The organism is uncultured Maribacter sp., assembly GCF_963977385.1.
Lineage (GTDB): Bacteria > Bacteroidota > Bacteroidia > Flavobacteriales > Flavobacteriaceae > Maribacter.
The window spans coordinates 1-57,671 of the sequence record NZ_CAXBOU010000025.1 but is presented as its reverse complement, the minus strand read 5'-3'; the positions used below and the strand labels follow the sequence as shown (position 1 = coordinate 57,671).

The window sequence follows — 57,671 nt, the reverse complement described above, 5'->3', positions numbered from 1 at the left end:
ATCAGGATAAGTGTTTTAGAAGAGAAAAATAAAGACCAATTTGGTTTTACGTTTAGATTAGAAAATGCGAATGAATTTGTTACTGAAGTCAACGAAAATCTAAAAGAAGCGTTGCTTCTCTCTGCCCAACTTGTATCGGTTCTGGCAGTAGGTCTTAATGGTAACCCCAGACAGACAAAAAGATTTTTAAACACTCTTTTGTTAAGACACCAGATGGCAAATTCCAAAGGAGAAAATCTTGATAAACGTATTTTGGCAAAACTAATGCTCTTGGAATACTTCAAGTCAGAAACGTTCAAAAGTTTTTATCAACAACAAGCAAAGAACCAAGGAATTATTACCGAATTAAAATTGATGGAAGAGTTAGTACTAGAAAATAATGATGAAAAATTAGATGAACTGCCAGTAGAATTTCAAAGTTATTTACAAGATTCTTGGATTAGACAATGGCTATCTTCAGAACCCAATGTCAGCGAGGTAAATTTACAATCCTATTTTTATTATTCAAGAGACAAATTATCCGTTTCTGGGACTAATATCCAAAGAATGAGTTCTCAAGCTCAAGAATTATTTATAAAACTCTTAAATGATTCTGAAACTATCAGAAGCTTGGCCTTAAAAGAAGTAAGGTCTCTTAGCGATGGGGATTCATCAGCGATATTTGAATCTCTAGCAGAAAGAATGAAAAATGAAGGAGAACAGAATGGGGAATCACCAACCATAAAACGTTTAATAGATTTTTGTAACGTCAGAAATGAACTAATCTCTCAATTATTAAGTTTGATTGATAAATTACCGCACCAAGTTTTACCACTTAGTATTACCACTTGGCTTCAAGGAATTTCCGAAAATACTTCGCACGAACCTACAGTTAATAAAATGATAAAAGACTGGAGTAAGAGTTCAACAAATAAGCGTTTGGCAGGAATCGCCAAACGTAAATTAAAAAACTTGTAATAAATTATGGGAACTTCTGCATCAGGTACTGGACCAAAAGGAAAAACACCATTACTACCCAGTTGGGCAACTGACTCTGACAATGCCCCAGAAACAGACGAGAAAAACAATCAGCAATCGGATGACACTTTAAATGAAACAGTAGATTCAAAACCTGAAACAGTACCAACACAAAAATTATCAGGCACAAAAAGTATACTCACAAGAATTTCTAATGGAGGTAGCGGTTCTAGTTTTAAAACTTTTGCTAAATCATATATAAAGTCATCTGGTGGTAGTAGGGCAGCCACAAAATCTTCAATTGCTGGAATTAACGTTGGTAGAAATTATCTTGGTTTTTTGAGCGGAGTTTCAAAAGAAGGCTTTAATGAAACTTTACAAAAATATGACTTATCTGATTGTATAGGTAAATCTAGTGAGGAAGTTATTGCAAAAATTGCTGATAGAATTGCCCCAACGGGTAGTACTAATGACGAAGCAATCGCACGTGCAGCCATAATGATAACATTTGACCGACTCTATGAAAAAATCCTTGATAGTGGTAGAGATATAGAATCACTAGACAGTATTAACTCAGAAACATTGTCTGATACCGTAGTTGAATTTGTGAGTGCTTATATCTTCAAGAAATGGGTTTATGAAGCTGGAATTGCTCTTGAAAGAAATGATTTATCTGAAAGCGAAGCAATTAAATTGGAAAATGAAATGCGTTTTTTTATAAGAGATGAAGTAAAAAACGGATTTAAAAAAGCTGATATTTCTAAAATAGATTTAGCTCAAGGAGAAGGAAAAAAAATAATAGAGGACATATTTGAACTCGCATATTCAACACTAGAAAAATGAGTATTTGGCACATAATAATAAAAAATAATGAGAAGGATACTTTTGATGTAAAAGTGTCTGCTTCAGAAGAAAAGTATATTTTAAACACCGTTCAATTAGGAAATGACCCATCCGCTTTGGGAACTAATATTTTCAAAGAATTACGTTTGGCAAAAATAGAACCAAAAGATGAAGTTTTAGATTTATTGCATCTTTCCCTCGGAATTTACACTACTGACCAAGTGGTTTCCAGAAAAGCTCATGGCTTTCAAGAATGGAGTCGCCACTTCAAAATATATATGCCTGTTTCCTCTTTGGACAAATGGGAAAATGCAAAAGAAGATTTGCAGAAATTACTATCGTTTTTAAGTGGAGATAAATGGGAAATTTACTTTAGAAAAAACATAATTACAGAAGGAAAACAAATTAAACTCATTAAAAACCACAACCCTAATAAAATAGAAAAGGTCGCTTTATTTTCTGGTGGAATGGACTCATTTATTGGAGCCATTGACCTATTAGAAAACAAAAAGAAGGTAACCTTTGTTAGTCACTATAAAAGAGGAGCTGATAAAAGTGCTCAAACTATGCTGTATGAAAATTTAAGAAAAAAATATGGCGATGAGTCTTTCTCTAATTATCAATTTTATGTGCAGCCAAATCAACAGCATGCCAAAGCTTCAAAAGAAGAAAGTTCTAGAGCTAGGTCTTTTTTGTTTTTGTGCCTTGGTCTAATAGTGGCAAATACATTAGAAGAAACTATTGACTTCATTATTCCCGAAAATGGCTTAATCTCTTTAAATGTTCCTTTGACTGGAACTAGACTTAGTAGTCATAGCACAAGAACTACACATCCATACTACCTATCTACATTTAAAAAAGTGATTTCCGAATTAGGGATAAAGAATAAAATTAACAATCCATATCAATGGAAAACCAAAGGCGAAATGATGGTTGAATGCAAGAATCAAAAATTGCTAAAAAAACTTAATCATGAAACACTTTCTTGCTCTCATTCAGAAAATAGTAGGTATTCAGGCATGAGACCAGGAATTCAATGTGGATATTGTGTACCATGCATTATAAGACAATCAGCAGAAAAGAAAAGTGGTACTACCGGAACTGAATATGTACACAATATAACTCAAAATGTTCCTTCACAAAAACTGGTTTCTGGCAGTGACATAAGGGCATTCAAACTATCTCTAAAGCGTTTAGAAAACCGTCCAATAAGAAGCATAATGTTTGATATTTTGAGTTCTGGCCCTTTACCGTTTGAAAGTAAGCAAGAATTAGATAAATATATAGATGTTTATCAACGTGGAATGAATGAAGTAAGAGATTTTTTAGAATGAAATATCATGACACTCATTTTCATCTGGACTTGATGTCCAATCCGATTGATATTGTAAATCAAATAGAGAAATCTAAAGTTTACACAATCGCAGTAACGAATAGCCCCAAAGTTTATTTTTATACAGAAAATATTACAAAAAACACTAAGTATATAAGACCGGCTCTTGGATTGCATCCTGAATTAGTTGGAGAAAGACATCAGGAAATTGATAAGTTCATTTCACTTTTAAGTAAGACAAAATATATTGGAGAAATAGGACTAGACAATTACAACAAATCGCCTGTAGATTATAAAAGACAGGTTCAAGTTTTTGAGAAAATAATATCAGAATGCACAAATTTTAGCGATAAGGTTTTGACGGTTCATAGTCGAAAAGCCGAAAATGATTTACTGGATATTTTTGGCAAATCGTTCCCTGGGAAAGTTATTCTACATTGGTACTCAGGCTCTATCAAAAACCTTGAAATTGCGGTATCCCGTGGATATTACTTTTCGATAAACTACCAAATGACAAAATCTAAAAACGGACAGAAGATTATTGATAGTATCCCTATTAATCAAATTCTATTAGAAACGGACGGTCCTTTTACATCATTAGGCTCAAAAAAATTCACCCCATTAATGGTTGACAGTATCCTAGATAAAATTTGTCATTTAAAAAAGGATTATAATTCAGATAAACTAAAAAACGTGATTTTAAATAACTTTTACGACCTGATTCAGAATTGATGGTTTTTAGGGGTTATGCTATTTACGAGTACTAACAATCCACCTATTAATATCTTTTATTTCTTTTTTTAGTTCTGATAAGAGCTTTTTCAAACTCTTCACAATCTCAATAAGTATTTCCTTCATAATCCAGTATTAAAATAGTTACACAATCCCATTAAAATGGCCAATGCCATAGCTCTTATATTTTTGGGTTTTAAAAAATAATCCGCTTCATCAGTATTCGTAACAAAGCCCATTTCAACGAGTATCGAAGGGCGATATGTAGTATTCTCTCGTAGCACTTGAAAATTTGAAAATCGGACAGCTCGTTTTTTAAAACCTAATTTTTGGGTGCTTTCTTTCAAAATGGACAATCCCATTTCGATAGATTTTTTTATCAGCACTTCTATGTCATTGGTATTATGTACATAAACATCTATCCCTTTTGAAGAAGTATTAGAAGCATTGCAATGTAATGATACAAACACATCAGCCTTTAAGCTTTCAGCTAATTGGCTTCTGTCCGATAAGGAAATTAAAGTGTCCTTATATCTAGTTGAGTAAATGTCAAACTTGTTATTTATAAGGGTTTTATTTAGCCTTATAATCTCATTTGCAATATCAAGCACAACATCCTTTTCTTGAATACTATTTGTGCCAATTGCACCAGTATCTTTTCCACCATGCCCAGGATCGATGATAATCACTTTTTGTTGACCGAAAATCACACAGAAATGTAGCATCAAAATCACAAAACTGACGTTTTTAGGCTTTATCCTCTTCCAAAATTTTAGAGTTATTAACATAGCACTTCTCGATTTTCATAAAATTTGATACCAATTCGTATCAAATAAAAACAATTGATGTCAAAATTTATTTTATTCACAAATTACTGATTATCAGTTATTTGCGTTGTAATATACACTATTTTTCAAATATCAAAATTGACGTAAAATTTAAATCACCTTGATTATGAAAAAATCACATTATGTAACCATCTTATCATTACTTATTTCAAGTACGACTTTTGCACAAATTGGAGGTATCGAAGATTCCGTAAACGATGTTTCCGATACTATCCGAACCATTTTCCCTATTATTCTGGGCGTTATATTCTTAATTGGCTTTCTATTCAATGCAGGACACTTCTTTGGCGAAAATGCCGATTTAAAAAAAGGTATTACCCGTGTATTGGTCTTTGTATTGATTGCGGGAGCAGTCGTGGGCATCTTTACGTACCTCATTAGCATCGTAGTGTAATGAAACGATTCGAGGTCTATAAAAACATACGCAAGCGAGCCGTGATTATGGGTCTGCCCATATCATTGTTCGCTTTAATGATGACCGTTGTTATCGGTTCATTGCTGTTCATCATCTTTTCGTTCAGCTTTACTGTTATCATTTCAGTATTTCTATTGAACGGTGCACTGTATATCGTATTGACTCACATTACCAAAAACCCTGCATTGATGCACATCAAAAAGGTATTCCCACAAACAATTAGTAACAAAAAAGGAAGTCGTCTGTACTATGAAGAAAATTAACCTATCGGCATATCATCCTATTTTGGATATTCAAGACCATATCGTGTTCGCTAATAACGGCAATGTGGTATTGGGCTATCAAGTGGACAATCCTGAAATCTATTCCCTCGCGGAAAAAGATTTTGAGGATATTCACGGTTCGTGGTTTCAAGCGTTTAAATCATTGCCTATTGCCACGGTTATCCACAAACAGGACATCTATCAGAAAGCTGAATATTTGGCGGAAGAACTTCCGAACAAAAGCTTTTTGCAACGTGCCACACACGATTATTTTAAAGGTCGGGAATTCATTAAACATTCTTCTTACCTATTCTTTATACTTCCGCACAACAAAGCTTTGAACGCACCGAAGTTTACCAACCCATTCCGCAAGGTCGAAAAGGGTATTCATAAGCAAATGGACCATAACGTTCAGGAATTTATTGCTTCTGTTAACGATGCCGTTTCCTTTGTAAATAACAGCCGGAAAGTGTCATTGATACCTTTGGGTATCGATAAAGTCTTGTCATTGACCAATGCTTATTTTAATGGATTCAACGAAGGATTTGATACCGACATTCTATTGAAAAAAGCGAATATTGAAATTGGCGACCATCATTTTGATGTGCTGGCCATCAATAGCGAATTGTGTTATGGCGATGTGGTTCAGAGTAGCAAGACCAATGATAAATTTACTTCGGACGACTTTGTATTCCACCAAGGATTTATTGACGGATTAGGGTTGAATCTCAATGAAAATCATATTGTCAACCAAATCATTTATTTGGATGATAAGCACAAATGGCGAAAGCTGTTGGACAAGAAAATTGAAGAACTCAAAAAGAGTTCCAATTTTGGAACACAGAACAAAGTCATCTTAAAGAAGATTGAAGACATTGTTACCAAAATCAATGAGGACGATAGTTCAAGAATTATTAGGGGTCATCTAAATATTATATTCTGGGATAAAGATGAAGCACAATTAGAAAGAATTGCTTCCAAAATAAAAACCGAATTCAAAGAATTGGATATAGTGCCTTATTATCCAAAAGGCGAAGAACGCAAGCAATATTTCTTAAACTCATATTGCTGTTTTACTTCCAATTTTTCTAATGAGGATTTATACGTAACCGATTTAAAACACGCTCTTTGCCTGTACATTAACAATACCAACTATCAGTCAGATGCCACAGGTGTCATCTTTAATGACAGACAACATAACATTCCTGTACTTAAAGATGTCTGGGATGAAAAGAAGAAACGCATCAAGGCAAGGAACTTTGCCATTTTCGCACCTACTGGAGAGGGAAAATCTTTTTTGGCAAACAATATTCTACGCCAATATTTTGAACAAAATGTTCGATTGGTCATTATTGATTTAGGTGGTTCATATTCAAAATTTGCCAAGCTCTATCCAGACGACCATATCATCCTTCGCTATGAACAGGGAAAAAATTTGGGTATCAATCCATTCTATATCTCTGATGTCAATGATTTGACACCAGAGCGATTGGAAGATTTGGCAATCTTCCTTTTAGAGCTCTTGGCTTCGGGCAAAGCAACGACTAAAGCTGAAGAAGTGGCGGTCAAAAAAGTACTTCGGTACTACTATCTACAAAATGTGGGTGGTACACATTCTTTGGAAAATTTATACCAGTTCGTTGATACAAAAAAAGACACCTTTTTAGAAGAACTACATATTCAAGAGCAACATTTCAACATCTACGATTTTCTGCACATTCTCTCTGAATATGTGGATGATGGCTTGTACAGCTTCCTGTTCAATGTAAGTGAAGACCAGACCTATAAAATTGAGGATAAAAGACTGATTGTTTTTGAACTTGATGAAGTAAAGGACAATAAGGAAATCCTTTCCGTAATGTTGAAGCTGATTAAATCTGCCATTCAAAGAACCATTTGGAGAAATAAAGCCGAGAGGGGAATCATCCTATTCGACGAGTTTGCCAAACAGCTCAAATTTGGAAATGTACTCGAAAGTGTAGAATTCTATTATCAAGCCATTAGAAAACAAAATGGAGCGATTGGGATTATACTGCAATCCATTAACCAATTGCCCAACAATTCCACATCGGCGAGTATTCTTGAAAACACCCAAGTAATTTACAGCCTTCGCAATGAAAAAGGCTATGCGGAATTAAAAAACAGGCTCAACCTTTCCAGTCACGATTTGAACCAGTTAAAATCCATTCGGAACAACCTTACGGGAACACGAAAATATACCGAAATGTTTATCAAAATTGGAAAGGAAAGCAACATTTTTCGATTGGAAGTACCACCAGAAGTCTTTGCTGCCTACTTAACTGATGGACGAGAGAGCGAAGAAATAATGAAGCTCTATGAAAAGCATAAAAATATGGAACAAGCCATTAAAATATTTATTAATTCTTAAAAACAAAAATTATGAGACAGACAATTAAAAAACTAATGTTATCCGCACTATTTGTAGTGCTAATTGGAAGTAACGCTTCGGCCCAGGGGATGCCTGTGTATGACAACACAAACTTTATCTCTTTTGTAAAATCATTGTTGGAATCCGGTAAACAGACCGCCAATTTAATGAAGACGGTAAAATTCCTTAAAACGCAAAAGGAAAATATCGATAAGGTAAACGATGTAATCAAACAACTTAAAGCGGTCAGGGAATTAGCAAGAAATAACCAACGCCTGTTTGATGTTGTACAGGATGATTTAAGGGAAATACTCAATTCCCCTTTTATCAAACCAGATGAAGTTACACGTATTTCAGATTCCTTTGATGCCATCCTTGAAAATTCTATGGCAGGTATGGAGTATATCGACCAAATACTGTCCAACGACAATATGAAGATGACCGATGCCGAACGAGCCGAAGTACTCAAAGAAAAGGAATTGGAATCCAAGGAAATGGTAGCGGAAATTGAAGCCAAGACTAGACGCTATCGAGAGATTATTCAATTTCGGGAAATGCAGCACAAAATCAACAACCGAGAAACCAATTACTAATGTCAGGTATTTTTTTAGGCATAGGGTTAGAATATGTGGACACTATTTTTCAAACGATAAAAAATAGTGATTTCTCGCAATACACTATTGCAGGTATGAAGACCCTTGCCATATTGTTCTTTCTCATCAACATCCTAAAAAAGTACAATGAAGGCGTTGCTAATAATGAGGGCTACACTTGGGGCTTAACCCCTGCGGAACTGGCAAAAAACTTTGCAATAGTAATTTTAGTGATTTTTTCCACACAGGTATTGAGTGTTTTCGACACTATTTTGGTGGCCATTGAAAACCAATATCGGGACACGGCACCCGCACTTCTTCCTTTGCAGATGCAAGATATTGACATCGAACAGGATGTAAGTGCTTGGGATGCCGCCACTAAAGCAATGGCGATGCTCTACGAAGCATTAGTTACACCTTTATATGGTTTAAAGATACTATCCTTTATTGCCGGAATATTTCTCTGGCTGTTGGATTTGTTTATCTACCCCTTATTCCTTGCAGAACGCTTCTTTTTATTGGGCATAATGCAAGCATTTTTCCCACTTGTCATTAGTCTTGCAGTCTTTGAAAAGTTCAGGTCATTGGCCTACAACTTTTTCAAACTTTATGCAGGTGTTTATATGTTAGTTCCTGCCTTTTTTCTGGTCAATGTTTTCGTGAATAATCTTTATACCGAAATCAATACCAATTTCTGGAGCGACTTATTTGGTACGGATTGGGGTAGTAATTTTTTCGCACCGCTTTTACAGTTAGGGTCTATCGGATTTATTGTATTGCTGAAATTCAAATTATATAAACGAGCGACCTCGTTCACTTTTAAACTCTTTACAGGCTGATATAGCAATAATAATTTACAGATGAAAACACCATATAAGAATATTTACAACATCTTAAAGCTCAATCGCTTTATAGTATTGACCGTCGTTATTGGAGCTGTGCTAACCTGCATTATTTCTGTATTGATGGTCATAAAGCTACATAAAGAAACGGTTAACAATGCCTTTGTGGTCAATACGGATGGAAGCGTTATCCCTCTCAAACTGGTATCTCAACAAGAAAATATAAAAGTTGAAGTCTTGGCACAACTGGAGTTGTTCCATACCTATTTCTACAACATAGATGCCAGCAATTACGAAAAGAACTTGGAGAAAGCTTTATGGTTAGGCAATAGTTCTGTAGATGCTCTGTACCGACAGAAAAAAGCTGATGGAGTCTATAACCGTTTGTTACAGTATTCGTTGGTTCAAAAAGTATTGAATATCGAATCCAAAGTTGATATTCAAAACGAACCCTACAAGTTTGAAACGAAAACCATTTTTGAAATCAATAGAGGTACTATCACAGATACTTACGAATTGACCACAACGGGAAATTTGATTCACGTTGACAGGAACTTTCCTAATAATACCCACGGATTGCTGATTACCAACTTTTTTGAAAGTACGTTACGAAAATTAGAAAATTATGAAAGCCAATAGAGGCATTTAAAAATATACAGAATGAAAGTAGAAAAAAATAAAATAGTCTTTTCCATCGTCTTGGTGTGCATCCTGCTTTTTATAGGTGGCTATGCAATGCTTGTATTGGGCGAGGACGAAGAACCGACCATTGAGAACAACCAGATTCCTGTACCGGAACTGGAAGACGACCAAAAGGAATACGATTCCAAATTGGATGCCCTAAACGATTTAAAGGAAGTAAGGGAGACCAATGCACCGAGTATTTATGATGAACGTCTGTTGGATTCCACAGGCGTATATGACCCTGATTTATTGGATAAGAAAAAAATGCAGATGGTAGATAGTATCTACCAACAAGGTCAGATTCGATATTCAGATAGAACGTTTGAAAATATAAATCCCAGATACTATCCACCAAAACCACCTATTAAGAAGGAAAAAGACACAACGGATGCCATTGTAGAAAAAGAAGCGAATGTTGAAGCCAAAGAACGTGCTTTGGAGCATCAACTCTTTTTTGCCTCGCATCCCATTGAAAATGATAATTTGAATTCAAAAAATACCGATGATTTCATCTATGTACGAGTAGATGGCACACAGACCGTCAAAACCAATTATCGATTACAAATGCGGTTGATAAAAGATGCTACCATTTATGGACAACGCTATTCCAAGAATACGCCTATTTATGGATTTGTCAATTTTAAACCCAATCGCACAATCATAGACATTGAGAATATCAATCATCAGCCAGTAAAATTGAAAGCCTATGATTTTCAGGATGGTAGCGAAGGGATTTATGTTGAAAACAGTTTTAGAGCCGAAGTTACCAATGAAATCGTTGGCGATATGGTGGACGACATTAATATTACTGGTGTACCACAAGTCGGCGGTTTCAAGAAAATATTCCAACGTAACCACAAAAATGTAAAGGTTACGATAACCGATAATTACAAACTCATTTTAAGGCTTCCTAAAACAAAATACCAAGGAAAGCCAATAATGGGCAATTACTAAACTTACTATTATTATGAAAAGCCCTTAAAGGGCAATTAATTAAAACGTACTCTTATGAAAATTTTAATCACATCTTTATCGTTGATTTTTTCAATGTCAATTTCAGCACAGCAACAGCTGGACACCATTTACGCCAACGACCAAAAGAACGTTGCCTTATTTTTTCCCAATCCCATACGACAGGGCATCACCGGAGCTTCCCATTTCGTATTCACATACAATCGTGAGAAGGAACAATACTTTGGATTGTTACAGGCAAAGCCTGGAACGGAAAGCAACCTATTGACCGTTACAAGTGATGGTAGCGTTTATTCATATATACTGAAGTATTCTGAAAAACTTCCAGAATTGAATTATTTTATCAATGAAAATGAAAGCATTGGTAGTGAACTTCCTGAAAAAATAAATGACAAACCCATTGCCAAACCAGTAAATGAATATTCCAGCAGGATAACACATTTTCAAAAATTCAGCGAATACTTGTTAAAATCCAATTTTGAACGCATTGAAACGAAACGTAAAAAGGGAATCAAACTAAAATTGCAAAAAATGGCATACGATGCTTCTGAAGTGTATTTGGTTATAGAGGTCAAGAACAAGTCTGGAATCGGTTTTGAAATCGACTATCTTAATGTGTATAGAACCAATGGAAACAAAAAGCGAAAAGCTTCCTATCAAAGATTGAAACAAGACGTGATATACAAACACAAAATGCCATATTCCATTACTGATGGAGAAAGTCAATGCTTTGTGTACGTAATTCCAAAGTTTGTTTTAGGGGATAATGAAAAGTTGATGCTCGAATTGAAGGAACTAAAAGGAAGTAGAAAAATAATTTTGGAAACAAAGCTTTGAAAAATCGTCTATCGATTTTATTTGAGAGAATAAAGCATTTTTGTTCAAATTAAAACAAGCCAACTATAAATTGAAAAGCTAATCCACAAACGGTGCATTTATTTTTCACGACCTCTTAATTTAGCATTCTAAAAACAAAAAGAGATAAAATTTTCCAAACGCTTTGGAATTTGTATTTAAGTATTTGCTTAAATGCGTAATTAATTATATATTTGTTCGTCTAAAACAATACTATGAAACTTGAAATATCCTGTACCCGAGCTGAAGCCAACCACAAACAGTTATTAAATTGTATGTCCACATTAAATAGTATGGAAATTAATTTTGAAAAAATATCGAAATTATTATCCATTTCAGGTAATGAGGTGCGCTTAAAGATTCTATTTCTTTTAAATATGGAAAAAGAACTATGTCCTTGTGACTTATCAGATATTTTAGGTATGAGCGTGCCAGCAGTTTCACAGCATATACGAAAAATGAAAGATGCAGGTATTATAAGCTCAAGGAGAGAAGGCCAAACCTTATACTATTCATTGAATAAGGATGAGACGGATATTCTGAATAGTATTTTTAAGTCAATCAAATTAGAAAGAAAAATAGCATAAATTTTATAACAATGAACACAGAAAAAACCTCAAAAAATGTAGCCTATACAGGTTTGTTTGCAGCTGTAGCAGCATCATCCTGTTGTATTCCACCAGTTATTGCACTAATCGCTGGCGTAGGCGGTGGCGCTTCCACTTTATCTTGGATGGAACCCTTTAGACCTTATCTTATAGGATTGGCAGTGTTGGCCATCGGTTATGCTTGGTACAGTTATTTAAAGACCAAAAAAGCTGATGATTGTTGCGAAGTAGATGCAAAACCAAAGTGGTTTCAAACTAAAGGATTTTTAATAGGAATTACACTATTTGCGGCTATCTCAATAAGCTTTCCATATTACTCTCACATTTTTTATCCTGATAATAAGAAAGAAGTTGTTATCGTGAATCAATCTAACATTCAAACTGTGAATTTTGAGGTTGAAGGTATGACTTGCGCTTCTTGTGAACAACACGTAACGCACGCAGTTAATAATTTAGAAGGTATTATAAATGTAAATGCTTCTTATGAAAAAGCTAACGCAAAAGTAGAATTCGATAATTCGAAAACTACTAAAGAGGATATAGAAAAAGCAATTAATTCTACAGGTTATAAAGTAATTAATAAATAAAATTCTTAATTGTGAAAAATTATATAATCATCTTTCTTTTTGCATTTGTAATTACTTCTTGTAAAGAAAATAAAAAAGAAACGGATTCAACCGCAGTTGAAAATAAGCTAACTACACAGGATATCGATTATCCAGTTATTAAAGTTGGCAAAGGACCAGACGCCTTATTTCTAACACCCGATAAATCATTTTTATATGTTGCAAATGTGGAGGACACATTAATTTCAGTTATTGATACCCAAACAGATAAAGTAATAAAAAATATAGAAGGTATAAAGTATCCTTGGGGTTTTGTTCAGTTAGCGGAAAGTAATTTGGTAGCGGTTAGTGGTTACGATAAGCAAGTGGTTATCATTGATTTTGACAATCATACCACTCTAAAAGAGAAACTATTTGAAACTCATATAGGTGGAATTACTGCAAATAAAAAAGGAAATTTAATCTATGCAATAGCAATAGATGAAAATAAAGTGTTGCAACTGGACGCTACTACTCTCAATATATTAAAAACATTCCCTACAGGAAAAGGACCGGATGGAATAGGCATCTCGGAGAATGATTCAAAGCTGTTTGTTACCAATACGGAAGATGGAAGCATTTCTGTGATTGATATAGAAACAGGAAAACAATCCATCCTTAAAACAGGAGGAAAACCTGAACTCATACACGGCAACAAAGACCATTCACTATTATATATAAGTAATTTCTTTGGAAATAAAATTCATATTATAGATACCGAAAACGGAGAAATTGTAAAGGAAATAGAAAACATAAAAACCCCCGAAGAAGCAATCTTATCCGAAGATGAAAATATATTATACGTTGTAAGTTTTGATTTGTCAGAAGTTTACGTGTATGATGCGGTTACACTCGAAAAGAAATCAACTTCTTATGAAACAGGTAATAAGCCCATTGGTGTAATGCCTGTTGGAAACAAATTATATGTTTCTAATTATGGAGATAATTCAATATCAATAATCAATAAATAATCTTAAAATATTTAGTTATGAAAAATATTATTTTAATTCCCGTTCTAGCTTTAGTTCTGTTTTCTGTTGAAGCCACCGCACAAAACAAAAACTTGGAAGCACAAAAAGTCGAAACGTCTGTTGACGAACAAAATTTGACAACTGTTCACTTCAAAATAACTGGAATAACCTGTGCCGGTTGTTCTAACGGTATATATAAAGCAGTTAAAGCAGTTGACGGCGTTACGGAGCATTCTGTTGAATACCCAGGCGACATTGCGGTTATACAATTTGATAAAACAAAGACGAGTATCGAAGCCTTAAAAGCTGTAATTGAGAAGAAAGGGTATAAAGTAGAATTACTAAAGGATAAAGTATAGACAGAGGCTTTCAATATGTCTTATAATTTTTTAATTAAGTAACCCTTTATAGCAATGAAAAAATTTAAATCAAAGGTTTGCCCTACTTGTGGATGTTCGTTAGTAAGGCTAGGTATAAAAGATACATCCGCAACAAAATCAACATATAAAGATGAATCTTATTCTTTTTGCTGTTCAGGATGCGCAAAAATATTTGATAAAAATCCCAGTAAATATATAGAGGAAATCAAAAATGTAATTGTTTGTCCAGTATGTCTTGCTGAAAAAAACATAGCTCATACTACAGGAGTAAAGTACAAAAACACAGTAATACCTTTTTGCAGATGCCCACATTGCATTTCCACATTTGAGGAAAAGCCTGAATACTATTTGGATAGGTTGATGGGTAAAATTGAATATGAGGGACTATTCAATAATTTGTGTTGCTAATAAAAATGAAAAAAATATGTCACAAAATATAGAAAAAATCACATTAGAAATAAACGGGATGACCTGTAATGGTTGTTCTTCACATATCGAAAAAGTTATGAATAAGACCAATGGTATTATAAATAGCAATGTAAATCACGAAACTGGAAAAGGAGAATTTACTTTTGATACAAATAAAATGGGTAAAGAAGAATTAATCAATGCAGTAAATGACATTGGTAATTATTCTGTTATAAATGGTATTGAAAAAGAGGATTCTTTCTCTTCAACTTCTGATACTACAATCTCTAAAGAATCCAATAAAAATAAAAATCAATTTGATTTAATTGTTATTGGTGGTGGTTCTGCTTCATTTTCAGCAGCGATAAAAGCTGAAGGTTTAGGGCTTACGATACTAATGGTAAATGGTGGATTAGATTTTGGGGGTACTTGTGTAAATGTTGGATGCGTTCCGTCAAAAAACTTAATTAGAGCTGCCGAAACTGCATATCACGCTACACATTCTAATTTTAAGGGTATTAAACCAAGAGGTGTAGATATTGATTTTAAACAAATTATTAAAGATAAAAAAGAGTTGGTTTCGGCATTACAGCAACAAAAATATATGGATGTTGTAAGTGATTTTGAAAATCTAACAATGCTAAAGGGGTGGGCTGAATTTGTAGATAATAAAACCATTGTTGTAGATGGAAAAGATAAATACAGTGCAACGAACATTGTTATAGCAACCGGAGCGACAACAAACATTCCAAACATTGAAGGATTAAATAAAGTAGGCTACTTAACTAATGTTTCTTTATTTGATTTGGAAGAAAAACCAAAGAGCCTAACCATAATGGGAGCTGGATATATTGGATTAGAAATAGCACAAGCTTATAGCCGATTGGGTGTAAAAGTGCGTATTATAGAATTTACGGATAGACCATTACGTAGCCAAACCAGTGATATTACAGATGTTTTGGTAGAGCAAATGAAAAGTGAGGGTATTGAAATCTTACCAAATTTTCGAGCCTTTAAATTCGAAAAGCGGGGTAATGATACTATCATTCACTGCAACTGTCCTGATGGTTCGACAACTCAAATCATTGAGAAAGGACATATTGTTGTTGCCACCGGAACAAAACCAAACACATCTAAATTAGGTCTTGAAAATATTGATATAAACTTAACCAAAAGTGGACAAATTGTAGTTAATGAAAAAATGGAAACCAATGTTTCTAATATTTATGCCGCAGGAGATGTAACAAATACACCGGCATTCGTTTATACAGCTGCCACCGAAGGCAATACAGCAGTAAACAATGCATTTTCATTGTCGAAGAATAGTGTGGATTATAAATCATTACCTTGGGTCGTATTTACGGACCCTCAAATTGCTGGTGCAGGAATGGATGAAATAGAAGCTGAAGCAAAAGGTATTCCTTTTGAAGTGAGTAAATTAGACTTAAAGCACGTTCCTAGGGCATTGGCCGCACAAGACACAAGAGGCTTCATTAAATTGATTCGTAATACTGAAACCGATAAATTAATTGGTGCTAGAGTTATAGCCCCAGAAGGAGGCGAGCTTATTCAACAATTAAGTATGGCGATTAAGTTTGGCATTACAGTAAAAGATTTAGCTGAAAGTTTTTACCCTTATTTAACATTAGGAGAAGGAATCAAATTAGCAGCAATTACGTTTGGAAAAGATGTTTCCAAATTAAGTTGTTGTGCAAGTTAGTTTAGCTAAACAAGAAAATAATTTTTATATGAAAAATTACGATGTATTTATAATTGGTTCGGGAATGGCAGGAATGACCATCGCCAATAAATGTGCCTCAAAAGGCTTGACAGTCGGAATAACGGATGAATTACCTTACGGGGGCACTTGTGCATTGAGAGGTTGTGACCCAAAAAAAGTGATTATAGGCGCTACGGAAGTACGAGACTTTGCCAAAAGGCTTAAAGGTTACGGCATTGATACCATACCTAAAGTCAATTGGAAGGACATAATGGCCTTTAAACAATCATTTGTGGATGAAATGCCACCAAAAATCGAAAAAGGATATAAAAAAAACGGAATAGACACTTTTCATAGTTCAGCTAGATTCTTGTCAGAAAACACATTGGAAGTTGGAAACGATAAAGTAAAAGCTAACAAAATTGTAATCGCATCGGGTTCCAAGCCACGGGTTTTAGAATTTGAAGGTGGTCATTTTGCCAAATCCAGTACCGATTTCTTGAATTTAGCAGAATTACCAAAATCTTTATTATTTATCGGTGGTGGGTATATCGCTTTTGAGTTTGCGCATATCGCGGCTAGATGTGGAGCAGAAGTAACTATTGTTCATCGTGGAGAAAACCCCTTGGAAAATTTTGAACAGGATATTGTAAAACATCTTGTTTCTGCCACAAAAGAATTAGGTATAAAACTCATTCTGAATACAGATGTTACGGCTATTGAGAAAGTGGATAACCAGTATCAAGTGAAGGGTAAATCCGCGGAAAAAACAGAATATTTCAAAGCCGAAGCTGTTTTTAATTCTGCCGGCCGTCCACCAGCAATATTTGATTTAAATTTAGACAAAGCCAACATAGCCTTTACTAAAAAAGGTGTTACGGTAGACAAATACCTTCAAAGTACTTCAAACCCTCATATTTATGCAGCAGGCGATGCCGCAGATTCAGAAGGTTTGCCCTTAACGCCAGTTGCAGTTTTGGAAGGTCATACGGTTGCTTCAAATATCATCAAAGGCAATTCTAAAGAAATAAGTTATCCGCCAATGCCAACGGTAGTTTTTACTTTGCCTACAATGGCTTCTGTTGGTTATTCTGAATCGAAAGCCAAAGAGCTGAACTACCATATTCGGATAAATTATAAAGAGGTCGGCGATTGGTTCAATGCCAAACGTTTAAACGTTGAAGAATATGCTTTCAAAACTATAATTGACAAAGAGACTCAAACAATTTTGGGAGCGCATTTAATCGGGCCACATACAGAAGAAACAATAAATATCTTTGCAATGGCAATAAAAACAAAGATGAAAGTTAAGGATATTAGAACAATGATTTTCTCATATCCAACATTGGCTTCCGACATACCACATATGCTTTAATAAAAATTGAATGGAAACTAACTATATTAAAATCAGAAATCACCTGTCCAAACTGCGGACATAAAAAAGTAGAAGATATGCCAACGAACGCTTGTCAGTTTTTCTACGAATGTGAGAATTGTAAAAAGGTATTGAAACCAAAAGAAGGAGACTGTTGTGTTTATTGCTCATTCGGAACAGTTGCTTGTCCACCAATTCAAGAAAATAAAAGTTGTAATGATTCAAGTTGTTGCTAATCAATTCATTGAATTTTCCCTATTATTTTTAAAACCAATTCGCTACCCACTTTGTTGTTTATATGCTTTCAAGCGCTGTTTATAAGATAATGAATGGTTGATGTTAGAACTGAATGAAGTGGAAAAGTGGTTTTAGAGACCAGAATTTAAGAGGTATTGTTACCTCTTTTTTTTGTGATTAAAAAAGTATCTTTGTTAGAAATATAACAAACTTGAAGTTATACTGTATATAAATGCATTTTGCTTATACAATTTTGTGCGTCATTCAAAAAAATACCAATCAATAAATGAATTACCAAACATTTCAACCAAATTCTGATTTGAAATCTCTTGTCAGTTGCTATTGGACTTTAGAAGTTCCTGCTGAATCTAATGCACAAAGACAGCGGATAATTCCAGACGGAACAATTGAAATGGCTTTTATACTTGGAGACGACATTAAACGATACACTTTTGAAAATGAATTCATTATACAACCTCGTGCGATGGTTCTCGGACAGACAATTGAACCCTTTTATATAGAGCCGACCGGCTATGTGAATACGTTTGCAATTCGATTTTACCCATACGGTTTTGCGAACTTCGTTACAATGCCTTTAAAGGACTTGGCAAATAAAGAAACGCCAATGGAATTGTTGTTTGGAAAAAAAACAACAAGCAAATTGGAACAAAAAATAATTAAGGCAACCAATAGTAATGAAAGAATAGAAATTATAGAAAATTTCCTTTTAAATAAGTTAAATGAAAAAACTACAATTGACAATATCGTAAGAACTACAATTGATACACTTTTAGCAACGAATGGAAGTGCATCGATAAATACAATTCTTAAAGAAGATTTATCAAAACGGAGACAACTTGAACGAAATTTTGTAAAGCAAATTGGTGTTAGCCCAAAACAATTAGGCAAAGTAATCCGACTTCAAACTGCATTAAAAATGTTGCTGAACAAAAAGACTGACACCTTAACTAACATTGCATACGAAAGTGAATATTTCGACCAAGCACATTTCATCAAAGACTTTAAGGAGTTTACCGGAATAAACCCGAAAGATTTTTTAGGAAACGAAAATATGACTCTTTCTATACTTTTCTACAAATAGACAACGTGTCGCATTTTTACAATTTTGATATTTCCACGTAATCTAAATTTGTCTTGTCAAATCAAACAGGGCAACAATGAAAAAATCGATACTTTGTACAGCCATAATTCTTTCCTTTAGTTTTATAGCCTGTAATAGCCGAAACAAATCAAATACCGAAACTATCTCGGTTGAAACTAACATTAATCAAAAAACAAAAGAAATGAAAAGTCATATTTCAATTTTTGAAATTCCAGCAACTGATATTTCACGAGCAGTAAATTTTTATCAAGCAATTTTAGGCGTTAACATTGAGAAAATGGAAATGCCAGGAATGGAAATGGGAATATTCCCATACGAAGAACAAATGGTAACAGGAGTTATTATGAAAGGAGAAGAATACAAACCTTCTGCTAACGGAGTAACAATATACCTTAATGGCGGAGATAATCTTCAAATTATTCTTGATAAAGTCGAGAATAATGGTGGAGAAATAATTGTTCCAAAATCAATTCACGCAGATGAAAGTGGTTATTATGCACTATTTCTTGACTCGGAAGGAAATAAACTCGGTTTGCATTCCCCGAATTAAGTAAAGGTAAAAGAGCGATAGCACAAGAAAACAGTACTATACTAATTTTTCTTTCCCGTTTTAAAACCAATTCGCCCCCTGTTCTGCTGTTCAAGTTGCACTTTGTCTTTTTGCAGTAAATAATTTAATGCTTGATGGATATCCTTAAATTTTATGTTCATTTCTTTTTCTAGTTGGGCAATATGTACTTTGAGGTTGCTATAATCCGTAAGATGTTGTCTTAGAGCAACAAATGCACGCATAATAGATATGTTTACGTCAATGGCCTTGTCGCTATTGAGCACGCTAGAAAGCATTGCTACACCCTGTTCGGAAAAGGCGAAAGGGGTAGCGGGACTAAATTTTATATTCTCTGGGAGGTTATCACAATTTGTGATAACCTCTTTCCACTCGTCCTTTGAAAGCTGAAACATAAAATCATCCGGGAAACGTTTTAGGTTACGTCTAACGGCTTGTTTAAGCACTCTGGTTTCCACATCATAAAGTTCCGCGAGGTCAAAATCAAGTAGTACTTTGTTTCCTTGGATATGATGAATTTTATTTTTTATTATTGATAGTTCCATTGTCTTTTTATTTAAGGATATTATGAGTTTTGAGAAATCACTTTTGAGATAGGCTCATTTTCTCTCTCGTTGAATTGGGCCCTTAATTTTTGCATATCGTCACTCACTTTACGTTCAATAACCTTGGCGTAAATTTGGGTAGTGGATATTCGAGAATGGCCCAACAATTTTGAAACCGTCTCTATGGGCATCCCATTACTCAATGTTACCGTTGTGGCAAATGTATGTCGGGCAATGTGGAAAGTAAGGTTCTTCTTAATACCGCAGACATCCGCAATTTCCTTTAAATAAGAGTTTAGTTTTTGATTTGATATTTTAGGAAATATACTTCCTTGAGAAATAGACTTACGACTACTTTTATATTTTTCAATAATTTGTAGTGCTTTTGGCAACAAAGGTATTCGTATGGGCTTTGTCGTTTTTTCCCGTTTATAATAAATCCAAAGTTCGCCGTCAATTCCTATACATATATTATCCGCAGTTAAATGGATGACATCGATATAACTTAAACTTGTATAGCAACTAAAAACAAACAAATCCTTAACTAATTCCAATCTATGAATGCTAAATTGCTTATTTTCTATCTCTTGAAGCTCTTCGAGGCTTAAAAAGCCTCTTTCGTTTTTAATGAATTTAGATTTGAAATTGATAAATGGGTCAAGTTGAATCCAACCCAATTTATGCGATAAGGTTATCATCTTTCTAAAGCGCTCAATATGCTTCATTACGGTATTATTACCCATCGGCTTCTGATGGTCTTCGGGTACATAACCTCTAAGATATTTCTCAAATTTTATGATAAAGTGATAATCAAGTTCCCGTAAATAGAGGTCAGAGGTCTTATAGGACTTTAGCAAAAATTTGGAAACATACTTTTGTGTAGTAAAATAATTCTTCTGTGTTCCCCATTTTAATTTGTTTACCATATCCTCATTATGGTAATTGACAATATCCATAATGGAATGATTATTTTCGTCTTGACCAAAATATCTTGCTTTGATGGATTGTGAAGTAATCAACTTATGTTCAGCCATTAAATCCCGATAGCATTTAAAAAGATGATTATAAGTTTCATCTAAATAACTGTTAAGAATCCTTGATTTTTGGTTAGTTCCACGAGCCCTGTTTTTATGGACATCCCAATCAGAAACTAAAACTTTTCGTTTTAAACTGATAGTTGCTCGTTTGCCATTTACCGTAATTCTTGCGTAAATTGATGCTTGGTCATTTTTTGCCCTGGAGAAGTCAGCCCAGAACAAAATACTGAAGGTGGAAGATGTTTTCATTATTTCGTCTTTTAGTTAACAATAATTCGTTGTTATCAGACGAAAGTCAAATCACTTATAAAGATACATTTATTTATTGATTCATAAACCGTTGGCTATAAATCTGGTCAACACTTTTTGAAATTTCAATTTGTTATCCGATTTGTTGACGTTTTTAATCAAATCATATCAATTCTTATGATATTCTTAAAAACCGAAAAACCTGTAAATCATACGATTAACAGGTTTTTGGTATAGATTGATACTATATAAAGTCGGGGTGGCAGGATTCGAACCTGCGACCTCCTCGTCCCAAACGAGGCGCGATAACCGGGCTACGCTACACCCCGAGATGGTTATCAAAATTTTAATAATCTGTCTTCTCACACAGACTCTTGCGGAGAGACAGGGATTCGAACCCTGGGTACACTTTTGGTGTACGACGATTTAGCAAACCGTTCCTTTCGGCCACTCAGGCACCTCTCCTAAATATCTTAAATGAACATCGCCCTAAAGCGGTTGCAAATGTAGATTTATCAATCGTCTTAAACAACTATTTTTTTATGTTTTTTTCAATAAAAATTTAGACCCCTGTTACTCAGGATATTCTACACGCAAATGATATATGTTTATTAACTTTTGCTTGAATATTTTCTTAATAGTTTCGATTTCTTTAAATGTGATATCTGCATTCAAAAATTGATTTGCCTTCATTTGCCCTGAAATTATTTTATCCACAAATTCATCAATCACCAAAAAAGTAGGGTCCTTTAAACTTTTCGATGCAGCTTCAACTGAATCTGCCATCATCAAAATTGCAGTTTCCCTAGAAAAAGGTAATGGCCCGGGGTATCTAAAATCTTCCTCATTCACCTCACCATCCAAGTCTTTTTGTTTCTTATAGAAGTAATAAACAAATGTTGTTCCATGATGCGAACGAATGAAATCTATAATTCTATCAGGAATATTATTCTTTCTTGCTATTTCGATTCCTTTAATTACATGGTCAATTATAATTCTAGCGCTATCCTTAGGGGTTAGTTCATCATGCGGATTCACATTAGTAATCTGATTCTCTGTAAAGAATGTTGGATCGTTCATTTTACCGATATCATGATATAATGCCCCAACCCTAACCAACATAGCATTTGCTCCTATCTCGTTTGCCGCAGCTTCTGCCAAATTTGCCACTTGTAATGAATGATGAAATGTGCCCGGTGCCTTATTAGAGAGTTCTTTTAGCAACTTAGAATTAGTGTCGGAAAGCTCTAATAGCGACACATCAGATACAAGTCCGAATAACTTTTCATAGATATAGATTAACGGCTGTACGAATAATGTTATCATACCATTTAATAGAAAAAGCCCTAAAGTGTACCACTCGATATCACTTAAATCACCTTCATGAATGGTATGGAAAGCCAAATATCCAATAATATAAATCAATGTTATCTGACCTACACTTACAAACAAATTAGCTCGTTTGTACAACTCAGAAACGGTTAGTATGGTCACAATGCCCGTAATAATCTGAAGAAAAATATATTCAAAACTATTAGGGACTACAAAACCTAAAATCAATACCGCTAGCACATGAACAAAAAGTCCAAGCCTAGCATCAAAGAATGTTTTTAAAATTAATGGAAGAATACACAATGGCACTACAAATACCAATTGATCATTATACTTTATAACCATGGTGGTTATAAACACCATCAATAATATATTAAAAAATATGAAGGTCACCTTGACATTATTGTCGTAAACTGTTTTTCGATATTTTTTAAGAAATAGAAAAAGCATCAATAGCACAAGTGCAACTAATACCGTATACCCTATTAGAATATAGTAATAATTACTAGCGGTCCATAATTCTGATTCGTATTCGGCTTTTAATGATTCTAATACTTTTAAATTCTCTGCCTCTACAACTTCCCCTTTGGCAATAATTAATCTGCCTTGATCTACTGTACCTCTAGTGAAAGACAACTTAGACAAAGCCTCGTTTCTTGCTTTTTGAGTTAAGTTATTATCAAAACTTACGTTTGGAGCAATTAAATCAAAAAAGAGTGATTGCGTTTCATTTTCAAAAATTGATAAGTCATTCTTTACCAAAACATTGGCTACTAGTTCATTTATTTCATTGACCCTATAAAAATCTGAAACTCTTACTTTCTTAGCTTCATTATCCTTTACTAGATAAATAAAACTTTGCTGTATTTGCTTTCCATTATTTTGTAAAATTCCTTTAACATAAATGGAATCTAAAATCGCCTTTGAAAAATGTTCTAACCGATTTTTTTGACTATTTCTTAATCCAGTATTATTCCATTTTTCGTCAAATTTTCTTTCAAATTTTTCACGAACATCATCAACTATTTTTTGATCATAATTATAATATGGAAGCTGAGTACTTTCAATAGATTGCTGTTCTTTCGCTATTTCAGAATCAGTTTTTTTAATCGAAAAATCGAATGGCGCATAGAGATTTTCAAACTGCCAAGGCTTTCCTTTTTGAAATTCATACTTAAACTTACCTCCTTTAGGTAAGAAGAAAACTATAAATGCAACAGCCGCTATATATAGTATATACTTGAAAATTAGCGATTGCTGTTTGTATAGGTTATCCAAAAGAGAAAATTAATATGTTCATCAAAAATAGAAAATAATAAACTGATATCTAGTAATTGAAACGATATCCGTTGGGTTGCTATAGAATTTAGTAATTTCGTTAAATCAAATTAATAAAAACATGAAAGAAGTTGTTATTGTTTCAGCCGTAAGAACACCCATAGGCAGTTTTATGGGCGGATTATCTACAATACCTGCTCCAAAATTAGGTGCAATAGCTATTGAAGGTGCATTAAAGAAAATAAATCTAGACCCTAACCTAGTAAATGAAGTACTAATGGGGAATGTTGTACAGGCAGGAACAGGTCAAGCACCTGCCCGACAAGCTGCTATATTTGCAGGAATTCCAAATACAGTTCCTTGTACAACCATAAATAAAGTATGTGCATCTGGCATGAAAGCAATAATGCAAGGCGCTCAAGCTATCGCATTAGGTGACGCAGATATCGTAGTTGCAGGCGGTATGGAAAATATGAGCCTTATACCTCATTATGTACAAATGAGAACAGGTACTAAATTTGGCCCATCAACGTTAATCGATGGTATGCAAAAAGATGGTTTGGTAGATGCATATGATGAAAACGCTATGGGTATCTGTGCAGATACTTGTGCAGCTAAATATAATTTTAGTAGAGAAGATCAAGATGCATATGCTGTTCAATCTTACACAAGAGCATCAAAAGCATGGGAAGATGGCAAATTTGATAATGAGGTAATACCAGTAGCCGTTCCCCAAAGACGTGGTGAACCTAAAATAATATCAAAAGATGAGGAGTACACTAATGTATTCATGGATAAAATTCCGAATTTAAGACCTGCATTTTCAAAGGATGGTACTGTTACCGCTGCGAATGCCTCGACTATAAACGATGGAGCGGCAGCGGTGGTATTAATGAGTAGAGAAAAAGCTAACGAGCTAAATTTAAAACCTTTAGCTGTTATTAAAAGTTATGCTGATGCAGCTCACGAGCCAGAGTGGTTCACAACCGCACCAGCCAAAGCACTGCCAAAAGCTTTGGCTAAATCAAATTTATCATTAGAAGATATTGAGTTCTTTGAATTTAATGAAGCATTCTCGGTTGTTGGTCTTGCTAATATGAAATTGTTAGGATTGAATGACACCAACGTAAATGTTAATGGCGGTGCAGTTTCATTAGGGCATCCATTGGGATGTTCAGGTGCTCGAATACTCATTACATTAATGAACGTATTAGAACAAAACAATGCTAAACTTGGTGCAGCGGCAATTTGTAATGGTGGCGGCGGCGCTTCCGCTATGATCATTGAAAGAATATAAGAAAGTTACAGTATACGGTAACTGTCACTAAAGTGTTATCCAGGTAAGAAGTACGCCCAAAGAAATACCTGCATTAGCTATACAGTTATGGCTCGGCGAATATCTTAAGATTTTCAATATGAAAATCAATAGTTAACAACAATACTTTTAGGTTCAAACAAACCCGATACTCCATTAATTTGCATATATTTTAATGGAGGGGTGATCAAGAACCTACAACCTAAGAATAAACTGGTTAAGACTTCTTTGCTTTATTTAATTTCTCCAGAAACAAAAGGAGGAAGAATACCTTTCGAAATAGATAGAGACAGTTTTACCCAAATAGTACCTAAGATAAATGGCTATAACCTTTTGCGAAAAGCTGACAAGCAAACTACACAAGGTTTAGCCATGAGTTTTGTGGAAGAAAATGAGGCAGGTGATTTAGCGTTTTTAAAAACACTAATGGCGCCATAGATCAAGTAGATTAAATTATGTAAATTAATTACGTGATTCACGTAAATAGGAAAGCAAGAATTTGCAGTGTGGATTATACGTATTCAATAACGATCTTAGAACCTAAACCCATCAACTTAGGGTTATCAAAAAAAGCACATAAAAAAAGGCCCTTAAAAAGGGCCTTTTAAATTATAAACGAAAGTTAGATTACTCACCTAACAACTTCTTCATTTTTAAAAAGTTTTCATTATCTCCCATTGCTCCATAGATATTTTTAAGCTGGGTCATGATATTCTCACTACCAGGGTTAGCTTTTAATGCATCCTCTAACACATCTGCACCTAGCCTGAATAAACTATCTTTTTTCTCCTTTAGCACATCATATCTTGCGATATCAGCTCTTGAATTTCCTAAAGAATTCATTTCATCAATCAATGCATTACCTTCGTTTACATAAGTAGTAGAAAGGTTCAAATAAGCATTAGTATACTTTGGATCAATTTCGATAGCTTTCTTATAAGAAACTCTTGCATCCTCATAATTATCTTGCTCCATACTAATAACCCCAACATTATAATGAAGATCTGGATTGTCGGGAGCCAAGGCAATTGCTTCAGCCATTAGTTCCTTAAACTTATCCTTGTTACCTTGATTAAAGTATAGATTTGCCTCATTAAGAATAAGATTTACATCTTCAGGATCATTTTTTCTAGCCGCTTGGTATGCTTCCAAAGCTTTTTCATCTTGCCCTAATTGAGTGTAGATTAAAGCAGTGTTTTTCACAATCTCCGCTGATTTAGATGGTGTCTTTTCATCTATCGGATTCGAATAAGTTCCCGATTTAACCATAAGATCACGTTGAAGTTTATCCATCTCTTCTACTTCACCCGAAGCTGCATTGGTTGCCTTATAAACGACGCCACCGCCATCATATCCAATTTCCTGCAGTTCATTATAGTAATCTAACGCCATTTCATAATGACCCCCATTTACTGCACTACCTGCTGCATAATATAAATAAGAAGTATCTCTTGGACTAAGCGTATAACTCATGTAAAGTTTTTCGGCAGCCTCCTTAAATTTACTGTTTCCATTATCACTTACAGCTGAATTAACAAGATCTGCAGTTAATGATGCCATATATTGATTAGTCTCATCTGAATATTTTTTCTTCCCAGATTTGTCCTCAATCTCGATAACCTTCTTAAAGGAAGATGCAGATTTTTCAAAAGCATCATTATTTCCTTTTTTTGCCAAGTCACTATAAATTTTACCTTTTGTAAAATAATATTGGGCCTGAACTTTTTCATCAGCAGATGAAATAGTACCAGATGCTGCTTCAATAGCTGTTTGCGCAGCAGCTGCATCACCAGCCTTGAGAGCCTTTTCTGCATCTTTTATTTCGTTCTTTTGAGCGAAACCGACCATGGTAAAAGTCAATGCCGCTACAAGTAATAACCTATTCTTCATTTTTAATATATTAATTATTAGTGTTTAAAATTATGATGTTTTTTCATCGGTATCATCGGTATCATCAGTATCAATCTCCGTGCCAGCCTCAGTATCTACCTCAATATCAAGTATTTCTGATTCTTCCAAATCATCTTCATCCTTCATTACTTTAGCAACCGCAGCAATTGAATCATTACCCTTTATATTTATTAACCTAACACCTTGAGTTGCTCTTCCCATTACACGTAAATCTTCAACGCTCATACGAATTGCAATACCAGATTTATTAATAATCATTAAGTCATCTGAATCGGTTACGTTTTTAATAGCTACAAGTCCGCCAGTTTTATCAGTAACACTAATTGTCTTAACACCTTTACCTCCTCTGTTAGTAACTCTATAATCCTCAATGCTAGAACGCTTACCGTAACCTTTTTCAGAAACCACTAAAATTTCATCCTCAAAATTATGAACTGAAACCATTCCGATTACTTCATCTTCTTCATTGGCCAAGGTTATACCACGAACACCAGAAGCATTACGCCCCATTGGCCTAGTTTTACCTTCCTCAAAGCGAATTGCTTTACCAGATTTAAGACCTAAGAATATCTGACTTGTACCCGTCGTCAATTTTGCTTCTAACAGCTCATCACCCTCGCGAATAGTAATTGCATTAATACCATTTTGACGTGGTCTTGAATATTGCTCTAAAGATGTTTTCTTAACGACACCTTTTTTAGTAGCCATAATAACATAATGACCGTTCACATATTCTTCATCCTTTAAATCTTGAGTACAGATGAACGCTTTTACACTATCGTCCTGTTCAATATTAATAAGGTTCTGAATAGCCCTCCCTTTCGAAGTTCTACTTCCTTCTGGTATTTCAAAAACACGCATCCAAAAACATTTTCCTTTTTGAGTAAAGAATAACATGTATTGGTGGTTGGTTCCAACAAAAAGATGCTCCAAGAAATCTTCATTTCTCGTCGAAGATGCTTTTTGGCCGACTCCACCTCTATGCTGTGTTTTGTATTCCGTTAATGGAGTTCTTTTAATATACCCTGCGTGAGAAATGGTAATAACTACTTGCTCATCTGGTATCATATCCTCCATACTAAGGTCACCACCTGCAAAATTAATCACAGACCTTCTCTCATCGCCATACTTACTCTTTATTTCCTGCAACTCATCTTTTATGATTTGCATTCTGCGTTCTTTTTTCTCTAGGATGTCTTTTAAATCTGCAATAAGAAGAACAATCTCATCATATTCGGTTCTAAGCTTATCTTGCTCAAGACCTGTAAGTTGACGTAATCGCATTTCTACAATCGCCTTTGCTTGAATTTCACTTAACTTGAAGCGTTCCATCAAGTTTGTTCGAGCCTCATCGGCATTATTCGAAGCTCTTATAATAGCGATTACCTCATCGATATTATCTGAGGCAATAATCAGTCCTTCTAAAATATGTGCTCGATCTTCAGCCTTTTTCAACTCAAACTGAGTTCGTCTAACCACAACTTCATGACGATGCTCAACAAAATAATGAATCATCTCCTTTATGTTCAATAATTGCGGTCTTCCTTTTACAAGGGCTATATTATTAACACTAAAAGAAGTTTGTAATGCCGTATACTTATACAACATGTTCAATACTATGTTAGGAATCGCATCTCTTTTTAAGATGTAAACGATTCGCATTCCATTACGGTCAGACTCGTCCCTAATATTTGAAATACCTTCAATTTTCTTGTCATTAACAAGATCTGCGGTTTTCTTAATCATATCCGCCTTATTCACCTGGTACGGAATCTCATGAACAATGATACACTCTCTACCCTGAACTTCTTCAAAGGTTGCTTTTGCACGCATCATCACACGTCCTCTACCTGTGTGAAAAGCTTCCTTCACACCATCATAACCGTAGATAATACCACCTGTTGGAAAATCAGGAGCTTTTATATGAGTAATTAGCTCATCAATCTCAATGTCATTGTTCTCGATATACGCAATTGTACCGTCAATGACTTCTGCTAGATTATGAGGAGGCATATTGGTAGCCATACCTACAGCAATACCAGATGCTCCATTAACCAATAAAGCAGGAACTCTAGTAGGAAGAACGGTAGGCTCTTTCAAAGAATCATCAAAATTCAATTGATAATCTACTGTTTCCTTTTCTATATCTATAAGCATATCATCTGCAATCTTACGCATACGGGCTTCCGTATAACGCATTGCCGCAGGACTATCGCCATCTATAGACCCAAAGTTACCTTGACCATCTACAAGCATATATCGTAGACTCCACTCTTGAGCCATACGAACCATGGCATCATATACCGAAGTATCACCATGCGGGTGATACTTACCAAGAACCTCCCCGACAATACGGGCAGATTTTTTATGCGAGCTATTACTTCTAACCCCTAATTCATGCATTCCAAAAAGAACTCTCCTGTGTACGGGTTTTAATCCGTCCCTGACATCTGGCAGGGCTCGTGACACAATGACCGACATTGAGTAATCAATGTAAGCAGATTTCATTTCATCTTCAATATTAATGGGAATCAATTTTTCACCGTCAGCCATTTAAAATCTTCTGTTTTTTAATTAGTAAAAAAGCATGCCAATATACTTAAATCTTAAGCGTTCTAAGAATAACTGGGTTTAATAATGTTATAATTTATCAACACTTGTTCAACTAATGTTAATTTTTACTTTATACGTTCAATTTTACTCTTTCATACTCACATTTTACGGGTTTTACAATAACTTTAACGATTATAGGTACGGTATTTGCCATTGATTGAATGAGATTTAGTAATTTTATAGTTGACAATATAGTATATGGATGATAATTTTTCCCCAAGAGTAAAGGATGTAATTGCTTATAGCAAGGAGGAAGCATTACGACTTGGTCACGATTTTATCGGTACCGAGCACCTCATGTTAGGGCTTCTTAGAGATGGAAACGGGAAGGCTATTAGCATTTTAGACGCCTTGGAAGTTGATTTAGAACATTTACGTAGAAAAGTAGAAATTCTTAGCCCTTCCAACCCTAATGCTAGCGGTGTCCAAAAAGACAAGAAGAACTTGCATTTAACAAGACAGGCTGAACGTGCTCTAAAAACAACTTTTTTAGAAGCCAAGCTTTTTCAGAGTTCCTCGATAAATACAGCGCACCTTTTACTTTGTATTCTTAGAAACGAAAACGACCCGACTACCAAACTTTTACATAAATTAAAGGTTGATTATGACGGAGTTAAAGAACAGTTCAAATTTATGATCACAAGTGACGATGATATGGTAGACGGCCCAACAGCCGAATCTTTCCCTAGTGATTCTGAAGATACCAATGAAGGAAAAGAAAGTACCTTCGGCGCTACTTCAGGTCAGAAAGGAACAAAGAAATCTAAAACTCCTGTGTTGGATAATTTCGGAAGAGATCTCACCCAAATGGCAGAAGAAAACAAATTAGATCCTGTTGTTGGTAGAGAAAAGGAAATTGAACGTGTTTCTCAAATTCTTAGTAGAAGAAAGAAAAACAACCCATTGCTCATAGGTGAGCCTGGAGTTGGTAAGAGTGCAATTGCAGAAGGTTTGGCCTTACGTATCATTGATAAAAAAGTCTCTCGAATTCTTTACAACAAAAGAGTTGTTACCCTTGATTTAGCTTCGCTAGTTGCTGGCACAAAGTATCGTGGTCAGTTCGAAGAGAGAATGAAGGCGGTAATGAATGAACTTGAAAAAAATGACGATGTTATTTTATTCATTGATGAAATTCATACTATAGTTGGAGCAGGTGGTGCAACAGGAAGCTTAGATGCTTCTAATATGTTTAAACCTGCTTTGGCAAGAGGTGAAATTCAATGTATCGGAGCTACGACCTTAGACGAATACAGACAGTATATCGAAAAAGATGGTGCATTAGAAAGACGTTTTCAAAAAGTTATTGTTGAACCTACCACTATTGATGAAACCATTGAGATTTTACATAATATTAAAGGTAAATACGAAGACCATCATAATGTAACCTATACCGACGAAGCAATTGTAGCTTGTGTAAAATTGACGAGTAGGTATATGACAGACCGGTTTCTTCCAGACAAAGCAATTGATGCGTTGGATGAAGCAGGTTCACGTGTTCATATTGTGAACATGGATGTTCCAAAACAAATTCTTGAATTGGAAAAGAAGTTGGAAGATGTTCGCGAATTAAAAAACAGCGTCGTTAAGAAGCAAAAATATGAAGAGGCAGCGAAGTTACGCGACGATGAAAAAAGTTTAGAAAAAGAACTTGCCATAGCTCAAGAACGATGGGAAGATGACAGTAAACTAAACAAAGAAACGGTTAGTGAAGACAATGTTGCCGATGTTGTTTCAATGATGAGTGGTATTCCTGTTAATAGAATAGCACAGACAGAAAGCAATAAATTAGCCGGGTTACCAGACCTCATCAAGGCTAATGTTATTGGCCAAGATGAAGCTGTTGCCAAAGTTTCAAAGGCCATACAGCGGAATAGAGCTGGACTTAAAGACCCAAACAAACCAATTGGTTCGTTTATATTTTTAGGTCAAACTGGTGTAGGTAAAACCCAATTAGCGAAAGTTTTAGCAAAAGAACTTTTTGACTCTGAAGATGCGCTTATTCGTATTGATATGAGTGAATACATGGAGAAATTTGCCATCTCGAGATTAGTTGGTGCACCTCCAGGATATGTAGGGTATGAAGAAGGTGGTCAACTAACTGAAAAGGTTAGAAGAAAACCATACTCAGTTATTCTATTAGATGAAGTTGAGAAAGCACATCCAGATGTATTCAATATGCTTTTACAAGTATTAGATGACGGATTTTTAACGGATAGTCTTGGTCGAAAAATTGATTTTAGAAATACGATTATAATAATGACTTCTAATATTGGAGCAAGACAATTGAAAGATTTTGGTCAAGGTGTTGGTTTTGGTACCGCAGCCAAAAAATCTCAAGAAGATTCGCATCAAAAAGGAGTGATTGAAAATGCGCTTAAAAAAGCATTTGCACCTGAATTCTTAAATAGAATTGATGATGTAATTGTCTTCAACGCCTTAGAAAGAGAACATATTCATCAAATTATTGATATCGAACTTGCTAAATTGTATAGAAGAATTGAGGATATAGGTTATCATTTAAACCTTAGTGACAGTGCAAAAGATTACATCGCTGAAAAAGGTTTCGACAAGCAGTATGGTGCTAGACCGCTCAAAAGAGCTATTCAAAAGTATATTGAAGACGCCCTCGCGGAAGAAATAGTGAATTCTAAGCTTAAAGAGGGAGATACTATTTTCATCGATCTTGATAAAAAGAGTGAAGAATTAACCATTAAAATTGAAAAAACTGAAGAGGAAACTCCTAAAACCTAATGGTTTCAACAATATGTTTTTATAATAAAAAGGAGTCCGCTATCGGACTCCTTTTTCGTACAATAAATTTTCAATTGTAAGAAATAAAATACACCGCAAAGAAGCTATAAGCAGTACGCACGATATTTACGCGTTTAAACTAATAATTTATTCAAAGATTAAAGTTCATTTTACTTTCGTTATCAGACACACTATATTAACACGAGCAGAATGAAAATTGGATCAACCAAAAAGAAGAAGGTCATCGTACGTGAGTACGAATTAGAAACAGGAAAAATTCAAGTTTATGAAAATTATATGGTATCCATCTTTGACGAAGGGGCTACTTTAACTCTAGAGCGAGCATACCAAATTATCGGTATTTCAGAAATTCACTTTAGGGATAAAAACTTTGGATTTATAAGTTTGCGTAAAAATTCATTTGCAATTGACCCAACCATTTACAATTACCTAAAACAACTAGATAACCTTAAAGCATTTGCCATAGTTTCCGTTAAGGAAATAGACATGCACAACTTTAAGATTGAAAAATTGTTTTATAAAAAGCCAATGAAGTTTTTTATAGAATTTGACAATGCTCTTAAATGGGTAAAAAGAAGAGTTAATTCTTAATCTCTATCTCTATAAATTTATATTTTACTGTTGTTCACTTGATTCTTCTGCAACAGGCTGCTCAGGCATCTTAAACAAATCGAGATAAGCATTCCCTATGTTATCAATGATATAAGAAGCTATTAAAGACTGATAACCAGTTTTTTCGACAGCTATATCACCTGCTTTACCATGCAGATATACACCGAATATTGCGGCATTTAATGCTAAATACCCTTGAGTTAGTAATCCAGTAATAATTCCTGCTAACACATCTCCGCTACCCGCCGTTGCCATACCAGGATTACCTGTGGTATTAACATAGCCTTTATCATTATGCACAACCATAGTATGTGCTCCTTTTATGACAACAATACATTTATACTTCTTTGTGAATTTCTTAACCTTAACTAGCTTTTCGAAATCATCTTTCCAACTACCTATTAACCTTTCCAATTCTTTGGGGTGAGGAGTCAAAATAGTATTATCTGGAATTTTCTTTAACAGCGCTTTGTTTGTTGAAAGAATATTAAGCGCATCAGCATCAATTACCAATGGCTTTTTATTCTTGTTCAAAAAATCGGTAAAACCAGCAACGGTTTTATCGTTTGTTCCCATCCCTACTCCGATTCCGACAACTGTAGGCTCCAAATCAAATTCTATCTTTTCAAGCACATTTTCATTAGTATCCGTAAGTACCATAATTTCTGGTAGAGAAGTCTGTAGAATTGAATATCCAATTTTTGGCACATACGCAGTCACTAAGCCGCTACCTATATGAAGCGCTGCATTTGCGGCTAAACAAACAGCGCCTATTTTACCATAACTGCCACCTATTATTAAAGCATGACCATAAGTACCTTTATGCCCATATTTTTCACGAGGCTTGTACATTCTCAATACTTCATTTTTACCGATTAATTCATAGTCAGTTTCGGTATTCTTTAAATATTCAGGATCTAAACCGATGTCTAACACCTCCCATTGTTCTATAAACGGACCAGTTTCTGGCAAAAAGAAAACCAATTTAGGAGTTTGAAAACTTAGCACAAAATTAGATTTTATAATAGCATCTACATCTTCCGAACCTTGGTCTGTAAATAATCCTGACGGAATATCTATTGATAACATAAAGGCCTCGGACATATTTAAATGTTGAATAATTTTAATTACCCAATCATCAGGAGTTCTATTCAATCCTATGCCAAATATACCATCAACAATAATGTCATCTTTTCCAATTTCAGGAAGCTCATCAGTCGAATTCATGAAACTAGGCCAACATTTTCGATCCTTTAATCGGTCTAGATTTATTAAAAAATCTTTTGACCGTTTATCACTATAGTTAACAATATAAACCGATATATTATAGCCGTGATCCAAAAGATGACGAGCCAAAGCTATACCATCTCCCCCATTATTTCCTATACCACAAAACAAATGAATTTTTACTGGCGCACCTTGCATACGCAGATGAATCCAATTAAACAACTGTAGAGCAGCACGTTCCATTAACTCATTGCTAACTATTTCTTCCTTTTTAATGGAAATCTGATCTGCTTTATAAATCTGTTTAGCGCTATATAATTTCATTCTTAATTTATTTTACTACCAAAAAATAACGATTCCGCAAAAAAATGTGGAATCATTTGTTTAGGATATCAAATGTACTACTTTTGATAATCAACCATTAGTATTATGGACTGCGATAAGACAGACATAAAGTTCAATTTCTCTTCAGCTACCAATTGCAATGGTTCTACTACCGCACGCATTACCCTTTGGGGTTAAAAATTATAGTTCTCCGTTTTTGTGTTTAATTACACCATATCTTTTTAAAAAGTCAATATTTCGATAACATGAAAGTTCTAAAATTTGGTGGTTCATCTGTAGCCAATCCTGAAAATATAATTAAAATAAAAAATATTATTTCCAATTACAAAGACCAAATCATATTAGTGGTCTCTGCGTTTGGGGGTGTAACCGATTTATTGTTAGAGGCTGGCACGTTGGCTTCATCACAAGACCAATCCTATAAAAAAGTACTTTCTTCTTTAGAGGAAAGACACTTAACCACAACAAAAGAATTACTTCCTGTAACTATACAAAGTAGGGTGTTAAGCAAAGTAAAAAGCGAATTTAATGTTTTAGAAACTTTGCTGGAGGGTGCTTATTTTATTGGTGAAATCACCCCTAGGTTATCTGACAAAATAGTTAGTTATGGTGAATTACTCTCATCTTATATTATCAGTGAATACCTAATTAGTGAACATCTTGATGCAGAATTTAAGAATAGTAGAGATGTAATTATCACTAATAAAATGAATGGTAAGAACATGGTAAATTTCACTCGAACCAATGCCAACTGTGTAGCCTATTTTAAAGCGTCAAATAAAAAAATTACTGTTTGCCCAGGGTTCATAGCTACTTCAGAAGAGGGGAATTCTACTACCTTAGGTAGAGGTGGTTCTGATTATACTGCCGCAATATATGCAGCTGCTCTTGATGCCGATATTTTAGAAATTTGGACGGACGTTAGCGGAATGTTTACTGCCAATCCGAAAATGGTAAAGCAAGCCAAGGCGATTCCGCATATATCGTATGAAGAGGCTATGGAACTTTCTCATTTTGGGGCCAAAGTGCTCTACCCTCCTACGATACAACCAGTTTTATCTAAAGGAATTTCAATTGTAATAAAAAACACCTTTAGTCCCGATGCAGATGGAACGTTAATCACCAAATCAAAAAACGAAAAAGGAAAAACGGTTAGGGGAATAAGCCACATTGGTAATATAGCGTTACTATCACTAGAAGGTTCTGGTATGGTAGGTATACCTGGAATTTCGAAACGATTTTTCGAGGTGCTTTCCCAAGCAGACATAAGTGTCGTATTAATTACTCAAGCCTCATCTGAACATTCAATTTGTGTTGGTATTTCTGCTGATGACGTTGAAAAGGCAGTCAATATCGTTAATGAAGCTTTTGAATACGAAATTGAAAGAGGGCGTATAAAAAAGGTGATCCCTGAAAAAGATTTGGCTATTGTCGCCTTGGTAGGTGATAATATGAAAAGTCATCAAGGTCTAAGTGGAAAAATGTTCAGTACACTTGGAAAAAATAACGTAAATATTCGTGTGATCGCACAGGGTGCTTCTGAAAGAAACATCTCTTGCGTTATTGATGAGAAAGATGTAAAAAAAGCATTGAATGCATTGCATGAAGAATTTTTTGAAGAAAATATAAAGCAACTAAACCTATTTGTAATGGGTGTTGGTAATGTGGGCGCTAAATTTTTGGAGCAGATTAGGTCTCAACGAAAATTCTTAAAAGAGAACTTGAAATTGAATATCCGTGTCATCGGTATATCAAATTCAAGAACTATGCATTTTGATGAAAAAGGAATAAATTTAAACGACTGGCAAGAAAAATTGACCCAAGGTCAAAAAGCGGATAAAGCAAAGTTTCTAGAATTAGTCAACACTATAAATTTTAGAAACAGCATTTTTGTAGATAATACTGCCAGCGAAGATGTTTCTACCTCATACAGTGAATATTTAAGCAATAGCATATCTGTTGTAACCTGCAACAAAATTGCTTGTTCTTCAGCCTTTGAGAATTATTCTCACTTGAAATCGCTTGCAAGAACTTACAATGCCCCATTTCTATTTGAAACCAATGTTGGTGCAGGATTACCAATTATTGACACGTTAAAACATCTCATTGCATCTGGCGATAAAATTCTAAAGATTCAGGCCGTTCTATCTGGAAGCTTAAATTTTGTTTTTAATAACTTCAACGAAAATACCACCTTTCATGATGTTGTAAAACAGGCACAAGAAGAAGGCTACACTGAACCAGACCCTAAAATAGATTTAAGCGGTGTCGATGTAATGCGAAAAATATTAATTTTAGCTAGGGAAAGTGGTAATAAATTGGAGATTACCGATATTGAAAACAATCCATTTTTACCTGAAGAGAGCTTGAACACCACCAATAACGAAGATTTCTTTGCCTCTTTGATAAAACATGAACCACATTTTCAATCTTTATTTTCAAGTGCAAAAAACGCCGACAGCAAATTAAAGTACGTTGCCCAATTCGATGATGGTAAAGCAAGCGTTGGTTTACAAGAAATACCAAAAGGTCATGATTTCTATAATCTAGAAGGTAGTGATAACATCGTGCTTTTTTACACAGAACGCTACCCTAACCAGCCTTTAATTATTAAAGGCGCGGGTGCTGGTGCCGATGTTACAGCTTCTGGAATATTTGCAGATATTATTAGAATAGGTAATTTTTAAACCGAATTATAATCGTTTACTATCATGAACCAAAACGAAATAAAAGTTTTTTGTCCTGCTACTGTAGCAAACATTTCATGCGGATTTGATGTTCTTGGCGTTGCCTTGAATTCGGTTGGTGATGAAATGACTGTACGAAAAGTTTCAGAAAAAGGAATTAAAATTACAAAACTTACCGGTCAAGATTTACCTAAAGAAACGTTGAACAATGTGGCTGGTGTAGCTGGCAATGCATTTCTTTTAGCAGCTGATTATGATGGAGGTTTTGAAATAGAAATCAACAAAAAAATTAAACCCGGTAGTGGTATTGGCAGCAGTGCTGCTAGTTCGGCCGGTGCTGTTTGGGCCATGAACTATCTATTAGGCAATCCGTTCAGTAAAACCGAGTTGGTAAAATTTGCTATGGAAGGTGAACGCCTAGCTAGTGATGTTGCTCATGCAGATAATGTTGCTCCTGCTCTATTTGGTGGGTTTACCTTAGTGCGTAGTTACAGCCCATTAGACGTCATTACGATACCGGCACCATCTGAATTATACGTTACAATAATTCATCCTCAGATCGAGATAAAAACATCCGATTCCAGAAAAATTCTAAAGACGACAATATCCATGGAAACAGGAATAAAGCAATGGGGAAATGTAGGCGGACTCGTAGCTGGATTGTTCAAAGAAGATTATGACCTTATAGGCAGGTCTTTAGAAGATCATATTGTTGAACCAATTCGTTCCATTCTTATCCCTGGCTTTGATGAAGTAAAAAAAGTTGCTTTACAGGCTGGTGCATTAGGTTCGGGCATATCTGGGTCAGGCCCTTCTATATTTGCTTTTAGTAAAGGAAACGAAACCGCTATAAAAGTGGGAGATGCCATGAAAATGGTCTATGACAAAATTGGCATTGCCTACGAAATACATGTTTCAAAAATTAATATGGATGGCGTACGCCCCATTTAATGTCCGAAACGAATCTATTTTAACCGATAAAATGACACATCTTGAAATTCTATAGTTTAAATAATAAAGCACCCGAAGTATCATTTGATGTTGCGGTAGTTAACGGAATTGCTCCTGATAAAGGATTATATTTTCCAGAAGAAATAAAACCGTTACCAAATTCTTTTTTCGAGGAGATAGAAAATTTAAGTAACGAAGAAATAGCATTTACAGCTATCCGTCAATTCGTAGAAGGAACTTTACCAGATGATATCTTGAAAGATATATTGAAAGAGGTGTTAGATTTTGAATTTCCTGTTGTGGCCATAACTCCGAATATTGGAACTTTAGAGCTTTTTCACGGACCAACGATGGCTTTTAAAGATGTTGGCGCTCGATTTATGGCGCAATGCCTTGGTTATTTTTCAAGGTCTAACAAACAAGAAGTAACCGTATTGGTCGCTACATCTGGCGATACAGGTGGTGCTGTTGCAAATGGCTTTCTTGGAGTTGAAGGAGTAAAAGTTGTTATTTTATACCCAAGTGGTAAAGTTAGCGATATACAAGAAAGACAACTGACCACTTTAGGTCAAAATATAACCGCTTTAGAAGTTGACGGTACGTTTGATGATTGCCAGGCCATGGTTAAAAATGCGTTTTTGGATAAGGATTTATTGGCACATATGAAATTAACATCGGCCAACTCCATAAATGTAGCACGATGGTTACCGCAGCTCTTTTACTTTCTCTTTGCCTATAAGCAAGCGAAATCAAAAGGAAAGGAAATTGTATTTTCTGTACCATCAGGTAATTTCGGTAATATCTGTGCAGGTTTGGTCGCACAACGATTAGGCATGCCTGTAGATCATTTTATCGCTTCAACCAATGTTAACGATACAGTACCTCAGTTTATGTTAACTAAAGAATATAGCCCAAAACCATCTACAGCTACTATTTCTAATGCTATGGATGTTGGTGATCCCAGTAATTTTATTCGTATTAGGCACTTATTTCAAGATGATTTCGAAGCATTAAAAAAGAACCTTTCCTCCTATTCTTTTGATGATGAACAAACAAAAGAAGCCTTAAAGGAAATTTACAACATCAATGGTTATATTGCCGACCCACATGGTGCCGTTGGGTATCTAGGTCTAAAAAGGTATCAAGAACAACACCCAAATACGTATGGTATATTCTTAGAAACTGCCCACCCGGTAAAATTTATGGATATCGTAGAAGATACATTAGCCGAGCAATTAGAAATTCCTTCGCAAATACAAAAGGTGATGGGTAAAACTAAAAAATCTACCAATATTACTACATATCAGAATCTTAAAGATTTTCTAATGACTTCTTGAATATAAAATTTAGTTTGCACTATTTTCTCAAATATCAGTTCTAGTATATTTGCTTCTATTTATTTTCGATAAATTTGTAATGCCAATAAATGAAAAAAATGAAAAATACTGCGCTTACTAAAACACATGAATCTCTTGGTGCCAAAATGGTTCCATTTGCTGGATATAATATGCCTGTTTCTTACGAAGGTGTGAATGCTGAACATGAAACGGTACGTAAAGGTGTTGGTGTCTTTGATGTATCTCACATGGGAGAATTTTTAATTTCTGGTCCAAATGCTTTAGACTTGATTCAAAAAGTAACTTCTAACGATGCATCAAAATTAACCATTGGTAGAGCTCAGTATAGTTGTTTGCCCAATGAAACCGGTGGTATTGTTGATGACCTTATAGTTTATCGTATTAAAGAAGAGCAATATTTATTGGTTGTAAACGCCTCTAATATTGATAAAGATTGGGCTCATATTTCAAAGTACAACAATGAGTTTAAAGCGGATATGAAAAATATATCTGAAGGGTACTCTCTTTTAGCGATTCAAGGACCAAAAGCTGTTGAAGCAATGCAATCATTGACATCCATAGATTTGGCTGCCATGAAATTCTATCATTTTGCAGTTGCTGATTTTGCAGGTGTTGACCATGTAATTATATCTGCTACAGGATATACTGGATCCGGTGGATTTGAAATTTATTGCAAAAATGAAGAGGTAAAACAAATTTGGGATAAAGTTTTCGAAGCCGGAGCAGAATTCGGAATAAAACCAATCGGGTTGGCAGCTAGAGATACATTACGTCTAGAAATGGGATACTGTTTATATGGAAATGATATCGACGACAACACATCGCCTTTTGAAGCTGGCTTAGGGTGGATTACAAAATTTACAAAAGATTTTGTCAATTCGGAAGCACTTGAGAAGGAGAAAAAACATGGTCTGGAGAGAAAACTGATTGCCTTTGAATTAGATGGTCGAGGTATTCCAAGACATGGGTATGATATCGTTGATGGAAATGGAAAAACCATTGGGGTAGTAACTTCGGGTACTATGTCACCATCAATGGGAACAGGAATAGGCCTGGGCTATGTGCCATCTGTTTTTTCAGAACTAGGAAGTAAAATAAATATACAGGTTAGAAAAAATGCAATCGCGGCAACGGTAGTTAAATTACCCTTTTACAAAGCTTAATGGTAGACTTTCAAAGTGTACTTGATGCTATTAAGGAAACTACGGATAAAGCAAAAGATAGAGGTCAAATAGCTGATTATATTCCAGAATTAGCAAACGTTGATATGCATAAATTTGGCATCCATTTGTTAGACTTGGAACAACATAACTTTTCTGCAGGTAATTCTAATGAACGTTTTTCTATACAGAGTATATCGAAAGTCTACACACTTTCAATGGCAATGGGTTTAATAGGAGAAAAACTTTGGGAACGTGTAGATGTAGAACCTTCTGGTGATCCCTTCAATCATTTATCCTTATTAGAATTGGAGAAAGGAATTCCAAGAAATCCTTTAATAAATCCAGGTGCTATTGTTGTTGCTGATATTTTGGTGTCTCTTTTAGATCATCCGAAGGAAGATTTTCTAGCATTTGTACGGAATATTGCAGGTGACAATATGATTGACTATGATGAAAAAATAGCCGCATCAGAAAAGTTGACTGGTTTTCATAATTACGCTGCTGCTAATCTTTTAAAATCATATAACAATTTAGAGAATGATGTAGAAACAGTTTTAGATTTCTATTTTCACCAATGCTCGCTTACAATGAGTTGCGCTGAATTAGCCAATACTTTTTATATGTTTATCAACAATGGTAAATGTAGAAAAAACAATACGTTTTTAACTAAAGGGCAAGTGAAGCGTATAAATGCATTAATGCTTACCTGTGGTTTTTATGATGAAGCTGGTGAATTTGCTTTCGAAGTTGGGCTACCCGGTAAAAGTGGTGTTGGTGGTGGTATCGTTGCCCTACTCCCAAACAAATTTTGTGTTGCAGCATGGTCTCCTGGGCTAAATGATAAGGGCAATTCAAAATTAGGTATGCTTGCTTTAGAAAAATTGACAACAGAAACAGAACTTTCCATTTTTTGAAATTAGATACTAAAAAAATATTGATCCTTGGTGGTAGTGGGTTTATTGGCAATGCTATATATAAAGAGCTTTGTAAATATTTCGACACGTATGGCACCTATTACAATACCACAAATTCATATTCTACAAATAAACAATTTGTACATTACAATTTAGAGGAAGATGATATCGTCGAAATCTTAGAATCGGTAAAACCTCAAATTATAATTTCTGCTTTACGAGGTAATTTTGCAGCACAAATCATAGCTCACGAACATATTTTAGAATATGTAAAGAAAGAACAGTGTAGAATTTATTTTATTTCTTCGGCAAACGTATTTGATGCCTATAGTAAATACCCATCTTACGAAATGGATAAAACACTTAGTGAAAGTATTTTCGGTAGGTTGAAGATTAGAATCGAAAACATGCTTCTTCGATTACCGAAAGAAAAAATGGCTATCTTAAGATTGCCAATGGTGTTTGGAAATAGTTCTCCTAGAATACGGGATATGAAAAAGGCAATAATTAACAACGAACCAGTCGACGTATTTCCGAACTTAATTTTAAACGTAACTAATGATGATAAGTTATCGCAGCAAATTCATTACCTTATAAATAGAGATAAAACAGGCATTTATCATTTGGGTAGTAATGACCTAACCCATCATGAAGATTTTATAAAAGAAATTTTGGAGCGTGTCGGCAATTTCAATCCGATATTGAAAAGGGTATATACCACTAATGAGGATAGATATTTGGCAGTACTGCCCAAAACCAATAAATTACCAAAAAATTTACAGTTTACATACCAGAATATTATAGATCATCATGTCCTTAATTAACAAAAATTATGAAAGAAATAGAAAAATTCACGGATCAACAAGTAGCTGATTATCTAAGCCAACTTGACGGATGGGAATATATTGATGGCGCTATTGAAACAACCTTTGAGTTTAAAGATTTTAAGGAGGCGTTTTCTGTAATGACCCACATAGCATTTGAATGCGAAGCTCAAAATCATCACCCAGACTGGAGCAATGTTTACAAAACTCTTAATATTCGATTAAGTACCCATGATGCTAATGGAGTAACAGAAAAAGATTTTGAGCTTGCACGAACTATAGAGGCAATAATTGAAAGCGAATAATAATTAAACTAAGAATTAAAACAATCTTTTGTTCAGTGCATTACATTTATGATTTCTGAACATCGCCTGTTTTTGTATTTTTGTTTTTAAAATAATTTACCATGGGAAGAGCTTTTGAATTTAGAAAAGCACGTAAAATGAAAAGATGGTCAGCAATGTCTAAAGCCTTTACACGTATAGGTAAAGATATTGTTATGGCCGTAAAGGAAGGTGGGCCTGATCCAGATTCTAATTCTCGCCTTAGAGCGGTTATTCAGAATGCCAAGTCGGTCAACATGCCAAAAGACAATGTAGAACGCGCCATTAAAAGGGCAAGTGACAAAAGCCTAGGAGATTACAAAGAAGTTCTTTTCGAAGGCTATGCCCCACATGGTATTGCAATTCTTGTTGAAACTGCTACAGACAATAATACCAGAACCGTTGCAAATGTTAGAAGTTATTTTAATAAGTGTAACGGAAATATGGGAACCTCAGGTTCCGTAGAATTCATGTTCGACCATACCTGTAATTTCCGAATCCCAACAGAAGGTATAGATCCAGAAGAATTAGAGTTAGAACTTATAGATTTTGGAGCTGAAGAGGTTTTTGTAGATGATGACGGAATTTTAATATACGGGCCATTTGAAAGTTTCGGTGCAATACAGAAAGAATTAGAAAATAGAGGACTTGAAATACTTTCCTCAGGTTTTGAACGAATTCCGCAAGTAACTAAAACCATATCGGAAGAAGAAGCTGCTGATGTAGAAAAACTTCTAGAAAAGTTGGAAGAAGATGATGATGTACAGAATGTGTATCATTCTATGGAAGAGTAATCTTCAATTGTATTTTATATAAAAAAAGGAGACCAAATTGGTCTCCTTTTTTGTTTAAAATTATTTAGTATTTGTTATCGTTGAATCAACATCTGTTGCTGGAACTCAAGCCCTGAGGCATCTGTCGTTTTTACGAAATATGTACCCGCTGGCATTTCCTGTACGTTTACCGGTGTTCCCCGCTTATCAATGAGGCCACCCTTTATGGTGCGTACCAATCTGCCAGTTACATCGAACACCTGTATCGTACCTACCGTGGTAGGTTGGTCGAAGCTCAGCGTGGTCTCCACCGAGGCGGGATTGGGGTATAGACTAAGAACGTTTATAGATTTTGCCGCAAGTGCCGGTGTATCCATTATCTCAAAGCCAATCGTCCTTATACTTCCCGCAGTACCGCCTCGGTTCCTTAAGGAGTACGGCGTCGCCTTGAAACTATAGCTGCCCGCAGTGAACAGACTGCCGCCCGTATTCCCGGATAGGCCCAACGGGGCGTTATTCTCCAACTGGCTGCCCGTCTTGGCACCACTGAGCTCCAAAAGGACACTGCCGACATCCGAGGTCACGAAGACCTGGATGTTAAGGTTCAGCGTAGGAAGGTCGTTCACGTTCAAGACCATACCGTCCGTAAGCTCGAACAGCGCCTGGTCGTTGTCACCATTGTACATTACGACACTGGTAACCGACAAGGTCGTAGGACAAGAGACCGTGGTCGGAAGGTCCTCGTCGATACTACCGTCACAATCGTTGTCCTTACCGTCGCAGACCTCAGGAGCCCCGGGATATACGTTAGGGTCAAGATCATCACAGTCCACATCGCTAAGGAATCCGTCGCCGTCCACGTCGACAGGGGCCGTTACTAATTCAAAACCTATATTTTTGACAGTACCGACAGTACCGCTTCGGTTCCTTAAGGAGTATGGCGTCGCCTTGAAATTATAGCTACCCGCGGTGAAAAGACTGCCGCCCGTATTCCCGAATAAGCCCAACGGCGCGTTATTCTCCAACTGGCTGCCCGTCTTGGCACCACTGAGCTCCAAAAGGACACTGCCGACATCCGAGGTCACGAAGACCTGGATGTTAAGGTTCAGCGTAGGAAGGTCGTTCACGTTCAAGACCATGCCGTCCGTAAGCTCGAACAGCGCCTGGTTATTGTCGCCATTGTACAGTACGACACTGGTAACCGACAAGCTCGTAGGTACCGAAACCACTTCAACACTCCTAGTCACTTGTGCCGCGTCATTAATGCCATCATTCGCATCGTAATAAATCGTATAGGTGCCCAACGCATCAATAAATTCAGTGTCATCTATAACGATAGGTGAACCGTCTTCTGTCGTGGCACCTAGTTCTGTATAGCCTTCTCCCAATTGGATTTCCTGTGGATTGGCTCCGTTCAAGGTGATAATTGGTACTGTATTATCAACCTCTTCATTACCCAGTATCTCAATCGCAGAGAGTTTTGGCTGGTTGATGCCATCATCACCAAGTGCATCGAACGCCATGTTCAAGACACCATCGGTTATCGTCACAGGAAAGGTCCTGGTAGTCACAGTTTGCGGACCTACCTCGGCAATGATGTCAAAATCGTCAAGTACGGTCTCCCCCTCGATCAAGACGTCGAACACACGTGCTCCGATTCCTCCGGAACTGCCACCAGTGGCGCCCCAATAAATCTCAGCAAAATGTAGCGTTATCTCGTAATCGCCATTCGCCAATGGTATAATATAACCAAAGGTAGGTGGTGATGCACTGCGCTCTGTCCTATATAATTGTGGCACTTCCGCGGATCCGTTCGTATATGTTTTTCCGCCGACCGAATATTGGTCAGCAACATAGTCTTCCCCTTGGTACACCAAGGCCGGTCCACCGGCATTGATACGCAATGCGAAATTATTGACAATTGGTTCTTCGACCGTGATGGCAATAATGGATTCAGCTATCTGGTCATCCTCGTCGGTCACCAAAAGACTCACATTATATATGCCGGCAGTTGTAAACGTATGAACAGGATTTACCTCGTTGGATGTAACCCCGTCTTTAAAGTCCCACAGATATGTCAGTGAACCTTCCGTATCGCTTGAAGCGCTACCATTGAACTCGACTAATAATGGTGCCGTACCAGATGTAATATTGGCAATTGCTACCGCTACCGGTAATTCGTTGGCACTGTTGCCGATTATTTCTATCGCCGAAAGTTTAGGCTCGTTCACTCCGTCAGACCCTTGTGCATCAAGGTTCATGTTCAATACACCATCGGTGATGCTCACAGGGAACGTTCTTGTCGTTACCGTCTGTGCACCTACCGTTGCGTTAATATCAAAATCGTCAAGTACGGTTGCCCCTTCTATAACGACATCGAATACACGCCTGTTGGCCCCACCAAGGGTACTGCCACCAGTGGCGCCCCAATAAATCTCAGCAAAATGTAGCGTTATCTCGTAATCGCCATTCGCCAATGGTATAATATAACCAAAGGTAGGTGGTGATGCACTGCGCTCTGTCCTATATAATTGTGGCACTTCCGCGGATCCGTTCGTATATGTTTTTCCGCCGACCGAATATTGGTCAGCAACATAGTCTTCCCCTTGGTACACCAAGGCCGGTCCACCGGCATTGATACGCAATGCGAAATTATTGACAATTGGTTCTTCGACCGTGATGGCAATAATGGATTCAGCTATCTGGTCATCCTCGTCGGTCACCAAAAGACTCACATTATATATGCCGGCAGTTGTAAACGTATGAACAGGATTTACCTCGTTGGATGTAACCCCGTCTTTAAAGTCCCACAGATATGTCAGTGAACCTTCCGTATCGCTTGAAGCGCTACCATTGAACTCGACTAATAATGGTGCCGTACCAGATGTAATATTGGCAATTGCTACCGCTACCGGTAATTCGTTGGCACTGTTGCCGATTATTTCTATCGCCGAAAGTTTAGGCTCGTTCACTCCGTCAGACCCTTGTGCATCAAGGTTCATGTTCAATACACCATCGGTGATGCTCACAGGGAACGTTCTTGTCGTTACCGTCTGTGCACCTACCGTTGCGTTAATATCAAAATCGTCAAGTACGGTTGCCCCTTCTATAACGACATCGAATACACGCCTGTTGGCCCCACCAAGGGTACTGCCACCAGTGGCGCCCCAATAAATCTCAGCAAAATGTAGCGTTATCTCGTAATCGCCATTCGCCAATGGTATATTGTAACCAAAGGTCGGTGGTGATGCACTGCGCTCTGTCCTATACAATTGTGGCACTTCGGCAGATCCGTTCGTATATGTTTTTCCGCCGACCGAATATTGGTCCGCAACATAGTCATCCCCTTGGTACACCAAGGCCGGTCCACCGGCATTGATACGTAGGGCGAAATCACCTGTTACAGGTTCTTTAGCCTCTATTTGACTTGATACACTATTCGTTAAACTTTCCGAATCAGTTACGGTTAATTCAACGGTAAAGAAACCAGGTGTATCATAAGTGTGATTTACAATCTCCTCCGTTGATGTTGTACCATCTCCAAAATTCCACAAATAGTCAATACTCCCTTCCAAATCACTTGAAGCACTGGCGTCAAAGATAAATTCCAAAGAGTTGACACCGGTAACAGGCGTAATTGTAGCCGATGCAATAGGTGCTGTATTTTGTGGTGCTGAAACCGTGATGGTTTTCGTAGCACTATCGAATAACCCTTCAGCGTCTGTGACTGTTAATACAACAGTATACTGACCTGCTGAAGTGAAAGTATAACTTGGGTTAATTTCTGTTGCTGTTCCTAATCCGTCACCGAAATTCCAATTATAATTTAGACTCCCAGGATTCTCATCGCTAGAATTAGCTCCAGTAAATTCAACAAATAATGCTGCCTGACCAGAATCTATAGTAGATTCTAAAACTGCAACTGGTGCTTGATTTTCTGATGCAATGGTTAAGCTAACAGTGGCTGTTGCCGTTAAACCTGATTCGTCTTCTATGATATACATAAAACTATCCACACCTACATAATCTAGATTTGGTGTATATAGTACTGCCAAGCCATCTTCTTGTATTTCAGCTTGCCCATTTAAAGGATTGTCTACCGAAGTTATTGTAAAGGCTTGATCGTTTGGTTCAGAATCATTCGCTAACAACTCATCCAATAGTGTCTCAACATTTTGAAAAAGTGTCACTTCATCATCTTGTGCAATTGGAGGTAAATTTATTAATACATTCAAAGATGAAGTAGTCTGTAAACCATTCAAATCTATTGCAGAAACAGCAACCTCAACACTTACAGGTGCATCTATATCTGGAGTTCCAGAAAGAATTCCGCTTTGGGCATCAATACTTACCCAACTAGGCAAGTTACCTTGAGGATTAGACACTGAGTATGTTAAAATGTTACCTGGATAACCAGAATCGAAAGATTCAGAAATATCAAGTGAAAATTCTTCCCCTACATTAACAAATAGATTTTCTATAGGTAATGAAGTAGGCTCACCTTCAGGGCGGATATTTATGAAATAGAACGTATTATCATTCCAATCACAATTTGCTGAGCCAGCTCCACAACCATTTGCTATAAAATCCATTACGGCTATATACTCATTAGGTATAATAATTCCGTTCTGATCAATCACTTTATATAACCTAAGCCCTAATAATTCTTGACCTGTTGGATTGGTTCTTCCAGATGTATTTTGTCCTGAAACATCAATTCTGAAAGGGGTATCTATTAAGGTCGCAGTATCAAAATTAATATTATCTCCTTTTTTAGGTAATAAGGTTTGATACCAATTAGAATCGTGTGAGAAATTAATTCCTCCTACAACATTTCCATTATTTGTCCCTATAAATTTTGCTCCGTTAGAACCAGGACCTCCATGTAAGGCTGACAACTGAATTCCAATTACCGGTTTGGTAGGATCTGCCTGAACAAAATTACTGGACAAAATCATATCCCCTTCATAACCTGCATCGATATTCTCCGGATTTGGATAATTAGAACTTGGATTTGTTGTGGGACTAGGTACTATATTACCATCGTCATTTACAAAGCTCAACATACTGGTTTGAAAACCAAAGGCATCAAAAACTTGCTGCGCATTTATCTCATCACCTCCTTCTGGTTGCGGGGAATAGGCACCATGTAACGTAGCCATATTTTCTATGGCATTATCGGCATTCGAGATGATTTCAATATTCTCAACGAAAATTCCATTATTTGTAGTACTTGTACCCCCAATAAAAGTAATATCAACATCAACATAACCACCAACCGGTATTGAAAAATTAGGTCCAGCTATTTGGATACCGGCAGCATCAAACAGTTCAAAAGAATAATCATTACTATCAGATACAATAACTTCATCCACTATAAGCTCACCCGTACCACTATTGTTTAATCGCATAACATTCGAGTCATGAACCAAAGCCGCACCAGGACTTCCTAATCTGTGGAAGGTGTAGTAATCATTAGCAGGAAAACCTCTATCTGTACCTGGCACTTTGGTCATATTTTCAATGGCCAATAATGCTCCAGAAGCTGGTTCTATTATGAATTCATAAGTTTTATCTGAATTATTGGCATTATTATCAACGGCCGTTACTAGTAACGTATGAACACCCTCACCCACTACAATAATCGGAGTAGTATAATTAACAATAGTGTTGCCATCTAAACTATATTCTATGCTTGTAATACCACCACTGTTACTTTCGTCCGTTGCAGATAAAGAAACCTCTACAGATCCACGATATGTATTCGGTGCACTTGAATTACCTTCAAAACTAGCCACAATTGTTGGCGGAAGAATAGAAGTATCTACAGGTGCCAATCTAATATAGCTCACCTTGGCGTTAACTCCATTTGGATTTAGCCCTAAACGTAAGATACCGTCGGTTACTTCAACCAGTGAAGTGGACTCAAAAGGTTGGTAATCAACTTGAGCTATTACATCTTCATTATAATCTACTACAGTTACACCGTTAACATCAATAACATGATTACTATCGGTATAATCTGGATCACCTGCAACACTAATATTGACTGAGTACGTACCATTAGGCACGTTCACCAACCAATCTAGTGTTGGGTACTGAGCTTGACTATTATGACCAATAATGGTAAAAGTTTTAGCTAAAGCATCATCATTTAATCCGGTATTCCTGTTTCTAGCATTCGCACCTGCATCTGCTGGTGTTGATGTACCTGGTAAAACCCAACCATATGTTAAATCGCCTAAGCCTGTATTTTGAATTCCGTACGATAACCCAATATCATCTATATACCCTATCGGAGAAGCCTCTAAATCATCTGGGTCTTGGAAATTAAATTGATAGGTATAGACCAACTCATTAGTAATATTTAAAATAATAATTACACTGGCTTCTTCATAATTAACTGCAGTTGCAGTAACTGTTGCCTCATATGAACCTCTACTTAAATTAGAAACATCTACATCTATATCAAAAGGTGAATTTATATCGAACGAATTTGGTAGAACAACCCATTCTTCACTACTTGTTAAAGTGATTTCTTGACTAGATACTCCTCCAGTTCTTGAAATTGAAAGTTGCTGAGCCTGAATATCAACTTGGTTGATTGTTGCAACAAAATCCAAATTATCTTTATCAAAATTCAATGCTAAAATACCATCTTCATAAGGTATAACATTATCTATCACAAACATGTAATCTTGATAATCACCATTTGAAGCATCTTCAAATGCTATTAAGTAACTATTTTCTATAAGATTACCAGCTCTATCCTTATTAGGATAAATTCTCGTTCTATGTGCAACTTCTGTATTTATTGCATCTTCCGTATAATTTGTTCTATTGAATACATTTGATTGAACATAAATACCAAATACGGCACCAGAAGGATCAAACACATTAGTTCCTGTATCAATAGCCGGATACAAGGTTTGGGCCTGTGGCAAAGTTCCGTCTAAAATTCCAACCTCATTGGTAACTATACTACCATCATTTGTATACCAACCAAAAGGAATCGTCTCTGCTGGCGAATAACGACCTACTGGAATTATATTCACAGGTGCATCAGATACCTTTACCCATCGTTCCACCTCAACTTCATCACCTACAGGGTTTGGATTTGTACCATTACTCAAATTTGTCCATCCTACGTTGATTCCAATACCTAATGCATCAACAATATCTTGTAATGGAGGTTCACTTCCACCCTCAAATCCTGATTTCTTTAATCCAAAAAGACCAATAGAGAAACTTGGGTTTGTACTGTCGTCACTTTGAATCATCAAAGTTGCATCTTGGAAACCAAGATTATTTCCATTGATATCCGGTGCGTAAGTAACGGTATAGGTTAGACTTTCACCTACTTCAATACTAGCAATACCAGATGGTTGTACCTCATTAAATTGATCGGCAAAAGCGCCTTCGATAGCAACCGAAGAAATATTAAGAACTTCTGTTCCTGTATTACTTACTACTACCGATTTAGTTTCAGTTGTTGGACTTTGACCATTAGTAGTTATCTCAAAAACCAACTCATTAGGATCGGTAGCAATTTTTGGCAAACCACCAAATGGTCTAATATTTCTAGCTATAACAACAACATCTTGATAATCGAATCCAGATACATGTTCTTCAGTTGCTATAATATAAGCGTTACTTTCCCCAGGTAGTTCATATACTCTTACATGATGTGGAATGGTTCCAGAAAATGTATTAAGTACATCTTCACTGTATAGTTGTCTATTATTAAATGCTGGCCATCTACTATAGAAGCCAAAAGTACCCAGACCCGGGTCAAATTCCGTTGATCCTGTTACGGGTGCGTTCAACGTTTGTCCATTGCTAGTTGGTGAATTGGAAATTGTAAATAGCTCATTGGTATTTACAGCATTACCGCTTTCGTAATAACCAAAAGCAACCACAGGATTACTTGTAGTAGGCCCATACACACTCAACAACTCTAAAGTTACCGGTGCATCTGTAGCTCTTTCAAATTTTTGAGCTGATATCTCGTCTCCTAATAAATTATTATAGGTGGTACCATTTGGCAGATCAAGTAAATTTGTTGCTGGGTTAGTATCGCCTACATTAATGACGCCATTACCTAGTTGGGTATCCAATACCCATTGTAAAGAAGGTTCATTTGCTCCTCCATTTCCAGCTTTTCCTAAACCGGTCAACGCTATAACTACAGCATCTGCACCTGTCCCTGAAATAGTCAATTCAGCATACTTAGGACCATTAGATGTTGGAGTAAATATAACATTGAACGATCCCGAAGATTGGGTATTAACACTTGAGGGTAGACCAGTAAATGAAAACTGATTACTGTTTGCTCCTGTTATTTCAGCAGTAACACCGGATAATACTGCATTTCCTAAATTTGATATGATGATTTCTTCATTATAGTCACTTGAATTTGAAATCGCATCGCCAATTATATCCTCAGTATTTAGAACAATTAATGGCGTAGGAACAGCTTGATTACTTGGTTTTAACAGAACAATTTCATTACGAGCATAGTCAGACACATAAATATTTCCATTGGCAACATCCTCAACTAAATCTAAAGGATCTACAAAGCCACTAAATCCAGGTATTCCTGTTTTTGCAGTTAGAATATCACCATTAGGCCCGTCTGGAACCAAGGCAATAATATCACTACCTCCACTGTACCGTACAACTAATATTGCTCCTTTTAAATTACCATTTTCTGCATTGCTTTTATACTCAATAACACCATTTGGTGATTTGTTCAATTCAAAATCGAATGCTGCACCACGATAGTTAATATCTGCTTGAACTCCATTATATACACCATTGTTAACATCTGCATCACCACGATTCAATACAAATTGACCAAGTAAAGGGTTGGGATGTCCATAAAAACCTAAATCTGTATTAGGGTCTATTCGGAACAACCAATCTTTTTGAACATTGTTACCGTTCGAAGCCTGTATTACAGGAAATAATGATGGATTACTATGGTCGTAAAATGTACCATCGGGTCTTCTAGTTCCATCAATTGATGCTGGTGCATTACTTCCCCCTGCTGTACCGTTGGTTGGAATATACAACTGTCCATTACTGTGCCATACCAAATCATATGCATTACGAATACCTGTGGCGAATAATGTTAGTGGGGCATTTATATAAAAGGGATTATAGGTTCCATCGTCTATGAATGTTTGACCATCTTCAATGTACGTACCTACGGTAGAGGTTAAAGTCGGCGAATTTAAATTCACCGCATTTATTGCCGCTGGATCCATTGTTGTCTTCACATCCAATAAATACGTTTGACCATCAACTTTTGCTGGTAATTTATCCAAATCAAGTCTAAGATTGGCGCCAGATAAAAGTCTTTCCTTTCTATTTCCCCAAGCATTATCTGGTGCGCCTGCAGCACTATTACTACCTTGGTTAAAATAGATTACTCTTGGCTCACCTGGCTTAAATGCCATACTATTGGTCAAGTGATCCTTTTTAGATCTTGGCAAATGCACCAATATCAAATCATGATTTTCAAGATTTGAACCGGTTAACCTAGATAGATTACCGTCCCATGCAGGTGCCCCATTCAAGCCACCCGAGTCATGGGTTATGTATGCAATTAAATTAGAGGCGGTAGCACTAGGATCAAAAACAAGCCCAACAGCAGTACGATTAACATACCCACCAACAATCTTCCAATCATTAAGCGTTTCCTTGTTACTTAATGTACCATCTGTTTCAATGGTCCACCGGTGAATATCACCATCAATGACCAAACCATATAATTTATTATCTGGACCTATTGTAAGTGTAGAGTATTTAGCTCCATTGGCAACCGTTCCCGAATTGGTAAACGATACATTATCTAAATCCGTCGTAGGACCTCCCCCACCGGATGTACCCGTAGTAAAGGTAGATTCATAATATTCAAAAGCTACTCCGGTATTATCCAAAACTCCATCAATAATAAACGTATAGGTCGTATTTGGCTCTAAGGGTTGATCAGGGTCTAAATTAATGGCATCACCCCCTCCAGTACCATTTACGCCAGATGCCAATGGAGTGGAACTTCCATTTTTAATTAATTTTACCGTGGTTTCTGTAATAGTAGTATTATCTACACCAGAATTACCAATGCCATCAAAGTTTGGAAGGAATAAATTATTGGCAGACATATTCACGCCCGTTGAAACATTTATTGATCCATTGGTTGGGGTTGAACTAATCACTCTTGGTATTTTACTGCCACCTGTAGTAGAAACAATTCGAATGGAATTAATTTTGGTGTTAAACCCTCCATCAGCATCTACGGTTAATTTACCATCAGAAACCAGTACCGTGGCAAACCCAGAAGTAAATCGGGTTGAAGCGCCAGCGACGCCAGTTGGCACGTAGTTACTTACAACACTAGTTCCTTCAACATTAATGGTATGTGAAGGCGTTGTACCTGCACTATCAACATCTGGATCACCTACCCCTACAGTAACGTTATATTGGCCATTAGGTACTTCTATTTCCCAAATACCTTCTTCAGATACACCATTTGCACCACCTACATCACCATATTGCATGTGCATTAATGTGAATGCGCGTAAATCATCATCGTCATTTACAGCATAATTTCTAATTCTTCCATTTCTGGTTAGATCTAGTGGGGTTGTACCGTTAGTATTCAACCAGCCATATATAAGACCATTGCCTTTATCTCCATATCCTAGACCAGAATCACGTATATAACCTGCTGGCGGAGCCGTGGCCGCATCAGAGAAATTAACATTTACCGCATAGTCATTACTTTCTTCTGTAATCTCTAACGAAATAAGTATTTCGCCATTTATATATCCTGCATCTGGTTGATCTATAACATATAAGGTAGTGCTATAAGTACCTATAGGTAAATTAGCAGCTATCCCTATTTCCAATGAGCCTAAAATTGGATTTGAAGGTAAAACTAACCAACTAGCATCAGGGTCAGGAGATAAAATAACTACTGGGTTTCCTGTATTGGCAGATAGTGTAACTGTTTTTGGGGTAATTAAACTTCCCTCTACTCCACTAAAATTCAAAGAACTAACATCAAAACTTAATTGAGGTAATTCAGGTTCTGCCGTTATTTCAAATTGTTTGAAAATAGTGTTGAAAGATTGGTTTTCAGCAGCATTTCTATGTGAAGTAAAAATACCTGCAAAACCTAATAATGCATTTGAATCTGCTGGATCATACGAAGTGCCTATAAAATAATTTACTGGTACAGCTAACGAACTACCACCGACATCTGAAACCAATATTTCCGTTGCACCATTAATGGCATAATAGGCACTAACCGAATTACTTAATGGGTCGATTACTAAACGTAGACTCAATTCATCGCCAGGGTTAGACGGAATATTTCCTGTATTAATTTCCAAATAAGCCGTAGCTGCCGTAGTATTATCCATATTCTCTACCTGCAACTGAATCTTTCTAGTGGCATCTGCTGTTTTAAGGACTACAAGTTTTATAATATGATTTTCATCCAATCCATACCAAATACCTGACTGTTGTGAAGAATTACCTGCACTTAATGAAAAGTCAGGAATTAATAAGGATGTTGAAATATTAAAAATTGCCCCGGGTACGTCAACCCCCACTCCTAATGCGTTCATTTGGGAATTTGTGTTAGCACTGTTCGGAGTACCTTGACTAGGAAGCTGACTATAAAATAATCCTTTTGTACTCGCTATGGTAAGGCCGTCAATACCTTGAGAAATTAAACTAGGTGCATAACCAGGTACATTGTTATCGGTCGCTAAAACGTCATCAACTTGAAGTCTGGCACTAGGCACTAAGACCATTGAGAAACCTGACTGTGAAAGATTGCCGTTATCTGAAGAGAAATCAAATACAAGTGGAATACTTTGTTCAATTTGATCGCAGTCTAAAGTACTTAAAGGGCTACAGGATAACTCTGTTTCATTAATTTCTTCTGTTACTACCTGTGCATAATCTGTACTTAATCGAACAGGTCCAATCTTACCATCATTTTGTAGGTTGGTTGAATTTATAAAAATCCTTCCCAAACTTGGTACACCCGATACTATGTGACTAGATATTGCAGGTAACCACGTATTGTCTTCCTCGTTTAAGGTAGGTGCAATAGTATATGCATAAGTTATGGTATTAGTATCCTTATCCCAAACACCTTTTACAACGAATTGAAGCACCTTGTCAGCTGATATTCCTGTTTGACCATCATTAGAATTTGGATCACCAAGCCCGAATCTAGCATTAAAGGCATTGTCATATCTTCCTATAATTTGTCGTATCCATTGATCACCGGCAATCGCATCATCTACCCTTATCGCTACCCTAAATCTAGATTGATTGGCAGTACCTAAGTCGGAAATATTAAAATAAGTGCCAAAATAAAAAGGCACCTTATCTATCAAATCTACAGGATTATCTATTAATGTTTGAAAATCCATAACTGTATTCAATCCATTAATATTCAATGAATTACTAGTGCCCGGAGATAGGCCTTCGTTTACTAAAGGTATATCTGTTCCATTACCATTTTCCCTTACCCAAGCTCCTCCTGAAATTGCCTCAAGATTACCTGTTCCATACGTTTCAAAATTTTCAATATAGGCAAAGCTAGCAGTGGGAATTCCCGTTTCAGTAACATTTATGGTTACATCTGCTTCAGCTTGATCTGTATCGTCATTTACTTGAACGGATAATATGTACTGATTGCTAGTTGCAAAATCTAATGCTGCTAGAGTAGTAATCTCGCCGGTGTTTTCATTTATAAAAAAGGTGTTTGAATCATTTCCAGAAAGTATACTATAAGACAAAGTATTGTTTTCTAGATCACTTGCTGCTACAATGCCCACGGTTGTTCCTATCGCAGAGTCGTCAGAGATATCAAAACTCTGTGCTACTATTACAGGCGCATTGTTATCTTCCGAAACAGAAAAGTAGTCAAACTCGGCATCAAAACTGGCTCCATTCCTATAGGTGTTATATATTCCTGCAAAGCTTGCAAATCCATTTTCTTCATTTAATTGTTTACCGTTCAAGTATACTTGTGGAAGAACAAGATTATCGAAATTGGTCTTGGTCAATTGAACAAATGATCCATTATTTATGGCGTAATAGGCTGTGATTGTAGATTCAATAGGATCTACAATCAACCTTAGAGTAACATCGTTATCTGCGACCCCTACCCCATTTATTTGTATTTGATCGGGAGAAGTAGCTCCGTTTACAGACACACCACCAATTTCACGGCGCATTTCAACGTTATCGCCATTTACATCGAGTTTTACAAAATTTTCGTCATCGATACCAAACCAGATACCTGCCTGGGCAGAACTGCCACCTGTAGAAACACTTAATAACTTGGTCTCAATGGTCAATAAAGAGGCTATGTTTTGAAGGCCAACTCCCAATGAATTTACTTGGGCATTATTATCTACATAGGCAATTCCTTTAGATGCGGTCATTACTAAATTGGTATTGGCAAGACTCAACTTTGAAGGCTCATAACCATTTACATCAATATTCATTATTGGTAAATCTTGATCCAGCCTAGTTCCTGAATGAGGATCGATCATAGTAAAGCCTGTTCCTAATCCATTTGTATCTATTAATCCACCTTCTGTTCCATCAAAAACCAAATTCAAAGGCAATGTTGGGTACGATATACAAACATCCTTTACAAAGTTATAGAAACATCGTTTACACTTTTT

At 36.1% G+C, this 57,671-nt stretch carries 42 protein-coding genes and 2 tRNA genes (1 of these 44 running past the window's edge); 34 read left to right on the top strand and 10 right to left on the bottom strand.

Annotated features, from left to right (window positions below):
- The 4 genes in view from AAC084_RS19795 to qatD are tightly spaced (at most 6 nt apart) and all read left to right on the top strand, a layout consistent with a single transcriptional unit that may run on beyond the window.
- Positions 1–957, top strand: the 3' portion of a protein-coding gene (locus AAC084_RS19795) for a P-loop NTPase fold protein (RefSeq protein ID WP_025743371.1). Its footprint begins 885 nt before the window's first position; 957 of the gene's 1,842 nt are visible here — the last part of the coding sequence; its start codon lies beyond the left edge, outside the window; its stop codon occupies positions 955–957.
- 6 nt (positions 958–963) lie between these two features.
- Positions 964–1,800: a Qat anti-phage system associated protein QatB gene (qatB, locus tag AAC084_RS19790; RefSeq protein ID WP_025743370.1), complete on the top strand. Its 837-nt coding sequence runs from the start codon at positions 964–966 to the stop codon at positions 1,798–1,800.
- Positions 1,797–3,134 (top strand): Qat anti-phage system QueC-like protein QatC, encoded by a 1,338-nt coding sequence (gene qatC / locus AAC084_RS19785; protein WP_025743369.1) that lies wholly within the window; start codon positions 1,797–1,799, stop codon positions 3,132–3,134. The genes qatB and qatC overlap by 4 nt, the downstream gene beginning before the upstream one ends.
- Positions 3,131–3,865, top strand: a complete 735-nt coding sequence (qatD, locus tag AAC084_RS19780) for a Qat anti-phage system TatD family nuclease QatD (RefSeq protein ID WP_025743368.1) — start codon at positions 3,131–3,133, stop codon at positions 3,863–3,865. Before qatC ends, qatD begins: the two co-directional genes overlap by 4 nt.
- A gap of 122 nt (positions 3,866–3,987) precedes the next feature.
- Here the strand turns inward: qatD and AAC084_RS19775 are convergent, their stop codons facing one another.
- The gene (locus AAC084_RS19775; RefSeq protein ID WP_025743367.1) at positions 3,988–4,653 is read right to left on the bottom strand and encodes an N-acetylmuramoyl-L-alanine amidase; all 666 of its coding nucleotides are present in this window, start codon (positions 4,651–4,653) and stop codon (positions 3,988–3,990) included.
- A gap of 166 nt (positions 4,654–4,819) precedes the next feature.
- On the opposite strand from AAC084_RS19775, the gene AAC084_RS19770 reads away from it, so the two are divergent.
- The 18 genes from AAC084_RS19770 (at position 4,820) to AAC084_RS19685 (ending at position 19,703) form a co-directional block, all read left to right on the top strand.
- Positions 4,820–5,107, top strand: coding sequence for a hypothetical protein (locus tag AAC084_RS19770; RefSeq protein ID WP_025743366.1), 288 nt, complete (start codon positions 4,820–4,822; stop codon positions 5,105–5,107).
- On the top strand, positions 5,107–5,391 hold the full coding sequence (locus AAC084_RS19765) for a hypothetical protein (RefSeq protein WP_027126732.1): 285 nt from the start codon (positions 5,107–5,109) through the stop codon (positions 5,389–5,391). The genes AAC084_RS19770 and AAC084_RS19765 overlap by 1 nt, the downstream gene beginning before the upstream one ends.
- On the top strand, positions 5,378–7,780 hold the full coding sequence (locus AAC084_RS19760) for a TraG family conjugative transposon ATPase (RefSeq protein WP_339842040.1): 2,403 nt from the start codon (positions 5,378–5,380) through the stop codon (positions 7,778–7,780). Before AAC084_RS19765 ends, AAC084_RS19760 begins: the two co-directional genes overlap by 14 nt.
- A gap of 11 nt (positions 7,781–7,791) precedes the next feature.
- Complete coding sequence (locus tag AAC084_RS19755; protein WP_339842039.1) at positions 7,792–8,373, top strand: conjugal transfer protein; 582 nt, start codon at positions 7,792–7,794, stop codon at positions 8,371–8,373.
- Positions 8,373–9,212 (top strand): hypothetical protein, encoded by an 840-nt coding sequence (locus AAC084_RS19750; protein WP_339842038.1) that lies wholly within the window; start codon positions 8,373–8,375, stop codon positions 9,210–9,212. Before AAC084_RS19755 ends, AAC084_RS19750 begins: the two co-directional genes overlap by 1 nt.
- A 21-nt stretch (positions 9,213–9,233) precedes the next feature.
- Positions 9,234–9,854 (top strand): conjugal transfer protein TraK, encoded by a 621-nt coding sequence (locus AAC084_RS19745; protein WP_339842037.1) that lies wholly within the window; start codon positions 9,234–9,236, stop codon positions 9,852–9,854.
- Between the two features lie 21 nt (positions 9,855–9,875).
- Entirely contained in the window at positions 9,876–10,853 is a 978-nt protein-coding gene (traM, locus tag AAC084_RS19740; RefSeq protein ID WP_339842036.1) for a conjugative transposon protein TraM, read from the top strand.
- 54 nt (positions 10,854–10,907) lie between these two features.
- Positions 10,908–11,708, top strand: coding sequence for a DUF4138 domain-containing protein (locus AAC084_RS19735; RefSeq protein WP_339842035.1), 801 nt, complete (start codon positions 10,908–10,910; stop codon positions 11,706–11,708).
- A gap of 233 nt (positions 11,709–11,941) precedes the next feature.
- Complete coding sequence (locus AAC084_RS19730; protein ID WP_210707808.1) at positions 11,942–12,313, top strand: metalloregulator ArsR/SmtB family transcription factor; 372 nt, start codon at positions 11,942–11,944, stop codon at positions 12,311–12,313.
- A gap of 11 nt (positions 12,314–12,324) precedes the next feature.
- Positions 12,325–12,921: a mercuric transport protein MerTP gene (gene merTP / locus AAC084_RS19725; RefSeq protein ID WP_210707807.1), complete on the top strand. Its 597-nt coding sequence runs from the start codon at positions 12,325–12,327 to the stop codon at positions 12,919–12,921.
- A gap of 11 nt (positions 12,922–12,932) precedes the next feature.
- Entirely contained in the window at positions 12,933–13,910 is a 978-nt protein-coding gene (locus AAC084_RS19720) for a YncE family protein (RefSeq protein WP_210707806.1), read from the top strand.
- A 17-nt stretch (positions 13,911–13,927) separates the two neighbouring features.
- Positions 13,928–14,269 (top strand): heavy-metal-associated domain-containing protein, encoded by a 342-nt coding sequence (locus AAC084_RS19715; RefSeq protein ID WP_210707805.1) that lies wholly within the window; start codon positions 13,928–13,930, stop codon positions 14,267–14,269.
- Between the two features lie 54 nt (positions 14,270–14,323).
- Positions 14,324–14,698 (top strand): YHS domain-containing protein, encoded by a 375-nt coding sequence (locus tag AAC084_RS19710; RefSeq protein WP_210707804.1) that lies wholly within the window; start codon positions 14,324–14,326, stop codon positions 14,696–14,698.
- A gap of 16 nt (positions 14,699–14,714) precedes the next feature.
- Positions 14,715–16,418: a mercury(II) reductase gene (gene merA / locus AAC084_RS19705; RefSeq protein ID WP_210707967.1), complete on the top strand. Its 1,704-nt coding sequence runs from the start codon at positions 14,715–14,717 to the stop codon at positions 16,416–16,418.
- Positions 16,419–16,446: 28 nt separating this feature from the next.
- Complete coding sequence (locus tag AAC084_RS19700; RefSeq protein ID WP_210707803.1) at positions 16,447–17,793, top strand: NAD(P)/FAD-dependent oxidoreductase; 1,347 nt, start codon at positions 16,447–16,449, stop codon at positions 17,791–17,793.
- 5 nt (positions 17,794–17,798) lie between these two features.
- Positions 17,799–18,029, top strand: a complete 231-nt coding sequence (locus AAC084_RS19695; protein ID WP_244745243.1) for a DpnI domain-containing protein — start codon at positions 17,799–17,801, stop codon at positions 18,027–18,029.
- Between the two features lie 287 nt (positions 18,030–18,316).
- The gene (locus AAC084_RS19690; RefSeq protein ID WP_210707802.1) at positions 18,317–19,132 is read left to right on the top strand and encodes a helix-turn-helix domain-containing protein; all 816 of its coding nucleotides are present in this window, start codon (positions 18,317–18,319) and stop codon (positions 19,130–19,132) included.
- A 76-nt stretch (positions 19,133–19,208) separates the two neighbouring features.
- Positions 19,209–19,703 carry a VOC family protein gene (locus AAC084_RS19685; RefSeq protein WP_244745225.1) on the top strand — a complete coding sequence of 165 codons (495 nt, stop codon included), beginning with the start codon at positions 19,209–19,211 and terminating at the stop codon, positions 19,701–19,703.
- A gap of 41 nt (positions 19,704–19,744) precedes the next feature.
- On the opposite strand, the gene AAC084_RS19680 is transcribed toward AAC084_RS19685, so the two are convergent.
- The 5 genes from AAC084_RS19680 to AAC084_RS19660 form a co-directional block, all read right to left on the bottom strand.
- On the bottom strand, positions 19,745–20,266 hold the full coding sequence (locus AAC084_RS19680) for an ORF6N domain-containing protein (protein ID WP_210707801.1): 522 nt from the start codon (positions 20,264–20,266) through the stop codon (positions 19,745–19,747).
- 20 nt (positions 20,267–20,286) lie between these two features.
- Positions 20,287–21,552: a site-specific integrase gene (locus AAC084_RS19675; RefSeq protein ID WP_339842034.1), complete on the bottom strand. Its 1,266-nt coding sequence runs from the start codon at positions 21,550–21,552 to the stop codon at positions 20,287–20,289.
- Between the two features lie 254 nt (positions 21,553–21,806).
- A tRNA-Pro gene (locus tag AAC084_RS19670) sits at positions 21,807–21,881 on the bottom strand.
- Between the two features lie 48 nt (positions 21,882–21,929).
- A tRNA-Ser gene (locus AAC084_RS19665) sits at positions 21,930–22,017 on the bottom strand.
- A 108-nt stretch (positions 22,018–22,125) separates the two neighbouring features.
- Positions 22,126–24,162: an HDIG domain-containing metalloprotein gene (locus tag AAC084_RS19660; RefSeq protein WP_339842033.1), complete on the bottom strand. Its 2,037-nt coding sequence runs from the start codon at positions 24,160–24,162 to the stop codon at positions 22,126–22,128.
- A 121-nt stretch (positions 24,163–24,283) separates the two neighbouring features.
- Between AAC084_RS19660 and AAC084_RS19655 the strand changes: the two genes are divergently transcribed.
- Both AAC084_RS19655 and AAC084_RS19650 read left to right on the top strand, forming a co-directional pair.
- Positions 24,284–25,459 carry an acetyl-CoA C-acyltransferase gene (locus tag AAC084_RS19655; RefSeq protein ID WP_339842032.1) on the top strand — a complete coding sequence of 392 codons (1,176 nt, stop codon included), beginning with the start codon at positions 24,284–24,286 and terminating at the stop codon, positions 25,457–25,459.
- A 201-nt stretch (positions 25,460–25,660) separates the two neighbouring features.
- Positions 25,661–25,915 (top strand): hypothetical protein, encoded by a 255-nt coding sequence (locus AAC084_RS19650; protein ID WP_339842031.1) that lies wholly within the window; start codon positions 25,661–25,663, stop codon positions 25,913–25,915.
- Between the two features lie 189 nt (positions 25,916–26,104).
- On the opposite strand, the gene AAC084_RS19645 is transcribed toward AAC084_RS19650, so the two are convergent.
- Together AAC084_RS19645 and gyrA are read right to left on the bottom strand one after the other, a co-directional pair.
- Entirely contained in the window at positions 26,105–27,367 is a 1,263-nt protein-coding gene (locus AAC084_RS19645) for a tetratricopeptide repeat protein (protein ID WP_339842030.1), read from the bottom strand.
- 30 nt (positions 27,368–27,397) lie between these two features.
- Entirely contained in the window at positions 27,398–29,941 is a 2,544-nt protein-coding gene (gyrA, locus tag AAC084_RS19640; protein WP_339842029.1) for a DNA gyrase subunit A, read from the bottom strand.
- Between the two features lie 258 nt (positions 29,942–30,199).
- Here gyrA and AAC084_RS19635 point away from each other — a divergent pair, with 258 nt between their 5' ends.
- Complete coding sequence (locus tag AAC084_RS19635) at positions 30,200–32,752, top strand: ATP-dependent Clp protease ATP-binding subunit (protein ID WP_339842028.1); 2,553 nt, start codon at positions 30,200–30,202, stop codon at positions 32,750–32,752.
- A gap of 210 nt (positions 32,753–32,962) precedes the next feature.
- On the top strand, positions 32,963–33,364 hold the full coding sequence (locus tag AAC084_RS19630; RefSeq protein ID WP_339842027.1) for an STAS/SEC14 domain-containing protein: 402 nt from the start codon (positions 32,963–32,965) through the stop codon (positions 33,362–33,364).
- 24 nt (positions 33,365–33,388) lie between these two features.
- Here AAC084_RS19630 and AAC084_RS19625 read toward each other — a convergent pair whose 3' ends face one another.
- On the bottom strand, positions 33,389–34,936 hold the full coding sequence (locus tag AAC084_RS19625; RefSeq protein ID WP_339842026.1) for an NAD(P)H-hydrate dehydratase: 1,548 nt from the start codon (positions 34,934–34,936) through the stop codon (positions 33,389–33,391).
- Positions 34,937–35,202: 266 nt separating this feature from the next.
- Here AAC084_RS19625 and thrA point away from each other — a divergent pair, with 266 nt between their 5' ends.
- From thrA to AAC084_RS19585, 8 genes are all read left to right on the top strand, one after another.
- On the top strand, positions 35,203–37,644 hold the full coding sequence (gene thrA / locus AAC084_RS19620; protein ID WP_339842025.1) for a bifunctional aspartate kinase/homoserine dehydrogenase I: 2,442 nt from the start codon (positions 35,203–35,205) through the stop codon (positions 37,642–37,644).
- A 24-nt stretch (positions 37,645–37,668) separates the two neighbouring features.
- On the top strand, positions 37,669–38,595 hold the full coding sequence (locus AAC084_RS19615) for a homoserine kinase (RefSeq protein ID WP_339842024.1): 927 nt from the start codon (positions 37,669–37,671) through the stop codon (positions 38,593–38,595).
- Positions 38,596–38,636: 41 nt separating this feature from the next.
- Complete coding sequence (thrC, locus tag AAC084_RS19610) at positions 38,637–39,932, top strand: threonine synthase (RefSeq protein WP_339842023.1); 1,296 nt, start codon at positions 38,637–38,639, stop codon at positions 39,930–39,932.
- 98 nt (positions 39,933–40,030) lie between these two features.
- A complete protein-coding gene (gcvT, locus tag AAC084_RS19605; protein ID WP_339842042.1) occupies positions 40,031–41,116 on the top strand; it encodes a glycine cleavage system aminomethyltransferase GcvT in 1,086 nt (361 codons plus the stop codon).
- Positions 41,116–42,030, top strand: coding sequence for a glutaminase (locus AAC084_RS19600; protein ID WP_339842022.1), 915 nt, complete (start codon positions 41,116–41,118; stop codon positions 42,028–42,030). Before gcvT ends, AAC084_RS19600 begins: the two co-directional genes overlap by 1 nt.
- Complete coding sequence (locus tag AAC084_RS19595; RefSeq protein WP_339842021.1) at positions 42,027–42,854, top strand: sugar nucleotide-binding protein; 828 nt, start codon at positions 42,027–42,029, stop codon at positions 42,852–42,854. The genes AAC084_RS19600 and AAC084_RS19595 overlap by 4 nt, the downstream gene beginning before the upstream one ends.
- An 8-nt stretch (positions 42,855–42,862) precedes the next feature.
- A complete protein-coding gene (locus tag AAC084_RS19590) occupies positions 42,863–43,159 on the top strand; it encodes a 4a-hydroxytetrahydrobiopterin dehydratase (RefSeq protein ID WP_339842020.1) in 297 nt (98 codons plus the stop codon).
- A gap of 101 nt (positions 43,160–43,260) precedes the next feature.
- Positions 43,261–43,971, top strand: coding sequence for a YebC/PmpR family DNA-binding transcriptional regulator (locus AAC084_RS19585; protein WP_339842019.1), 711 nt, complete (start codon positions 43,261–43,263; stop codon positions 43,969–43,971).
- Positions 43,972–44,045: 74 nt separating this feature from the next.
- Here the strand turns inward: AAC084_RS19585 and AAC084_RS19580 are convergent, their stop codons facing one another.
- Positions 44,046–57,605 carry a malectin domain-containing carbohydrate-binding protein gene (locus tag AAC084_RS19580; protein ID WP_339842018.1) on the bottom strand — a complete coding sequence of 4,520 codons (13,560 nt, stop codon included), beginning with the start codon at positions 57,603–57,605 and terminating at the stop codon, positions 44,046–44,048.
- Positions 57,606–57,671 lie beyond the last annotated feature (66 nt).

What these genes read in the sequence shown, in the direction of transcription:
- qatC (WP_025743369.1), top strand. Translation starts at nt 1,797, where the DNA reads ATGAGTATTTGGCACATAATAATAAAAAATAATGAGAAGGATACTTTT.
- AAC084_RS19630 (WP_339842027.1), top strand. Translation starts at nt 32,963, where the DNA reads ATGAAAATTGGATCAACCAAAAAGAAGAAGGTCATCGTACGTGAGTAC.
- AAC084_RS19675 (WP_339842034.1), bottom strand. Translation starts at nt 21,552, where the DNA reads ATGAAAACATCTTCCACCTTCAGTATTTTGTTCTGGGCTGACTTCTCC.
- AAC084_RS19745 (WP_339842037.1), top strand. Translation starts at nt 9,234, where the DNA reads ATGAAAACACCATATAAGAATATTTACAACATCTTAAAGCTCAATCGC.
- AAC084_RS19655 (WP_339842032.1), top strand. Translation starts at nt 24,284, where the DNA reads ATGAAAGAAGTTGTTATTGTTTCAGCCGTAAGAACACCCATAGGCAGT.
- qatB (WP_025743370.1), top strand. Translation starts at nt 964, where the DNA reads ATGGGAACTTCTGCATCAGGTACTGGACCAAAAGGAAAAACACCATTA.
- AAC084_RS19770 (WP_025743366.1), top strand. Translation starts at nt 4,820, where the DNA reads ATGAAAAAATCACATTATGTAACCATCTTATCATTACTTATTTCAAGT.
- AAC084_RS19590 (WP_339842020.1), top strand. Translation starts at nt 42,863, where the DNA reads ATGAAAGAAATAGAAAAATTCACGGATCAACAAGTAGCTGATTATCTA.
- AAC084_RS19735 (WP_339842035.1), top strand. Translation starts at nt 10,908, where the DNA reads ATGAAAATTTTAATCACATCTTTATCGTTGATTTTTTCAATGTCAATT.
- traM (WP_339842036.1), top strand. Translation starts at nt 9,876, where the DNA reads ATGAAAGTAGAAAAAAATAAAATAGTCTTTTCCATCGTCTTGGTGTGC.
- AAC084_RS19730 (WP_210707808.1), top strand. Translation starts at nt 11,942, where the DNA reads ATGAAACTTGAAATATCCTGTACCCGAGCTGAAGCCAACCACAAACAG.
- gcvT (WP_339842042.1), top strand. Translation starts at nt 40,031, where the DNA reads ATGAAAAATACTGCGCTTACTAAAACACATGAATCTCTTGGTGCCAAA.
- AAC084_RS19715 (WP_210707805.1), top strand. Translation starts at nt 13,928, where the DNA reads ATGAAAAATATTATTTTAATTCCCGTTCTAGCTTTAGTTCTGTTTTCT.
- AAC084_RS19700 (WP_210707803.1), top strand. Translation starts at nt 16,447, where the DNA reads ATGAAAAATTACGATGTATTTATAATTGGTTCGGGAATGGCAGGAATG.
- merA (WP_210707967.1), top strand. Translation starts at nt 14,715, where the DNA reads ATGTCACAAAATATAGAAAAAATCACATTAGAAATAAACGGGATGACC.
- AAC084_RS19680 (WP_210707801.1), bottom strand. Translation starts at nt 20,266, where the DNA reads ATGGAACTATCAATAATAAAAAATAAAATTCATCATATCCAAGGAAAC.
- AAC084_RS19625 (WP_339842026.1), bottom strand. Translation starts at nt 34,936, where the DNA reads ATGAAATTATATAGCGCTAAACAGATTTATAAAGCAGATCAGATTTCC.
- AAC084_RS19600 (WP_339842022.1), top strand. Translation starts at nt 41,116, where the DNA reads ATGGTAGACTTTCAAAGTGTACTTGATGCTATTAAGGAAACTACGGAT.
- AAC084_RS19585 (WP_339842019.1), top strand. Translation starts at nt 43,261, where the DNA reads ATGGGAAGAGCTTTTGAATTTAGAAAAGCACGTAAAATGAAAAGATGG.
- AAC084_RS19775 (WP_025743367.1), bottom strand. Translation starts at nt 4,653, where the DNA reads ATGTTAATAACTCTAAAATTTTGGAAGAGGATAAAGCCTAAAAACGTC.
- AAC084_RS19635 (WP_339842028.1), top strand. Translation starts at nt 30,200, where the DNA reads ATGGATGATAATTTTTCCCCAAGAGTAAAGGATGTAATTGCTTATAGC.
- AAC084_RS19750 (WP_339842038.1), top strand. Translation starts at nt 8,373, where the DNA reads ATGTCAGGTATTTTTTTAGGCATAGGGTTAGAATATGTGGACACTATT.
- qatD (WP_025743368.1), top strand. Translation starts at nt 3,131, where the DNA reads ATGAAATATCATGACACTCATTTTCATCTGGACTTGATGTCCAATCCG.
- merTP (WP_210707807.1), top strand. Translation starts at nt 12,325, where the DNA reads ATGAACACAGAAAAAACCTCAAAAAATGTAGCCTATACAGGTTTGTTT.
- AAC084_RS19690 (WP_210707802.1), top strand. Translation starts at nt 18,317, where the DNA reads ATGAATTACCAAACATTTCAACCAAATTCTGATTTGAAATCTCTTGTC.
- AAC084_RS19685 (WP_244745225.1), top strand. Translation starts at nt 19,209, where the DNA reads ATGAAAAAATCGATACTTTGTACAGCCATAATTCTTTCCTTTAGTTTT.
- AAC084_RS19755 (WP_339842039.1), top strand. Translation starts at nt 7,792, where the DNA reads ATGAGACAGACAATTAAAAAACTAATGTTATCCGCACTATTTGTAGTG.
- AAC084_RS19710 (WP_210707804.1), top strand. Translation starts at nt 14,324, where the DNA reads ATGAAAAAATTTAAATCAAAGGTTTGCCCTACTTGTGGATGTTCGTTA.
- AAC084_RS19645 (WP_339842030.1), bottom strand. Translation starts at nt 27,367, where the DNA reads ATGAAGAATAGGTTATTACTTGTAGCGGCATTGACTTTTACCATGGTC.
- AAC084_RS19760 (WP_339842040.1), top strand. Translation starts at nt 5,378, where the DNA reads ATGAAGAAAATTAACCTATCGGCATATCATCCTATTTTGGATATTCAA.
- gyrA (WP_339842029.1), bottom strand. Translation starts at nt 29,941, where the DNA reads ATGGCTGACGGTGAAAAATTGATTCCCATTAATATTGAAGATGAAATG.
- AAC084_RS19615 (WP_339842024.1), top strand. Translation starts at nt 37,669, where the DNA reads ATGAACCAAAACGAAATAAAAGTTTTTTGTCCTGCTACTGTAGCAAAC.
- thrA (WP_339842025.1), top strand. Translation starts at nt 35,203, where the DNA reads ATGAAAGTTCTAAAATTTGGTGGTTCATCTGTAGCCAATCCTGAAAAT.
- AAC084_RS19765 (WP_027126732.1), top strand. Translation starts at nt 5,107, where the DNA reads ATGAAACGATTCGAGGTCTATAAAAACATACGCAAGCGAGCCGTGATT.